Source organism: Thermoanaerobacterales bacterium, from assembly GCA_030019475.1.
In the GTDB taxonomy this organism is placed as follows: Bacteria; Bacillota; Desulfotomaculia; order Desulfotomaculales; family JASEER01; genus JASEER01.
Genome location: JASEER010000010.1, coordinates 1 through 57,671 on the forward strand (window position 1 = coordinate 1; position 57,671 = coordinate 57,671).

48 protein-coding genes and 2 tRNA genes (1 of these 50 running past the window's edge) are annotated in these 57,671 nt (G+C 63.6%); 43 read left to right on the top strand and 7 right to left on the bottom strand.

Annotated elements, in window-relative coordinates:
* Nucleotides 1–268 precede the first annotated feature (268 nt).
* The 19 genes from QMC81_04135 to QMC81_04225 all read left to right on the top strand — a co-directional run bounded on the left by QMC81_04135 (nt 269) and on the right by QMC81_04225 (nt 19,694).
* Nucleotides 269–1,303, top strand: coding sequence for a glycosyl hydrolase family 18 protein (locus QMC81_04135; GenBank protein MDI6906667.1), 1,035 nt, complete (start codon nt 269–271; stop codon nt 1,301–1,303).
* Nucleotides 1,304–1,369: 66 nt separating this feature from the next.
* The gene (locus tag QMC81_04140) at nt 1,370–2,563 is read left to right on the top strand and encodes a D-alanyl-D-alanine carboxypeptidase family protein (protein ID MDI6906668.1); all 1,194 of its coding nucleotides are present in this window, start codon (nt 1,370–1,372) and stop codon (nt 2,561–2,563) included.
* Nucleotides 2,564–2,672: 109 nt separating this feature from the next.
* Complete coding sequence (locus QMC81_04145) at nt 2,673–3,107, top strand: DUF4912 domain-containing protein (GenBank protein MDI6906669.1); 435 nt, start codon at nt 2,673–2,675, stop codon at nt 3,105–3,107.
* Nucleotides 3,107–5,905 carry a DUF1957 domain-containing protein gene (locus tag QMC81_04150; GenBank protein MDI6906670.1) on the top strand — a complete coding sequence of 933 codons (2,799 nt, stop codon included), beginning with the start codon at nt 3,107–3,109 and terminating at the stop codon, nt 5,903–5,905. Before QMC81_04145 ends, QMC81_04150 begins: the two co-directional genes overlap by 1 nt.
* Nucleotides 5,880–7,925 carry a glycoside hydrolase family 15 protein gene (locus QMC81_04155; GenBank protein ID MDI6906671.1) on the top strand — a complete coding sequence of 682 codons (2,046 nt, stop codon included), beginning with the start codon at nt 5,880–5,882 and terminating at the stop codon, nt 7,923–7,925. The genes QMC81_04150 and QMC81_04155 overlap by 26 nt, the downstream gene beginning before the upstream one ends.
* 5 nt (nt 7,926–7,930) lie before the next feature.
* Nucleotides 7,931–8,530 carry a Spo0B domain-containing protein gene (locus tag QMC81_04160; protein MDI6906672.1) on the top strand — a complete coding sequence of 200 codons (600 nt, stop codon included), beginning with the start codon at nt 7,931–7,933 and terminating at the stop codon, nt 8,528–8,530.
* A 7-nt stretch (nt 8,531–8,537) separates the two neighbouring features.
* Nucleotides 8,538–9,821 (top strand): GTPase ObgE, encoded by a 1,284-nt coding sequence (gene obgE / locus QMC81_04165; protein ID MDI6906673.1) that lies wholly within the window; start codon nt 8,538–8,540, stop codon nt 9,819–9,821.
* A gap of 52 nt (nt 9,822–9,873) precedes the next feature.
* The gene (proB, locus tag QMC81_04170) at nt 9,874–11,004 is read left to right on the top strand and encodes a glutamate 5-kinase (GenBank protein ID MDI6906674.1); all 1,131 of its coding nucleotides are present in this window, start codon (nt 9,874–9,876) and stop codon (nt 11,002–11,004) included.
* 49 nt (nt 11,005–11,053) lie between these two features.
* A complete protein-coding gene (locus QMC81_04175) occupies nt 11,054–11,569 on the top strand; it encodes an HIT domain-containing protein (GenBank protein MDI6906675.1) in 516 nt (171 codons plus the stop codon).
* Nucleotides 11,570–11,602: 33 nt separating this feature from the next.
* On the top strand, nt 11,603–12,868 hold the full coding sequence (locus QMC81_04180; protein ID MDI6906676.1) for a glutamate-5-semialdehyde dehydrogenase: 1,266 nt from the start codon (nt 11,603–11,605) through the stop codon (nt 12,866–12,868).
* A gap of 318 nt (nt 12,869–13,186) precedes the next feature.
* Entirely contained in the window at nt 13,187–13,771 is a 585-nt protein-coding gene (gene nadD, locus QMC81_04185; GenBank protein ID MDI6906677.1) for a nicotinate-nucleotide adenylyltransferase, read from the top strand.
* A gap of 53 nt (nt 13,772–13,824) precedes the next feature.
* Nucleotides 13,825–14,094, top strand: coding sequence for an RNA-binding protein (locus QMC81_04190; protein ID MDI6906678.1), 270 nt, complete (start codon nt 13,825–13,827; stop codon nt 14,092–14,094).
* A gap of 45 nt (nt 14,095–14,139) precedes the next feature.
* On the top strand, nt 14,140–14,499 hold the full coding sequence (gene rsfS, locus QMC81_04195; GenBank protein ID MDI6906679.1) for a ribosome silencing factor: 360 nt from the start codon (nt 14,140–14,142) through the stop codon (nt 14,497–14,499).
* 72 nt (nt 14,500–14,571) lie between these two features.
* Nucleotides 14,572–14,646: transfer RNA gene (locus QMC81_04200), tRNA-Ala, on the top strand.
* A gap of 76 nt (nt 14,647–14,722) precedes the next feature.
* The gene (gene leuS, locus QMC81_04205) at nt 14,723–17,203 is read left to right on the top strand and encodes a leucine--tRNA ligase (protein MDI6906680.1); all 2,481 of its coding nucleotides are present in this window, start codon (nt 14,723–14,725) and stop codon (nt 17,201–17,203) included.
* A 254-nt stretch (nt 17,204–17,457) separates the two neighbouring features.
* Nucleotides 17,458–17,880: a universal stress protein gene (locus QMC81_04210; GenBank protein MDI6906681.1), complete on the top strand. Its 423-nt coding sequence runs from the start codon at nt 17,458–17,460 to the stop codon at nt 17,878–17,880.
* A gap of 279 nt (nt 17,881–18,159) precedes the next feature.
* Nucleotides 18,160–18,588 (top strand): universal stress protein, encoded by a 429-nt coding sequence (locus QMC81_04215; protein MDI6906682.1) that lies wholly within the window; start codon nt 18,160–18,162, stop codon nt 18,586–18,588.
* 70 nt (nt 18,589–18,658) lie between these two features.
* The gene (locus QMC81_04220) at nt 18,659–19,225 is read left to right on the top strand and encodes a hypothetical protein (protein ID MDI6906683.1); all 567 of its coding nucleotides are present in this window, start codon (nt 18,659–18,661) and stop codon (nt 19,223–19,225) included.
* 121 nt (nt 19,226–19,346) lie between these two features.
* Nucleotides 19,347–19,694 carry a hypothetical protein gene (locus QMC81_04225; GenBank protein MDI6906684.1) on the top strand — a complete coding sequence of 116 codons (348 nt, stop codon included), beginning with the start codon at nt 19,347–19,349 and terminating at the stop codon, nt 19,692–19,694.
* A gap of 95 nt (nt 19,695–19,789) precedes the next feature.
* Here the strand turns inward: QMC81_04225 and QMC81_04230 are convergent, their stop codons facing one another.
* Nucleotides 19,790–20,500, bottom strand: a complete 711-nt coding sequence (locus QMC81_04230; protein MDI6906685.1) for a hypothetical protein — start codon at nt 20,498–20,500, stop codon at nt 19,790–19,792.
* Nucleotides 20,501–20,527: 27 nt separating this feature from the next.
* Nucleotides 20,528–21,838, bottom strand: coding sequence for a sulfite exporter TauE/SafE family protein (locus QMC81_04235; GenBank protein ID MDI6906686.1), 1,311 nt, complete (start codon nt 21,836–21,838; stop codon nt 20,528–20,530).
* A 561-nt stretch (nt 21,839–22,399) separates the two neighbouring features.
* Here QMC81_04235 and QMC81_04240 point away from each other — a divergent pair.
* Genes QMC81_04240 through QMC81_04255 form a run of 4 tightly spaced genes read left to right on the top strand, consistent with a single transcriptional unit; the run spans nt 22,400 to nt 25,441 of the window.
* Nucleotides 22,400–22,753 carry a CBS domain-containing protein gene (locus tag QMC81_04240; GenBank protein ID MDI6906687.1) on the top strand — a complete coding sequence of 118 codons (354 nt, stop codon included), beginning with the start codon at nt 22,400–22,402 and terminating at the stop codon, nt 22,751–22,753.
* A 16-nt stretch (nt 22,754–22,769) separates the two neighbouring features.
* A complete protein-coding gene (locus tag QMC81_04245; GenBank protein ID MDI6906688.1) occupies nt 22,770–24,293 on the top strand; it encodes an ATP-binding protein in 1,524 nt (507 codons plus the stop codon).
* Nucleotides 24,283–24,675 carry a response regulator gene (locus QMC81_04250; GenBank protein ID MDI6906689.1) on the top strand — a complete coding sequence of 131 codons (393 nt, stop codon included), beginning with the start codon at nt 24,283–24,285 and terminating at the stop codon, nt 24,673–24,675. The genes QMC81_04245 and QMC81_04250 overlap by 11 nt, the downstream gene beginning before the upstream one ends.
* A complete protein-coding gene (locus QMC81_04255; protein MDI6906690.1) occupies nt 24,659–25,441 on the top strand; it encodes a TIGR02186 family protein in 783 nt (260 codons plus the stop codon). The genes QMC81_04250 and QMC81_04255 overlap by 17 nt, the downstream gene beginning before the upstream one ends.
* Here QMC81_04255 and QMC81_04260 read toward each other — a convergent pair whose 3' ends face one another.
* The gene (locus tag QMC81_04260) at nt 25,442–26,791 is read right to left on the bottom strand and encodes a sigma-54 dependent transcriptional regulator (GenBank protein MDI6906691.1); all 1,350 of its coding nucleotides are present in this window, start codon (nt 26,789–26,791) and stop codon (nt 25,442–25,444) included.
* 766 nt (nt 26,792–27,557) lie between these two features.
* Here QMC81_04260 and QMC81_04265 point away from each other — a divergent pair.
* Nucleotides 27,558–28,436: a CBS domain-containing protein gene (locus QMC81_04265; GenBank protein ID MDI6906692.1), complete on the top strand. Its 879-nt coding sequence runs from the start codon at nt 27,558–27,560 to the stop codon at nt 28,434–28,436.
* 84 nt (nt 28,437–28,520) lie between these two features.
* On the opposite strand, the gene QMC81_04270 is transcribed toward QMC81_04265, so the two are convergent.
* The 3 genes from QMC81_04270 to QMC81_04280 all read right to left on the bottom strand — a co-directional run bounded on the left by QMC81_04270 (nt 28,521) and on the right by QMC81_04280 (nt 32,190).
* Nucleotides 28,521–29,945: an ArsB/NhaD family transporter gene (locus tag QMC81_04270; GenBank protein MDI6906693.1), complete on the bottom strand. Its 1,425-nt coding sequence runs from the start codon at nt 29,943–29,945 to the stop codon at nt 28,521–28,523.
* Nucleotides 29,946–30,042: 97 nt separating this feature from the next.
* On the bottom strand, nt 30,043–30,564 hold the full coding sequence (locus QMC81_04275; protein MDI6906694.1) for a CBS domain-containing protein: 522 nt from the start codon (nt 30,562–30,564) through the stop codon (nt 30,043–30,045).
* 111 nt (nt 30,565–30,675) lie between these two features.
* On the bottom strand, nt 30,676–32,190 hold the full coding sequence (locus QMC81_04280) for an SLC13 family permease (GenBank protein MDI6906695.1): 1,515 nt from the start codon (nt 32,188–32,190) through the stop codon (nt 30,676–30,678).
* A gap of 882 nt (nt 32,191–33,072) precedes the next feature.
* Here QMC81_04280 and QMC81_04285 point away from each other — a divergent pair.
* The 13 genes from QMC81_04285 (at nt 33,073) to QMC81_04345 (ending at nt 47,448) form a co-directional block, all read left to right on the top strand.
* A tRNA-Thr gene (locus QMC81_04285) sits at nt 33,073–33,148 on the top strand.
* A gap of 124 nt (nt 33,149–33,272) precedes the next feature.
* Nucleotides 33,273–35,171, top strand: coding sequence for a tetratricopeptide repeat protein (locus QMC81_04290; protein ID MDI6906696.1), 1,899 nt, complete (start codon nt 33,273–33,275; stop codon nt 35,169–35,171).
* A gap of 159 nt (nt 35,172–35,330) precedes the next feature.
* On the top strand, nt 35,331–37,127 hold the full coding sequence (locus QMC81_04295) for an L-lactate permease (protein MDI6906697.1): 1,797 nt from the start codon (nt 35,331–35,333) through the stop codon (nt 37,125–37,127).
* A 226-nt stretch (nt 37,128–37,353) separates the two neighbouring features.
* Nucleotides 37,354–39,099, top strand: a complete 1,746-nt coding sequence (locus tag QMC81_04300; GenBank protein MDI6906698.1) for a sigma 54-interacting transcriptional regulator — start codon at nt 37,354–37,356, stop codon at nt 39,097–39,099.
* A 182-nt stretch (nt 39,100–39,281) separates the two neighbouring features.
* Complete coding sequence (locus QMC81_04305) at nt 39,282–40,442, top strand: sulfotransferase (protein ID MDI6906699.1); 1,161 nt, start codon at nt 39,282–39,284, stop codon at nt 40,440–40,442.
* A 158-nt stretch (nt 40,443–40,600) separates the two neighbouring features.
* On the top strand, nt 40,601–42,037 hold the full coding sequence (locus tag QMC81_04310; GenBank protein MDI6906700.1) for an SLC13 family permease: 1,437 nt from the start codon (nt 40,601–40,603) through the stop codon (nt 42,035–42,037).
* Nucleotides 42,038–42,136: 99 nt separating this feature from the next.
* Entirely contained in the window at nt 42,137–43,582 is a 1,446-nt protein-coding gene (locus QMC81_04315) for an ArsB/NhaD family transporter (GenBank protein MDI6906701.1), read from the top strand.
* Nucleotides 43,567–44,319, top strand: coding sequence for a sulfite exporter TauE/SafE family protein (locus QMC81_04320; GenBank protein MDI6906702.1), 753 nt, complete (start codon nt 43,567–43,569; stop codon nt 44,317–44,319). Before QMC81_04315 ends, QMC81_04320 begins: the two co-directional genes overlap by 16 nt.
* Before the next feature lie 55 nt (nt 44,320–44,374).
* Entirely contained in the window at nt 44,375–45,331 is a 957-nt protein-coding gene (locus QMC81_04325; GenBank protein ID MDI6906703.1) for a hypothetical protein, read from the top strand.
* A gap of 15 nt (nt 45,332–45,346) precedes the next feature.
* On the top strand, nt 45,347–45,676 hold the full coding sequence (locus tag QMC81_04330) for an EscU/YscU/HrcU family type III secretion system export apparatus switch protein (GenBank protein ID MDI6906704.1): 330 nt from the start codon (nt 45,347–45,349) through the stop codon (nt 45,674–45,676).
* A complete protein-coding gene (locus QMC81_04335) occupies nt 45,660–46,121 on the top strand; it encodes a ribonuclease HI family protein (GenBank protein ID MDI6906705.1) in 462 nt (153 codons plus the stop codon). Before QMC81_04330 ends, QMC81_04335 begins: the two co-directional genes overlap by 17 nt.
* A gap of 81 nt (nt 46,122–46,202) precedes the next feature.
* Complete coding sequence (locus QMC81_04340; protein MDI6906706.1) at nt 46,203–46,877, top strand: NAD(P)/FAD-dependent oxidoreductase; 675 nt, start codon at nt 46,203–46,205, stop codon at nt 46,875–46,877.
* A gap of 61 nt (nt 46,878–46,938) precedes the next feature.
* Nucleotides 46,939–47,448, top strand: a complete 510-nt coding sequence (locus tag QMC81_04345; protein MDI6906707.1) for a DUF2148 domain-containing protein — start codon at nt 46,939–46,941, stop codon at nt 47,446–47,448.
* Between the two features lie 150 nt (nt 47,449–47,598).
* On the opposite strand, the gene fbp is transcribed toward QMC81_04345, so the two are convergent.
* The gene (gene fbp / locus QMC81_04350; protein ID MDI6906708.1) at nt 47,599–48,714 is read right to left on the bottom strand and encodes a fructose-1,6-bisphosphate aldolase/phosphatase; all 1,116 of its coding nucleotides are present in this window, start codon (nt 48,712–48,714) and stop codon (nt 47,599–47,601) included.
* A gap of 179 nt (nt 48,715–48,893) precedes the next feature.
* On the opposite strand from fbp, the gene QMC81_04355 reads away from it, so the two are divergent.
* The 6 genes from QMC81_04355 to QMC81_04380 all read left to right on the top strand — a co-directional run.
* Nucleotides 48,894–49,793, top strand: coding sequence for an MBL fold metallo-hydrolase (locus tag QMC81_04355; GenBank protein MDI6906709.1), 900 nt, complete (start codon nt 48,894–48,896; stop codon nt 49,791–49,793).
* 499 nt (nt 49,794–50,292) lie between these two features.
* Complete coding sequence (locus QMC81_04360) at nt 50,293–51,255, top strand: thiamine pyrophosphate-dependent dehydrogenase E1 component subunit alpha (GenBank protein MDI6906710.1); 963 nt, start codon at nt 50,293–50,295, stop codon at nt 51,253–51,255.
* Nucleotides 51,256–51,297: 42 nt separating this feature from the next.
* Entirely contained in the window at nt 51,298–52,293 is a 996-nt protein-coding gene (locus tag QMC81_04365) for an alpha-ketoacid dehydrogenase subunit beta (protein ID MDI6906711.1), read from the top strand.
* Between the two features lie 230 nt (nt 52,294–52,523).
* A complete protein-coding gene (malQ, locus tag QMC81_04370) occupies nt 52,524–54,626 on the top strand; it encodes a 4-alpha-glucanotransferase (GenBank protein MDI6906712.1) in 2,103 nt (700 codons plus the stop codon).
* On the top strand, nt 54,623–56,479 hold the full coding sequence (gene treZ, locus QMC81_04375; protein MDI6906713.1) for a malto-oligosyltrehalose trehalohydrolase: 1,857 nt from the start codon (nt 54,623–54,625) through the stop codon (nt 56,477–56,479). The genes malQ and treZ overlap by 4 nt, the downstream gene beginning before the upstream one ends.
* A protein-coding gene (locus QMC81_04380) for a DUF3536 domain-containing protein (GenBank protein MDI6906714.1) crosses the window boundary here: on the top strand, nt 56,480–57,671 show its 5' portion. The gene runs 1,241 nt beyond the window's last position; 1,192 of the gene's 2,433 nt are visible here — the first part of the coding sequence; its start codon is at nt 56,480–56,482; its stop codon lies off the right edge, out of view.

The following is a 57,671-nucleotide window of genomic DNA, read 5'->3' on the forward strand; positions in this document are numbered from 1 at the left end:
GCCGCGATGGGCGCGATATAACCGTACAGGCCACCCTGGAGCGGCGCCCGAGCAAATAACCGGGAAAAATTTATTCGGGGTCAGACACCGAAGTAAGTTTTTGGAGTCAGGCAGACATCCAAGCCCGGAGACTACACTCTCCGGGCTTTCTTTTTGGCGCAAATAGAAGTTCATACCTATGGTGGCGAAAACTGCAGCTAGGCGCCAGTCCCTCCTTTTGTTACAATGTCTGCGGATATCTGCAATTTTCGTCAAAAGAGGATGAGAAATGCGCTACTGGCGGCTAAGAGGTGTTACTGGTGTATTATTGATCATTTTGTTGTTAGTCAGTCAACCAACGTGGGGGGCCGCGTCCTCGGACCGGCTGGTGCTGGGGTACTATGCCGAGAACTATCCCGGCGATAGGCACGCCCTGTCCTCGATCTGGAACTACAGCCGCCATATGTGGGGGATCGCCACTTTCACTTACCTCCTTGAGAGGGACGGAAGCCTCACGGGCCAGGTACCGGTAACCGCCGTCCGCCAGGCGCGGCAAAACCACCTCCGTACCTTCCTTCTGATACACAACTACCGGCAGGGCTTCGATACCCGGGCCGCCCACAGCGTCTTGACCAATCAGTACAGGCGCTCGAAGCTCGTAAACAGTATTGTATGGCTTGTCCGCCATTACGGTTACACGGGCGTGAATATCGACCTGGAGGGGATTCCTGCGGGTGACCGGTGGGCCTTTAACGCCTTCCTGCGGGAGCTGGACAAAAAGATCAGCCCTTACGGGCTGCTGACCGTGTCCGTCCCGGCGAAGACCTGGGACGATCCCGGGAACGCCTGGTCCGGGGCCTACGACTACCAGACCATCGGCCGGACCGCCGACCTCGTAATGATAATGTCCTACGATGAACACTGGATAGGGGGCGCCCCGGGCCCTATCGCTTCCCTGCCCTGGGTGCGGAAGGTGGTGGACTATGCCGTCCGGACCATTCCCCGGGACCGGTTGTTACTGGGCATAGCAACCTACGGCTACGACTGGTCAAGCCGGGGGAGCCGGATCCTTTCCTGGAGGGAGGCCCGGGACCTCGTGGCGCGTTACGGGTGGCAGCGCGTGGTCTGGGACGACCATGCGGCCTGCCCCCGCCTGGTTTACTGGGACAGGAACGGCATACGGCATGAGGTCTGGTTCGAAAATGAATACAGCCTGCGTTTCAAGCTGGACCTGGTCCATGCCTACGGCCTGCGCGGCATCGCGGTCTGGCGCCTGGGGTTTGAGGACGCCCGTTTTTGGCAGGTTGTGGGGGAAAAGCTGTAAGACAATGGTGGCGGTACGGTAGGGGCCGGGGTTATAATGGAGAAAACCCTGCCTCCGGAGTGACCGATGAAGCGACTGATCCTCAGCTGCACCATTGCTCTTCTTTACCTGGCGATGCCGGCGGTTCCGGTACCGGCCCAAGCTGCTCCGGCGATAACCGGGGAAGCCGCCGTTCTGATGGACCTGGATACGGGGCAGGTCCTCTACACCAAAAACGCCGACCGCCGGATGTACCCCGCCAGCACTACGAAGATCCTGACGGCCCTGACCGCGCTGGAGCAGGGCCGGCTTGAAGACGTAGTAACGACGAGTGAACGGGCAAGTCTCACAGAGGGCTCATCCGTCTATTTGAAGATTGGGGAACGCCAGCGCCTGGAGGATCTTCTGTATGCACTAATGGTTAATTCGGGAAATGACTGCGCCGTGGCCATCGCGGAGCACATCGCCGGTTCGGAAGAACAGTTTGTGGACCTGATGAACGATTACGCGTCACGCTTAGGGGCAACACATTCCCACTTCGCCAATCCACATGGCCTCCACGACCCGCAGCACTATACCACCGCCCGCGACCTGGCCGTAATCGCCCGGGAAGCCATGAAGAACCCCACTTTTCGTGAGATCGTGGCCACCCGGACGTACACCCTTGATCGCCCCGACGATAAACGCCCGACCCTCCTGGTTAACCGAAACCGGCTTCTATGGACTTACGACGGCTGCCTGGGGGTCAAGACCGGTTATACCAGTGAAGCCAGCCAGTGCCTGGTGGCGGCGGCCGAGAGAAACGGCCAGCGGCTGCTGAGCGTGGTGCTCAAGAGCCAGGGCCCGGCGCTTTGGACCGATAGCGCTGCTCTGCTCGACTACGGCTTTATGAACTTCCCGCGGGTGATGCTTGTGCGCGCGGGCCAGGAGATAGGGGAGATTCCTGTGCCACGCGGCGCGGGGCCGCTTCGGGTGACGGCCGGCGGTGATTTTGCCTGGTGCCTGCCCGCGGGCAACCAGTCCGCCGTCAGCTGGGATGTCCGGGTCGCGCCGGACCTCGAGGCCCCTGTTGCCAGGGGGGAGCAGGTCGGAACCCTGGTGTTGCGCCTGAACGACCGGGATTTGGGGCACGTACCGCTCAAGGCCGCCAACGCGGTCGAAAAAAGGCGCCCCGCCCTCTGGATGTACGTTGTGCCGCCGGCGGTGCTCCTGGTGCTCCTGCCCGTCGTGCGAAGGGTCGTGCGCCGCCGACGCTCCGGGCTGCGTCTGCCGCGCCGTTAGACATCAACATCCCTGGCCCCAAATCCCAACGTAATCTCTACTTGCCGATTGTCAATTCAGTTAGCCGGTTAAAGGGTGCCTTCATTGCAGTTACGGAGGTGAAGGCAAGGTGTACCCACCGCTTCCCGAAGACCACAACGCTTTGGTCCTTCTCGTGCAGAGCCCGGGGGTGATCCATGCCTACTGGACTCTAAGCGGGGAGTTCTGGGTGGCGATAACGGCCCGGGGCGAATTCGCCTTGCGGCTCTATGAACTCTACGATGACCGCCCCGGGTTCCTTGGTTTCCACGAGGTCCGGCCCGGTTGCCGGACGGGCAACTGGTATTTCCGGCAACTGGATCCGAACGCCGTTTACCGCGGGGAGTTGGGGCGCATCGAGGGCGGGAAGTTCTTCCCCTATTTGACATCCCGGCCGGTTGAGACCCCGCCCGACGGCGTGGTTGAAACCCCGGACGGACCGCCGCCTCCCCCGGACGACGCCCCGCTCCCGGCGGCGGAGGGGCCGCCGCCCTGGTCGGGGAGCCTCCCCCGGGAGGGACGTTAATGGCGGACGGGTTTCTGGCCCTGGTCCTGCATGCCCACCTGCCCTACGTACGCCATCCGGAGCAGGAACGCTTCCTGGAGGAGCACTGGTACTACCAGGCCCTGACCGAGTGTTACCTGCCCCTGGCCCGGGTTTTGCAGGGGCTGCTGCGGGACGGGGTTGATTTTTGCCTGACGCTCTCTGTATCGCCGACGCTGATGGCGATGTTTGAGGACCCGCTGCTGCAGGGGCGCTACCGCCGCTACCTGGAACGGCTGCTGGGCCTGGCGGCGAAGGAGAAGGAGCGCCTGAAGGACGTGGAACCTTTTGCGGCCTTGCCTGGAATGTACGAAGCGCGTCTCCTGGATGCCCGGGCCCTGCTGGACGACTGCCGGGACAACCCGCTCGCGGCCTTCGTCCCGGCGCTGCAGGCCGGGCGGCTCGAACTGATCACGACGGCCGCTACCCACGGCTATCTCCCCCTGATCCGCACCAGGGAGGCCAGGCGCGCCCAGATTGCGATCGGGGTCCAGGAGTATGCCCGGCGCTTCGGCGGCCCGCCCCCGGGGTTCTGGCTTCCGGAGTGCGGATATCTGCCGGGGGTGGACGAACTGCTGCGGGAGCAGGGCGTCGGATACTTCTTTGCTGAAACCCACGGCGTTCTCTACGCGCGGCCTTTCCCCCGCCGCGGCGTGTATGCGCCTGTGGCGTGCCCCTCCGGGGTGGCGGTTTTCGGCCGCGACCCGGAGAGTTCACGGCAGGTTTGGGACCGCACGGTGGGCTACCCCGGGGATCCCTATTACCGCGAATACTACCGGGACATCGGGTATGAACTGGAATGGGAGTACCTGGAATCTCACCTCCCATCCGCCTTCACGCGGTGCGACACGGGCTTTAAATACTACCGGATCACCGGCGGCGTCCGGGAAAAGGAGCCTTACGACCCCGCGATGGCCGCGGCGCGGGCCGAGCGGGACGCCGCCCATTTCCTGGAGAGCCGCGAGTTGCAGGTCCAGTACCTGGGCCGGAACCTGGACCGCCCGCCGCTGATCGTCGCGCCGTACGACGCCGAGCTTTTCGGGCACTGGTGGTATGAGGGGCCGCAATGGTTGGATGCCTTATGCCGCCTCATCCACCGCCGGCAGGGAGCGATCCGCCTGACCACCCCCGGGCGCTACCTGCGGACATACCCCTCCGCCCAGACCGTCGAGCTGTCCCTCTCCAGCTGGGGGGCCGGAGGGTACAGCGAGGTCTGGCTCAACCCGGCCAACGACTGGATCTACCCCCGCCTGCACCGCATGGAGAAACGGATGAGGGCCCTGGCCGACCTGCACGGCGGCGCCGCCGGCTTTAACCGCCGCCTGCTGACCCAGGCGGCGCGGGAACTCCTCCTGGCCCAGAGCAGCGACTGGGCCTTCATCCTCAAGACGGGTACCGCCACCGATTATGCCAACCGGCGCCTGGCGGAGCACATCGGGCGCTTTGACTTCCTGGTCGGTGCGCTCGCCGGGGAGACGCCGCTCGACGAGGCCCGGCTGGCGGCCATCGAGGCACGCAACCCCCTTTTCCAGGAACTGGACTTCCGTCTTTACAGCCACCATTACCAGGCGCCCGCCGCGCGTTCGGCGGCCGGCGTCTCGCGGGTGCTGATGCTTTCCTGGGAATTCCCGCCCCGTACCGTGGGCGGTCTGGGCCGTCACGTATATGACCTGAGCCGGGCGTTGGCTCGGCTGGGGGTGACGATCCTGGTATTGACCGCCCCCGCCCCCGGGCTGCCGGAACGCGAGGAAGTGGAGGGGGTTCAGGTGTTGCGGCTGGCGCCCGGAGCGGTGGACTCGGAGGACTTCCTGACCTGGGTCGGCCAGCTGAACCGGGGGATGGTCGGCCTGGCGGGGAAAATTGCCCCGTGCGACCTGGTCCATGCCCACGACTGGCTGGTCGGAGAGGCGGGGGTCGCCATCAGCCGGCGCTGGGGCTGCCCCCTGATCGCGACCATTCACGCCACGGAGCACGGCCGGCACCGGGGGCTGCACAATGCCTTGCAACGCCATATCCACCAGCAGGAACAGCACCTGGCCGACCGTGCGCGGGTCGTCATCTGCTGCAGCCGCTTTATGGCCGGCGAGGTGAGCAAGCTCTTCGGGGTCCCCCGGGGCAAGGTGCGGGTGATTCCCAACGGAGTGGAACCTGAAAGTCTGCGGGTCGAGCCGCAAAAGCAGAAAAAGGCCGCCACCGGAAAGCGATCCATCCTCTTCATCGGCCGCCTGGTGCCGGAGAAGGGCGTCCAGGTCCTGATCGAGGCCCTGGCGCAACTGGCGCCCCGTTCTCCGGACCTGCTCCTGACGGTGGCCGGCAGGGGCCCCTGGGAGGTTGCCCTGCGGAACCAGGTGCAAAGCCTCGGCCTCGGGGAGCGTGTCGCTTTTCCGGGCTTTGTCGACGGAGAACACAAGAATCGCCTCTTCGCCGAGGCTGCCGTGGCCGTCTTTCCCAGCCTTTACGAACCCTTCGGTATCGTCGCCCTGGAGGCGATGGCCGCCGGGGTGCCGGTCATTGTGTCCGATACCGGGGGTCTGGCCGAGGTCGTCGAACACGGGGTGGATGGGTTCAAGGTCCCACCGGGCCGCGCCGACCTTTTGGCTTACTACCTGGAGGAGGTTATCCGCTCCCCGGCGTTGGGCAGCCAGCTGGCACGCTCCGCCTGGCAGAAGGTGATTACGATTTACGACTGGGATCGTATCGCCGAACAGACCAGAGAAGTCTACGCAGGATCTTTGGCGACGGGAGGGGAGAGCGATGGCGCGGCCGCTGGTGGTCGGTAACGGGCGCATCCTGGTCGCCTTTGACAACCTCTTGAACATGCGCGACTTTTACTACCCGTTTGTGGGCCAGTGGAACCATATCCAGGGAAGGCGCAACCGGCTCGGTGTCTGGACCGATAGCGGCTTCGCCTGGACCGAGAGCCCAGGGTGGGAACACCGCCTGCGCTACCGGGAGGGGGCCCTGGTCACCGAAGTCCACGCGACACATGCCGGACTGAAAGTCGCTCTCACTATCAACGATGCGGTCGATTACCACGAGAACGTTTATCTGAAACGGGTGACCGTGCGCAACCTGGATGACCGGGAGCGTGAGGTGCGCCTCTTCTTTACCCAGAACTTCTCCATTGACGAGACGCCCGTGGGTGACACGGCCCTCTTCGATCCCGTGCTCCACGTTGTCTACCACTACAAGAAAAACCGTTACCTCTTGGCCAATGCCATGGCCGGGCAGACCCGCTTCCATCAATATGCCACGGGGTTAAAGCGAGTGGGAGCGATCGAAGGCACTTTCCGGGACGCCGAGGACGGGACCCTGAGCGGCAACCCGATCGCCCAGGGTTCGGTCGACAGCGTCATCGGACTGCACCTGCGCCTCGGGCCGGGCAGGGCCGAAACGGCGTACTACTGGATCTGCTGCGGGCGCAACTACCAGGAAATCCGCCGGCTGAACGCCTACGTCCTCCGGCACGACCCCTGCACCCTGATCGAACAGACCGAGGCCTTCTGGCAGAGCTGGCTGGCACGCGCGGACGCGGATTGCCGGGGGCTCAGGCCCCGGCTGGTGGAGCTGTATAAGACGAGCCTGCTGCTGGTGCGGGCGCACCTTGATGATCATGGGGCGATTATTGCCGCGTGCGATTCCGATATCATGGGAGGGACCAACAAGGACCATTACTGCTACGTCTGGCCCAGGGACGGGGCCATGATCGCCTTGGCCCTGATCCGGGCGGGCTATGCCAAACTCACCCGTTCCTTTTTTGGCTTTTGCGCCAACGTTCTTACCGAGGGCGGCTACCTTCTTCATAAGTACAACCCGGACGGCACTCTCGGATCCAGCTGGCATCCCCTGATACGTGACGGGGTGGTGCAGTTGCCGATCCAGGAGGATGAGACCGCCCTGGTCCTGATCGCCCTTTACGCCTACTATGCAGCCGAACGGGACCTGGAGTTCATTTCGGATCTGCACCGTTCCTTTATCGTCCCGGCCGCCGACTTCATGGCCGGGTACATCGACGAGGAGCTTAACCTGCCGCAGGAAAGCTATGATCTGTGGGAGGAACGCCACGGCATTTTTACCTTCACGGCGGCTGCGGTCTACGGGGGCCTTTCGGCGGCCGCCGCCTTCGCCCGGCTGTTCGGGGACGGCATGCGCGCCGCCGGTTACGAGGCACGTGCGGAGCAGGTTAAACAGGGCATCCTGGAACGCCTCTGGTCACCGGAACTGAACCGTTTTGTCCGCGGCCTGGTGTTCGACCCCCGGGAAGGACGTTACGGCCCGGACCAAACACTGGAATCCAGCACGGCGGGGGTGTACCTGTTCGGCGTGCTGCCTCCCGATGACCCCAGGGTGGCGGCCACGATGCGCGCCATCGAGGACGGGTTGCTGGTCCAGACGGCGGTGAGCGGTATTGCCCGCTACACCGGCGATCGGTATTTCCAGCGATCCCAGGACGTTTATAACGTGCCCGGAAACCCCTGGTTCATCTGCACCCTCTGGCTGGCGCAGTGGTACATCGCCGTGGCGAAGGCCCCGGACGACCTTTTCCGCGCCCAGGGGCTGATCGAATGGGCGGCAGGGTTCGCGCTGGAAAGCGGAGTGCTCAGTGAACAGCTGGATCCCTTCAGCGGGGGCCCGCTCTCGGTGGCGCCCCTGGTCTGGTCGCACTCGACCTATATCCTGGCCCTTCAGGAACTGATGTCCAGGCAAGCCGCTTTCCGGCGGCGCGGGACAGGAATCTCGGAAGCGGCGGCGACCGTCCCGGCGGGGCGGCCGATAAATCCGGGTACCAGAGAGGGGTAGCTCAGGTGGACGAGCTTCTGCGCTTTATACGCATCTACGGCCACGATTTCCTGAACCACCTTCAGGTCATCTCCGGTTACGCTCAGCTACATAAAACGGAGCACATCCGGGAATACATCGGCCAGGTGACCGCCGAAATCCGTGCCGTCAGCCGGGTCACGCTCCTGTCGGCGCCGGAGGGGGCCGCAGGCTTGCTGTCCCTGAGGGAGTCCGCCGCCCGTTACGGGGTTCCTTTGGTGATCAACATCGAAGGCGACCTCCCTCCCACGACGGCTGCGGGAGCTTTGAGGCGGGCCCTGGCGTGCCTGGGGGACGTCTTCGCGCCCCTGGAGGGGACCGCCGCGCCGGCCGTCCTCACGGTGGCGGGCAGCGGTGAAACCGCCGTTGTCCTGGTGCTCCCGGCGGAAAGGGCGGTCCTGGGAACGGCGCTGGACCGTCCCCTCGAGGAGGCCGGCCGCCACCTGGCCGAGGCCGGGGGGCGTATCGAGACGCAGGACGGCGTCGGCGGGGTGACGATTCGTCTGGTGATACCCGCTGCGGGGCAGCCGCCGGGCGAGGCCGGGGCTGAAGCCGCATCGGCGAACGCTACGGGGGCTGGGAGGTAGAGGCCGGATGTTCTACGACTACGCCAAGGTATATGTGGCGGGAGGGGCCGGGGGCAACGGCTGCGTGGCCTTCCGGCGCGAGAAATACGTCCCCTTCGGGGGCCCCTCCGGAGGCGACGGCGGCCGCGGCGGCCATGTCATCTTCCGCGCCGACGAGGGGCTCAACACCCTCATTGACTTCCGTTACCGCAAGCACTTCCGTGCCGGCCGCGGCCGGCACGGGATGGGCAGCCGGATGACCGGGCGCCAGGGAGAGGACCTGGTGGTCAAGGTGCCGGTGGGAACGCTCGTGCGGCGGGAGGACAACGGCCAGGTCCTGGCCGACCTGACGGAGCATGGCCAGGAGGCGGTCATCGCCCGCGGCGGGCGCGGCGGGCGGGGTAACGTCCACTTCAAGAGCAGCACGCGCCAGGCCCCTTCCTTCGCCGAGAAGGGGGAGCCCGGCGAAGAGCTCACCGTCGTCGTGGAACTCAAACTCCTGGCCGATGTGGGGCTGGTAGGCTTCCCGAACGCGGGGAAGTCCACCATCCTCTCGCGGGTTTCGGCGGCGCGGCCGAAGATCGCCGACTACCCTTTCACCACGCTGGAGCCCCACCTGGGAGTGGTCCGCGTCGATGAAGGAGTAAGTTTCGTCCTGGCCGACGTCCCCGGGTTGATCGAGGGCGCTCATGCCGGCGCCGGCCTGGGGCATCGCTTCCTGCGGCATATCGAGCGCACGCGCGTTTTAATCCATGTCCTTGACACCGCGGGAAGCGAAGGCCGCGACCCGCTGGAGGATTTCCGGATCATCAACCGCGAGTTGCGGGAGTATAACCCCTGGCTGGCCGAAAGGCCGCAGTTGATCGCCGCGAACAAGATGGACCTCCCGGGGGCCGAGGAAAACCTGCTGCGGCTGGAGGACGCGCTGGGGGACATCTACGAGATATTTCCGGTATCCGCCGCCAGCGGTGAAGGGCTGGAGCGCCTTATGTTCCGGGCGGCGGCGCTGCTGGCGGCGATCCCGCGGGATGTCTCCACCGTCGTCACCGAGACAGGGGAAGCGCCGCCGGAAGACGAGGATGCTTTCAGCGTCTATGCTGAGGGGGACGGCAAGTTTGTCGTCCGCGGCCGGGGCGTTGAACGCCGGGTCGCCATGACCGACCTGGATAACCCGGAAGCCGTTCGTTACCTCCAGGAGGCGCTGCGGCGGATGGGAGTCGAAGACGCTTTGCGGAGCAAGGGCGTGAAGACAGGGGACACGGTCCATATCGGCGGTTTCGCCTTCGAGTACCGTGAAGATACTACCATTTGAAATTTACCTGTGCTATGATTGGTGGTAAAATCTGAGCACACGGGTGAAAAGGGTGGAAAACCGTTCCCAGCTTGGCGCCAGCCACCGCATTGTCATCAAAATCGGTTCCAGCTCGCTGGCCTATGCCACCGGGAAACTAAACCTGGGTGGCATTGATCTTTTGGTCCGGCAGATAGCCGACCTGCACAACGAAGGCCGGCAGGTCCTTTTGGTCACTTCGGGGGCCATCGGTGCCGGGGCCGGAAAGATGGGCCTGGGCCGGCGTCCGCGGAGCATCCCCGAAAAGCAGGCGGCCGCGGCCGTGGGCCAGGGACTGCTGATGCACGTCTACGAGAAGTTCTTTGCCGAATACGGCGTAACGGTCGGCCAGGTGCTGGTGGCCCGGGAGGACTTCGCCGACCGGAAGCGCTTCATTAATATGCGCAACACACTCTGCGCCCTGTTGCGTTTCGGCGTGCTGCCGGTGATCAACGAGAACGATACCGTGGCCGTCGACGAGATCAAAATGGGGGATAACGACTACCTGTCGGCCCTGGTGGCGGGACTGGTCAACGCCGATGTCCTGCTCCTCCTTTCGGATGTCGACGGGCTGTACACCGGCGACCCGGGGCGGGATCCCGCGGCCCGGCTGATCCCATCGGTGCGCGAAATAACCCCGGAGGTCGAGGCCCTGGGAGGCGGGAGCGGTTCGGACCTGGGCACGGGCGGTATGGCGACCAAGCTTGCCGCGGCCCGGATGGCGATGCAGTCCGGGGTGATCACCGTCATCGCCCGCGCGCACGCCCGGGAAGTCATCCGCCGTGTCCTCGGCGGGGAGGAAGTGGGTACCGTCTTCTGGCCCGCGGAGAACAAGCTCGAGGCGCGCAAGCGCTGGATCGCCTACGGGTCCGCCGTCGCCGGAAGCGTTAAGGTCGACGAGGGAGCGGCCCGGGCCTTAATCAAGCAGGGGAAGAGCCTCCTCCCGTCCGGGGTGATCGGGGTCGAAGGCCGCTTCGGCGTCGGGGACACGGTGAGCATCGTCGATCCCCAGGGGCGGGAAATAGCCCGCGGCATCGTCAATTTCACGGCCGCCGAGATTGAGAAGATCAAGGGCGTTAACACCGGGGACATCGCGGCCATCCTGGGCCCCCGCTCCTACGAGGAAGTCGTGCACAGGAACAACATGGTATTGGAAATAAGGTAGTAGGTAAAGGGTTTAGTGCCGGCATACTACGAAACGTGAGGTGTACAACGTGGACCGCCTCTGGGCCCCCTGGCGTTCGCACTACGTGACTGAAGCCGTCAGGTCTGATTCCGGCTGTATTTTCTGCCAGAAACTGGACGACACCGCGGACGAAGAGAACCTGGTCGTGGCCCGGACCGACCGCTGCTTCGTCCTTATGAATCTCTACCCCTACAACAACGGGCATCTGCTGGTCGCACCCCACCGGCACGTGGGGGAAATGGAGGCCATGGACGGGGACGAACTGCGGGAGTTGATGGAGGTCACCCGCTGGATGGTGCGCGTCCTGCGCCGGGCCATGAACCCCCACGGCTTCAACGTCGGGATCAACGTCGGCCGGGTGGCCGGCGCCGGCATCCCCGGCCACTTCCACATCCATATCGTCCCGCGCTGGGACGGGGACACCAACTTCATGCCGGTCCTGGGCGAGACCAAGGTCATCTCCGAGGGCCTGGAGCGCACCTACCGGAAGATCCGGCAGGCGATGCAGGACGAGGAGCAAGAGGCCCGCGGCGAACGGGACTAGGAGCGTACATCAAGGTATTAAGGAGGCGAGAGCATGACCGAAGAGGCGATCCGTGCGGCGGTTGTCGCAAAGGCCGCCCGCTGCCGCGAGGCGGCGCGCCGGCTGGCTTACCTGCCGACCGACGTCAAGGACCGGGCCCTGCTGGCAATGGCCGCGGCCCTTGAAGATCAGGCCCCGGCCATCCTGGAGGCGAACGCCCTTGACATGGAGGCCGGAAGGGCGAAGGGCCTTACCCAGGCGCTCCTCGACCGCCTGTTGTTGAACAAGGCGCGCATCCGGGACATGGCCGAAGGCCTGCGGGCCGTGGCCGCGCTGCCCGATCCGGTGGGCGAAGTGACCGGGATGTGGACGCGCCCGAACGGGCTGCAGGTCGGCCGGGTGCGCGTGCCGCTGGGCGTGGTGGGGATGATCTACGAGGCGCGGCCGAACGTTACCGTTGACGCCGCGGGCCTGTGCTTGAAGGCCGGCAATGCCTGCCTCCTGCGCGGCGGCTCGGAGGCCATCAATTCCAACCGCGCCATCGCCGGGGTCATCGCCCGCGCGGCGGTGGCGGCGGGGGTCCCTGAAGGGGCCATTGAGCTGGTGGAGGTCACCGACCGCGCGGCGGTCAATATCATGTTGCGGTTGAACGAGTACCTGGACGTCCTCATCCCCCGGGGCGGGGCGGGCTTGATCCAGGCCGTGGTACAGAACGCCACGGTGCCGGTCATCGAGACCGGCGTCGGGAACTGTCACGTCTTCGTCGACCGCGAGGCCGACCTGGCGATGGCGGAGAGGATCGTGGTCAACGCCAAGTGCCAGCGGCCGGGGGTCTGCAACGCCATGGAGACCCTCCTCGTCGACGAGCCGGTGGCGGCGGCTTTCCTGCCGGGCCTTTTACAGCGCTTGCGCGATTCCGGCGTAGAGGTGCGCGGCTGCCCGCGCACCAGGGAACTGGTCCCCTGGGTGACAGCGGCCACCGAGGAGGACTGGGCGACCGAGTTCCTCGATCTGATCCTGGCCGTGCGCGTCGTGGACGGCCTGGACCAGGCCATGGACCACATCTACCGTTACGGGACCAAACACTCCGAGGCCATCGTCACCGAGAACTACACCCGGGCGCGGCGCTTCCTGCAGGAGGTGGACGCGGCGGCGGTCTACGTCAACGCCTCGACGCGTTTCACCGACGGCTACCAGTTCGGGTTCGGGGCCGAGATCGGCATCTCCACCCAGAAGCTTCACGCCCGGGGACCGATGGGCCTCAAGGAACTGACCACGGTCAAATACATCATCTACGGCAACGGCCAGGTACGGCAATAAACGATCGTCAGACATCGGACGACCGGTGACCAACCTCCGTCAAGGCACGCCTCCTGATACCCGCACATATCCTGGAGAGGGAGAAGCAAGTGTTCATCGCCATCTTCTTCCAGGGGGCTGCGGGACGATGAAGGTGTTCCTTGACCCCGGTCACGGCGGGTCGGATCCCGGGGCTGCTGCGCGAGGCGCTGGCACGGGTCCGTCAGGAGGCCGACTCCGCCCTGCAGGGCGAGGCCCCTTGCATTTTGCCGGTCCGCGGATTATAATGGGGCAAACCCCGGCATAGGAAGGTTCAGATAGGTGAGGAAATTTGCGGTAATGGGCGGGACATTCGATCCCGTGCATTACGGCCACCTGGTTACCGCCGAGGGCGTGCGCTGGGAGTTCCGCCTTGAAAAGGTGGTCTTCGTACCGACGGGTCGCCCGCCGCATAAGTACGGCACCCGGATTTCCGCCCCGCATCACCGGATGGCCATGACCGTTGCCGCTACGGCCTCAAACCCGTACTTCACGGTTTCGGATGTCGAGATCAGGCGCGCCGGGCCGTCTTATACCTACGACACCATTTGCGAATTTCGCTGCGAGTACGCACCGGAGGAGATCTACTTCATTACCGGTGCGGACGCGATTCTGGAGATTCTGACCTGGCACCGGGTGGAGGAGCTGCTTCAGATCTGCCGGTTCATCGCGGCCACCCGCCCCGGGTATGACCTCGACAACCTGAAGGAGCGTTTGCGGCAGTTACCGCCGCGCCTCATCCACCGGATTACTCCGATCATCGTCCCGGCGCTGGCCATCTCTTCAACCGACATCCGCCGGCGGGTGCGAACCGGACGGCCCATCAAATACCTTTTGCCGGAGAACGTCGAGGAGTATATCTTCGCGAACCGGCTCTACAAGTGACGGCTGCATCAGGGCAATGCCTTTTGCAGATACTACTTAAAAAGGGAAACGAGGTGAAGAAGGTAGTGACCACCCTGTACGTGGGCAACCTCCCGTGGGCCACTACCGCCGAGGATCTGGAGCAGATCTTCGGACAATACGGCGAGGTGCTCTCGAGTCGGATTATCACCGACCGTCAAACCGGGCGCTCGCGGGGTTTTGGCTTTGTAGAGGTCAGGGACGAGGACGCGGAGACCATGGTTTCCGCCCTTAACGGCAGCGAACTGGGCGGGCGCATCCTGACGGTCAATGAGGCCAAGGCCCGGAACAACAGGCGCGTGTAACCCGGCCCCATAGGAGAGCAAAACCGGTTCCGGGGAGGAATGGCTTTGGCTGTTGGTCCCGAGGCGGTGCTTAAGGCCGCGGTGCGCGCGGCGCGGGACCGGAAGGGCTTCGATATTGTCGTCCTCGACATCGCCAGGTTAACCGTAATCAGCGACTATTTCGTGCTGGTGAGCGGCCGCTCCACGACCCATGTCCAGGCCCTGGCAGAACACATCCAGGAGACGCTGGAAAGGGAGACCGGGGTGCGTGCCCTACGCCGCGAGGGATACCGGGAAGGCCGCTGGGTGCTCCTCGACTACGGGGACGTCATTGTGCACATCTTTGTCGAGGAAGAGCGGGCGTTTTATAACCTGGAGCGGCTGTGGGGCGACGCCACACCGGTGGAACTGCCGGCGACCCTATAATAACGGTGAACTTGTGCTTAACGCCGGTTGTTGACATTTGTCCGGCCGTCCCTTATAATGGGGAAGTGTGATGGGGCTGTAGCGCAGTGGGAGCGCGCTACCTTGGCATGGTAGAGGTCGCGGGTTCGATCCCCGCCAGCTCCACCATCACTTTGACGTTTGAAGCCCTCCAGCCTTTTTGGTTGAGGGCTTTCTGATTATTTGCCGAGGGGAGAGCGGGGGAGTGGAGGAACGTTATCATTTCGCCGGAATAGAAAAGAAATGGCGCGCCCGGTGGGAGGCCGCCGACCTTTATAACGTCCCCGATTTTTCAGACCGCCCGAAGTTTTATTGCCTCGAGATGTTTCCCTACCCGTCCGGCAAGCTGCATATGGGACACGTGCGCAACTACGCCATCGGTGACGTGGTGGCCCGCTTCAAGACGATGCAGGGCTATGACGTCCTGCACCCCATGGGATGGGACGCCTTCGGCCTGCCGGCGGAGAACGCCGCTATCAAGCACGGCATCCATCCCGCGGACTGGACCTGGGACAACATCGCCAACATGCGCCGGCAGCTTAAGGAGATGGGCCTCAGCTACGACTGGCGGCGGGAGGCGGCCACCTGCCACCCGGGGTACTACCGCTGGAACCAGTGGCTCTTCCTCCAGTTCTACCGCCGGGGCTTGGCCTACAAGCGCAAGGCACCCGTCAACTGGTGCCCCGGCTGCGCCACCGTGCTGGCTAACGAGCAGGTGGTGGCCGGGGGCTGCGAACGCTGCAAGACCCCGGTCCAGCGGCGCGAGCTGGAGCAGTGGTTCTTCCGCATCACGGAATACACCGAGCGGCTGTTGAAGGACCTGCAGCGCCTGGATGGCTGGCCGGACAAGGTAAAGATAATGCAGGAAAACTGGATCGGGCGTAGCGAGGGCGCCGAGATCGACTTCCCGGTGGTGGGGAGCGACCGGCGGATAACCGTTTTCACCACCCGGCCGGACACCCTTTACGGCGTGACTTATATGGTCCTCGCCCCCGAGCACTCCCTTGTGGGGGAGCTGACCGATCCCGCCCGCCGGGCCGAGGTCGAGGCTTTCGTCCGCCGCGCCCGGGACCTGAGCGAGTTGGACCGCACCGCGGGCGAGCATGAAAAAGAGGGTCTACCCATCGGCGCCTACTGCGTCAACCCCCTGACCGGCGTCAAGGTGCCGATCCTGGTGGCCAACTACGTACTGCTTGAATACGGCACGGGCTGCGTGATGGGGGTGCCGGCCCATGACCAGCGGGACTGGGAGTTCGCCACCAAGTACGGCCTGGCGAAGAGGGTTGTCATCCAGCCCCCCGGGGAAACGCTCGACCCCTCGACCATGGACGCCGCCTACGCCGGCGAGGGGGTACTGGTGAACTCCGGACCCTTCGACGGGATGCCCAACACCCGCGCCATGGCCGCCATCACCCGCTACCTGGAAGAGCAGGGCCTGGGACGGCGAATGGTCAACTACCGCCTGCGCGACTGGCTGATCTCCCGCCAGCGGTACTGGGGAACACCGATCCCGGTCGTCTACTGCGATGCCTGTGGCGTCGTTCCCGTCCCCGAGGACCAGTTGCCGGTTCTCCTGCCCTACGAGGTGGCCTTCAAGCCGACCGGGCAATCCCCCCTGGCCGAGAGCGAGGAGTTCGTGCGCACCACCTGCCCCGGCTGCGGCGGGCCGGCGCGGCGGGAGACCGACACGATGGACACGTTCGTCGACTCCTCGTGGTACTACTACCGGTACACCAGCCCGCGGGACGAGCAGGCTCCCTGGTACGGGAAGGCGGTGGAGCGGTGGCTGCCCGTCGACCAGTATATCGGCGGCGTCGAGCATGCCATCCTGCACCTCCTGTATTCCCGATTCTTTACGAAGGTACTCAACGACATGGGCCTGGTGCCGGTGGATGAGCCCTTTACGAACCTCCTAACGCAGGGTATGGTCCTGAAGGACGGGGCCAAGATGTCCAAGTCCAAGGGCAACATCGTCAGCCCGGAGGACATCCTTGCCCGTTACGGCGCAGACACGACACGCCTGTTCATCCTCTTCGCCGCCCCGCCGGAACGCGACCTGGAGTGGTCGGACCAGGGGGTTGAGGGCTGCTACCGTTTCATACAGCGCGTCTGGCGGCTCGTGCTCCCGCTCACGGATACGGTCCGCAAGGCCCCCCGCGAGCCCCGTACGGGCCTGGTCGGCGTCAACCGCGCCCTTCGTCACCTGACCCACCGGACCATTGCTCGGGTCACCGAGGACGTAGAGACCCGTTTCAACTTCAACACCGCCATCAGCGCGATTATGGAGATGGTCAACGGCCTGTATCACTACCGCGAACGGGTGCCGGAATCCGACCGCGACCCGGCGGCGCTGCGTGAGGCCGTCGAGAGCCTGTTGCTCCTCCTGGCCCCCTTCGCCCCGTTTATCACGGAGGAACTCTGGGAGCGCTGCGGCCACACGGACAGTATCCACCGGCAGCCGTGGCCGGAGTTCGACCCCGGCCTCCTCGTAGAGGATACCGTAACCATCGTTGTTCAGATCAACGGCAAGGTGCGCGAGCGGCTGGTCGTCCCGGCCGACGCCACGGGGGAGCAGATGAGCGAACTGGCCCTGGCCCAGCCGCGGATCCAGTCCCTGATCGGGGACCGGAAGGTCGTCAAGGTTATTCCCGTTCCGCAAAAGCTGGTCAACATCGTGGTCCAATAACGCCGGCGGTCCACCGTCGCCAAAAGCGGCCCCCGAGGAGAAGGGGGGTCGCTTTTTTGCGCATTCAGGGTGAAGAATCATCGTGAAAAGGATAGTAATCCGGACTATGGTGAAGGCAGTTGCAGGAATACGCAAAATAACGCTCGAATTGGCCCATCATCACTACGTTGGGCCGTTTGACATCATTAGGGGGTATTGTTAGTTTGAGGGTAAGCAATGTGATCACAATCACAAGAGGCGGTTCTTTGAGGAGAGTGGATGGTATGCGCATCCTGGTGGCGGTTGACGGTTCGGAACAGGGTTATGCGGCCTTGCGCTATGGGGTCCGGCTGGCAAAAAGGGGTACCCCGGCCGTGTTGGACGTGTTGATTGTCGCCCTCCCCGTCCTTCAAGCGCAACACCTCGACGAGGAGGACGAGAGCGTGGGCCTGGAGTTGCCCCGGATCCGCCAGACGGTGGAAACGATCCTGGCCGCTGAGGGCGTGGAACCCCACATCCTTGAGAGGCGGAGCGTCGATCCCGCGGAAACGATCTGCCGTACGGCGCGTGACGGGGGTTTCGACGATGTCGTTATGGGACGCTGGGGCCGCTCGGCGGAAAGGGCCGCAGGCCGTTACCTGGGCAGCGTGGCGTACCAGGTCTTGCAGACCTGCCCCTGTCCGGTGACGGTGGTCTAAGGACCTGCCCCGGCCGCCTGTGCTGCCCGGCCAAGTGATTGTGCTCACAAGAGTAAACTTTAGGGGAGAGAAACTCGTGACAGGACCCGGATAAGCGGCCTGGCAGTCCCCCTCCGTGGAGACAATCAGGCCTGGAGGGGGATCGAATTCAATGCTTGACGGCGCAGCTATCCTGACATTGGCCCTGGTCACACTCGCCGTGATCGGACTGGGCGCCTCGGTAGACAGGGCGCAAGAAAGGAACGGCGACAAATAAGTACCGGAAGGGGCTGGATCACCATGCGGAAAGTTCTGGTTGGGCTTGACCGGTCGGAATACGCGCTGCGCGCCGCCACTCTCGCGGCGGAACTCGCCAGGGCGATTCCCGGCCTGGAGGTGACCGCGGTAATGGTGGTCCGGCCATTACCCGAGGGATTGTATCGCGAGGAGCAGGACCTGGCGGCAAACAGCGGCGGCTACGACGCGCAGCGCATCATCCGGCGGGCCAAGGAGATCTTCGCCGAGCACGGAGTTGAAGCCGCTTTTGACAGCATCAGCGGTAGCGACCCCGGGCTTGAACTCTGCCACTACGCCGCCGACAGGGGTTACGACCATATCATCGTCGGCAAGAAGGGACGCGCCTCCTCCGCCGGCAACGGCCTGGCCCTCGGCAGCGTCGCCTACAAAGTCCTGCACCTGGCTCCTTGCGCAGTAACGATTGTAAAGTAAGAAGACGGGAAGAAGCCTGCCCCCGGTCGAAGACGAGGGGCAAACATGGCGCGAAAGGAGTGAAAGCAGCATGACCGGATGGGATCCCAGAACCATACCCGGCAGTGATTCTCCAGTCAGCGACTCTTCCGCCGCCGGGGAACACGCGCAAATCACCGAGGTCCTCAACCTCAGCCGGGCGGCGAAATGTATGCTTCTGGTCGGGGGACAGGTCGCCACCCTGGCGGTCGTCACCGCCCGCCTGGGCCAGGAGGAAATCAGGGAGCGCCACACTGTGGCCCAAAACGTCGGGCGGCTCTTTCACGCCTGCCGCCAGGTCCGGATCGCCCTTCCGGAACTGGCCATGCGGACGGACGAACTGTTGCAGGCCTGCTGTGACGCCGTGGAAGGGATCGAGGAGAACACGTATTCGGCCACCCGGAAGGCCATGCTGCATACCGTCCATAGCGTCTCCCGTCGGGTGCGCGAGCTGGCCGAGACGGTATCCCAAACCTGTTCCGCTCTGACCCCGTCAACGGAGGCCAGGCGCAACACGGTGGCCGGCATAGTTGCGGCCACGGATTCTCTTGGGCGTGTCGCCGGCCGGATGGAGAAAACAATGGGGTTGGAATCCACCGGGCTCGCCAACCCTTGCTGATAGAGGGGCGGGCGGACAGCGGCGTGAGCCCCGCCGCACCGCCCGCCGTTCTACCGCTTTTTACTAAACCTACCACCCCTCATCTTGGGCCGACCCGCTTCCCGGCGGGTGGGCTCCTTTTTTGCCGCTACGCTTGACGGCGGCGCGCGCGCTCCTTATCATAGGTGACATGCAAACATTCTTTAATCCCACGCCGCGACAGTTGGAGATCATGGGTTTCCTGGCCGTCATGGGACCGGTGGATGAGGGGGACGTGGCCCTGGCCTTCCGCCTCACCCCCGAGGACCTGCGCCGGGTGCCGGCATCCTTCGCCGACAGCCCGGGTGATTTCGTGGCCCGCCTGGAGTTGAAGGCCTTGCTCTCGGCCGGATACGTTTTCCATGACGGGGTGCTCTGGGGCCTGACCAACGAGGGGCGGAAGATGTGGCTGCTCAAGGGTCGGGCGCGGCCGAAACCCTACGGCTATTAACTCTCTGTTCTTGACGGTGAGCAATAAGGAACCCCGTCGATGGACGGGGTTCTTTGTTTCAGGAGTGTTTGTTTTACCGGGCCGAGACCCTGGCCTCAGGCCTCATGCTTGCCGCCGCTATGGGCGACGATGCCCAGACCCTCGAAGGTGTACAGGATGCCGAAGCCGTACCATACGGTGTAGAGAAGGTAGAAGACGAGCAGGAACACGGTCAGGCCCATCACCGAATTCAAGGTGGAAACCTTAAGGCCGTAGAAGTTGTAGGTCGGCTCCAGGGCCTTCTCCATAATGGCCTTGGTGTAGAGGTACCGCGGCCCGGCGCCCCGAGCCGTGAGGTATGCTTTGTTGATCTGCTTCATCGAGTTGTACCAATAGTAGATGACCTCCCGGTCGTTGACGCCGGCGCCGTACTTGGCGGTGATGGTCTCCGGCTTGTTGTTGAAGACGGCGTCTGCGTCGGCCAGGCAGGCCTTGGCGATGTTCCCGAGGTCGCCGTCGACCTTGATGTTCAGGCCCTCGGCCTTTACGTCGGCCCCTGCGGACTGGTAGAGCTTCGCGGTGAGCTGCGCTTCCTCTTCGCTCTTTGTCTTCAGGGTTATCGACACCGGGTCACCGACCCACTTGTCGGCCTTCTCCATCTGCTCCGGGATGTAGTAGGTCGAGCCCTTCGCCAGGGAGTTGAAGAGGTCGTCTGAAACCTCCAGGCCGGACCGGCCGTTCCAGACCGGGCCGAGCACTCCGATCAGGACGAGGGCGAAGGTTGCGAGCAAGGTGATCCCAATCCAGAGCTTTCTTTTATCGTTCATTATGGCACCTCCTTCGCGGTTGCGCTGCTAATGGCCCACTTCGGCCGCCGGGTGGGTTTCAACGTATGCCTGATGAGCCGCCCGGAACTTGGGCAGGTTCTTGAAGAATTCGTACATTACCCAGACCGCGAACCCGCCGACCAGGGCAAAGAACAGGACGACACCTATCGTATCAAGGATCTTCCCGGTGGCGTCGGCCATCCGGATGTAGCCCAGGCTGGAGAGCTTCGCCGGCAGGGCGCAGGCGCGGTTGACGAAGCCGGCCAGGATGACGGTGGCGTAGAAGCCCTTGATCACGCTGCCCTTGACTACGCTGGTCACCATGGAGCCCATCTGGATACCGACGAGGGAGCCGAGAAGCAGGCCCATCGCCAGGGTGTAGAAGACGAACCCGTAGATCGCGTACTGGAAGATCGAGGCGTAGGCCGTGGTGAAGATGATTTGCAGGATGTCGGTGCCGACTGTGGTGAAGGTCGAGACGCCGAGGCCGTAGACGAACATCGGGAAGGTCAGGAAGCCGCCGCCGACGCCCATGATCGCCGCGACGAAGCCGACGACAAAACCGCAGACGATCACCGGGTAGATCGGGATGCGCCGACCGCCGGGAACGACGCCCTGGTCGAACTTGATAGTGGGCGGGACGTTCAACTTCTGCAAGGCCTGCGCGAAACCGGTGGTGGTGCTGACGTCAGCGCCGGTCTTGTCGGCGCTCTTCAGACGCAGGTAGTCGTACAGAGCGTAGACGCCCAAGAAGCCGAGCATCAGGACGTAGACCGAGTTGATGAAGGCGTCGCTCATGGCCGGGCTTGATTCGTAAATGGCCCGGTTAAGCTTGCCGCCGAACGTCACGCCGGTGAACGACCCGACCACGAACCAGAAGGCGAGGCCCACATTCACGTTGCCCAGCTTGCTGTGCAGGACGGTACCCATGATCGCCTTGGCGAAGATGTGGAACTGGTCGGTGCCTACGGCCATAATCCCCCTGACGCCGGCGCTCATCAGGGCCGGCGTCAGGATGAATCCGCCGCCGGCGCCGATGCAGCCGGTGATCAGGCCGGCGCAAAGGCCGATGAACAGGGACATGAGGAAGGCCGAGGTGTTTACGAACTGCGGCATGTAGGCCTTGGAACCACCGATCGCGTCGGGCAGGGCCGCAAAGCCCAGCTGCACTCCCAGGGCGATGATCAGCGGCGCCAGCGCGATGAGCAGCCATTTCCGTCGCCTGGTAAGGATAACCCTGCTGGTTTCGATTTCCCACTTTGCCTGGGCCATCTGGGCGGCCATCAGGAAGTCATATGTCTGACGGCTGCCGGAGGCCACTTTCCTGAAGATACTCACGTTCGCACCCCCTTGATGGAGTAAGAGCTGGTTAGTCAAACGCCTAACGTATGAGGCCGAGGAGTGTAGTGATGATTTTTCTCGCGCTCACCCCCTTTCAGGGTTGGTATTCGTGGCAATTGGCCAAACAAAAAGGCCGAAACATCTTGCGATGCTCCGGCCTATCGTTGTTCGATTCGGCGGAAAACCTAAAGTGACAAATTTCACATTCACAGTCGCCTCTTACCCCAGCCGACTGATAAAGGACCAACTGTGAACGGCTTCACTATGCTCTTGTTACCTTAAGGATAGTGACGTTACCGAATGAAGTCAAGAGCATTTTTCTCTACTTTGTTAGAATTTTGGATGTCAATATCTGAACAGCCGAAATTCCTAGACTGTCCGTTTTCCGACACTCCGGCAGGTATCGAGGCCCGTCGGCAACAGGATATGGCGAGGCGATGGCAGGTGAAACCGTGTCTTGAAAGGGACGGCCCCGGGGACAACACCGATTGGCACCGGACTTGCTAAAGAGTTAGTCAGGGAAGCCGGCCGCGAGGCCTTTCAAGAGGGGGCAAGACCATGTACGGCCTTACAAGTGAGAAGCTCGTTCGTGACCTGCAGGTCCCGATAGAAGAGTGCCTTAACATAGGAAAGGTTGTCAGTCTGGCCGCTGCGGCCCGAAGATCCAGGATAGGCCGCCCGTCCAAGGCGCGCGAAAGGGTCGCGAACGTGATGCAACCCATCCGCCTGAGCACCATTGAGGGTTCGGCCACGCTGGCCGAGGCGGTCCATGTGATGGTCAGGAATGCTGTCACGATCCTGCCGGTTTTTGAATACGGCCGGTTAACGGGGATTATCCATGCCGGCCGCGTTCTCGAGGAAGCGGCCAGGATTATGGGCGAGGTTGAGGACCAAGCGGTCAGCGGCCGTTAGAAAGGGGGGTGCCTCGTTGCGCCGGCCATTCTTTGGACATAGCTTGAGATTTCAGATCATCGCCCTTGTAACGTTGATTTCGATTGCGCCCCTGGTCCTTGTCTGCTATGACCTTCTTTTTGCCAGCAAGAGCGAGCGCATCCTGCTCAACGACAAGGAAGCGCGCCTTGTAAGTATCGTCAACTTCCTTCACCATCAGGTGGCCCAGGAAATCGAGGGACACCACCCAACCGGCGCCCGGGAGCGCGACAGGATGCTGCAGGAGGGATTCGAACGGGCGGCGGGTACCCTGGCCAAGGACTACCCCGGGGTTCGCCTGGGCCTTTACATGGTGGACAGCAACCAGATCTTCATCAAGGGTTTCCTGCACGAATACCGCGAGTTCACCCCCGCCGAACAGAAACAAAGAGAGGAGCGGGTCAAGCGCGAGGTCTTTGGCGGCATTCAAAAGGTTCTGGATACCCGGGAGGCGGTTTCGCGCGTCGGCCGCACGTGGGATGACCAGTTCCTGGAACGCCTGGTGCCGCTTGATATCGGCGGCAAGACGGTGGCCGTGCTGTGGGCCGAGGAGCGGATGCATCCCATTTTCGCCCAGTCGCAGAATTTCCGGGTTATCACCCGCTACGCCGTGCTGGCTACAATTCTCATTACCGCCACCGGCGCTCTTTTCATCATTATTAATTTGACGAACAGGCTGATGCAGATTAAGAACGGGGTCCTGCAACTGGAGAACGACATCCAGGCCTTCTTGCCGGATATGCCCGGCGAACTCGGACAGATCACGAGGGCCGTCAACAAGATGGCCCAGGGGCTTGCCGAGAAGGAAGCGTTGCTGGAGCAACTCCGCCGCTCCGACTGCCTTACCGCCTTAGGGAGGTTAGTTACCGGGATCGCCCACGAGCTTCGTAATCCCCTGGGCATCCTCAAAGCGACGGTCCAGGTGATGGAGGAGGACTATGCCGAGGACAAGGACATCCAGGATTTTGTGCGCCGGCTGAACCAGCAGATTGACCGGCAAAACTCCATTGTCAACGAACTTCTTGACTTCGGCCGGCCCAGCAAGGGTGCCATGGAACCTCAGAGCGTCAACACTCTGATCGAGAAGGTCCTGCGCTTTACCGCTCCTTTCCTGCGCCAGCGCAAGGTCGAGGTGGAACTCAGCCTGGATCCGGACCAACCGGCGATTAACGGAGATGCCGAAAAGCTGAAGCAGGTTTTCGTCAACGTCATCCTTAACGCCGTGCAGGCCATGCCCGACGGCGGCAGGTTGAGGATCGAAACGTCGCACAGCCGGGAATGGGTGAAGGCCGTCTTCGAGGATACGGGGCAAGGGGTGCCGCCCGACGTCCTGCCTCACATCTTCGAACCTTACGTCACCACCAGGGAACAGGAAGGCGGGCACGGGTTGGGCCTGGCCATTTCGCACCAGATCATAGGCGTCCACGGGGGACGCATGAAAGCCGAGAGTGAGGTCGGGAAAGGGACGAGAATCTTCATATACCTGCCAGCCAGGGGAGGCGACGCAGGCGATGCCGCCTAGGATACTGATTATCGACGATGAGGAAGAGATGTGCTGGGCCCTGGCCCGGGCCATGGGCAAGGAGGGGTACACTGTCACCACGGTCACCAATCCGCGCCAGGGGCTTGAAATGTTCAGGCGGGACGGGGCGGACACCGTGCTGCTGGACCTGGTGATGCCCGAAATGGACGGTCTGACCCTCCTGAGACATATCCGGACCATCGACCATAAGGTGCCGGTGATTATGATCACCGGACACGGTTCGCTGGAGAACGCTCTCGACCTGGTGACCGCCGGGGCTACGGGTTACGTTACCAAGCCCTTTAACGTCAAGGATATTCGGGAAATCGTAAGGCGCCTGTTGCAGGGCAAGGGGGGCAGCGGCTGTGTGGAAGCTGATTAGCCTTGGGATCATTGTATTATGCCTTGTGGTGACGGGGGCCGCGGTTTGCAGCGCCGCGCAGCCCCTCAGCCTGCAGACGGGAAACCCGGACGTCACCGCCGGCATCAGGTTCGAGGGGGCCCTCGTGCCTTTCTGGGGCGACATGCCCGACGGTTGCCAGGTCGTGGTGAAGGCGCGCGGTCCCGTCACCACGCACCCCGTACGGGCGAAGACGGGACTCGATCTTTCGCCGGCCGTCGTGGGCGGGCTGCCTTCCCTCTATCAGATCCTGAGTTCGGTCCCTTTGCAGGACATCGGTGAAGACATCAGGAGGGAGATCGGCATTGATCCGCATTACACGGCCCTCACAGTCGACAGCCGGGTCTTCAATGTCAATGAAACGGACGAAGCGGATGTGCCGGGCGGGCTGCGCGACCTGCGGAGCAGGCAGGCCGTCCGGCAGCTGGTGGCGGACGGCCTCTACGGTCACTTCGAGGGTGCCGTCGAGACCACCGAGAACGGCTTTTCCGGCATCCTGTATGTGCCGGCCGGCGGGCCCCTTAAGGACATTCAACTGACAGCCTACGCCATTAAGGACGGAAAGATAGTCGCCACCGCCGCCGGCAGCCTGGATATCCCGCAGCGGTATTTCACGCGGCCTTTCGGCGAAACCCCGGAAGAACGGATGATCTACCTGGGTATTCTCTTTCTGAGCTTTGTCACGCTCTCCCTTACGGCGCTGGAGTGGCTGCAAAAAGGCAGGACCAGCCCCGCGGCGCGGAAATGATCACTTCAACCCGTACTTCTGCATTTTGAATAGGAGGGTCGTGCGGGCAATACCCAGCTTCTTTGCCGCCCTGCTCCTGTTCCCGCCGCATTCGGCCAGGGCCCTGGCGATCAGTTCCGCCTCCATGTTCTTCAACGTGGACCCCTCGGGCAGGGATGCCGGTACCAGTTTGTTCCGCAGGAGCCCCCCGGCCGGGTGAAACTCGTGCGGCAAATGGTCGGGTCCGATCACCCCGTCGGTGCTTAAGATCACAGCCCGTTCCAGCACGTTTTGCAGTTCACGGACGTTCCCCGGCCAGTCGTAGGCCAGGAGCAGTTCCATCGCCTCTTCGGAGATGCGGCATCCCCGGTTCGCCGGGCAGAACTTCTCCAGGAAATGGGCGGCCAGGAGAGGGATATCCTCGCGGCGCTCCCGCAGGGGCGGGAGATGGATGCGGATGACGTTCAGACGGTAGAAGAGGTCTTCGCGGAACTTCCCCTCTTTGACCGCTTTCTCCAGGTCCTTGTTCGTCGCGGCGACGACCCGGATATTGACGTGCACGGGGGTGGCGCCGCCGAGGCGTTCAAAAGTATGTTCCTGGAGGACGCGCAGCAGCTTGGCCTGCATTGTCGGGGACATCTCCGCGATCTCGTCCAGAAAAATGGTGCCGTTGTCGGCAAGCTCAAAGCGCCCGATGCGGCTGGATGTGGCGCCTGTAAAGGCGCCCTTTTCGTGCCCGAAAAGCTCGCTTTCGAGGAGCTGCTCGGGTATCGCCGCGCAGTTGACCGTGACGAAGGGACCCGACGCCCGCTGGCTGAGGCGGTGGATGGCTACCGCCACCACCTCTTTCCCCGTGCCGCTTTCACCCGTTACCAGCACGGTGGCGTCGGTGGGGGCGACCCGGGTGATGAGGTCGCGGATCTTAACCATGGCCGGGGTCTCGCCGATGATTCCCTGGTGATCTTTCGTCAGCTCGGAGCGCAGGTAGCCCACTTCTTCCTTCAGGCGGTTCAGCTGCAACGCCCGCTGAACCGTGATCTTCAACTGGTGGAGGTCAAACGGCTTGGCCACGTAGCCTATGGCGCCGTTGGCCAGAGCCTCAATGGCCACCTCCAGGGTTCCGTGGCCGGTGATCATAATCACCGGCAGGTCGGGGTCGGTTTCCATGATCTTACGCAGCACTTCCAGCCCATCTATGTCGGGCATCTTGAGGTCCAGCAGGACCAGCGAGGCCCCTTCCTCGGCCAGGATCTCAAGGCCCCTCCGGCCTTTGGTGGCGGTAGTGACCAGGTACCCCTCCTGTCGCATGGCGCGTGAAAGGGCCCAGCACATTTCCTCTTCGTCGTCGATAATCAGTATCCGGGGAATCAAGCAGGAAACCTCCTCCTGGACGGCCAATGTACCTTAGTTCACAAAGAGGAAGGATCTAAAGATACCGGGAGCGGAAGATCGAAGCCCTTAAACTGCCGAAAACAAGCGCAATCACTACAAAATGTGAAAGCCGGCCCGTGCAAATCTTTCGCCGAGGGTATTGACATTAATATATCGCCTTGGTAGCTTTAAAGCAAGGTAAATTACCTTAAGCATTGGTGAAAGTATTCACCATCACTTAGTAATGACAACCCCGGGGTTAACGTGGTACACGGTGATCGTCTCCTGGAACTTGGGGTAGTGACGATCTTCGGCTCAGCTCTAGGAAGGTGAAAGTTGCCGACTTTAACAGAGAAGAGCACGGCCGTAATGAGCCCGCGAGCAAGGGAACGGACGGTGATTGTTGCAGTAAGGTAATGGAAGGTGAGCAGGTTTGCTGGGGGAGTTGACCAGGCGGGAAGAACAGGTGATTCTCTTCATCCGGCAGCTTGGTTGGGGCGAGGTAAAGATTAGAGTCGAAAACGGGCAACCCGTTCTTATCTATGAGGCCATCAGGACCGTACGGCTGGAAGAAGACACGCGGTCCGAGAAACCGCCCAAGGCGGCCCGATCTCGTACAAAACCTTAAGACAGGCCGAATCGAACAACGATAGGCCGGCATTCCCCGTTGGGGGTGCCGGCCTTTTTATATATACCCTTCATTTCAAGCTGAAGATATCTGACCGCGGTTCCTTCTCGCCCCGGGTTGCACCAAGCGCTGGGAGGGATGAACGACGTGCGCCAGAATGCCGAAAAGATGCTGGCCATCCTGCTGGAACACCCGGACGGCCCGCCGACGGCCGAGCAGGTCGAGGCCCGCTACGGGATCAAACGGCAAACCTATTACCACTGGAAGCGCAAGTTAACCAGGGCGGGCCTGGACCTCTTACGGAGGTCCTTGGAGCAGCAGGACCAGCAGGCCGAACTGATCCGCCAAAATGAACTCTTAAAGAAAAAAGTGGAGCGCCTGGAACAGATGAAACTGGGGTGGGAGCTTCGCTTCAAGTGGCTCTGGTGGCAGCTTGAGGCCTACAGGGGAACGGATTTCCAATCCTATCTCCGGACTCTCAAGAGACAATTGCCCCCGGTGACGGGCGGCGAAAGGGATACTGTTCAGCCTGGATTCAGCGTAGAAGACAGGGAGGTGAGCGTGTTGGAGGAAAAGAAGGTCCGGGACATTATGGTCGCCCAGCCGGACAGTTTCATTGTCGGTCCGGAACACACGATGCGCCACGTGGTGGCCAGCTTCGCGCGCTACGGGGGTGACGATTGCCTGGCCCTGGTCGTCAAGGAAGGCCAGGTAATCGGGCTGCTGACGGTGATGGATATCCTCCAGGCTATCCAGCCCCCCTACACCAGGTTCTTCAGCGGTCCCGAGGTCTATTGGGACGGCCTTTTCAGCCAGCGCGTGCGCAACGTCAGCCATCTGAAGGTCTGGGACTTTATGCGGCCCGTTGTCGCCGTCGGCCCCGACGATCCCCTGATGAAGGTGTCCAATATCCTGGCCAAGCACAAAACCGAGATCGTCCCGGTGATGGACGGCGACAAGCTGGTCGGCGTCGTCCGCGTCCAGGACATGTTCAGGACGATCGCCGAGGTGGTCTAAAGGGCGAACAGCCGAACGGCAGGGTCACACAGAGGGGGCCGCCTGTGAATGACGGCCCCCTTCTTTTATGTGCTGACTAACCGGCTAGCGTGTGGCCCGTGCCGCCCGCACCGCCCCGGAGGGCTCATGCTGCGCGGCGATTATCCGCCGGGAGAGGATGCTCAGGAGCAGACCGACGGCGACGGCCAGCGCGAGGACGACCAGAATGGCGGTGGCCGTATGCATATACCACCACAGGAGCAGGTAGCCGGTGCTGATCACGATGGACATCAGCATCAGGGGGAAGGCGATCTTAAAGAAGCTCATAAAGGTGATGGGCTGCCCGCGTTTCTCGGCCATCCCGATGACGACGACGTTGGCCGAAGCGCCGATGATCGTGCCGTTACCGCCCAGGCAGGCCCCCAGCGACAGCGACCACCACAGGAAGTTCAGGGACTCGATGGGGATGTTGCCGATCGCCCCCATGTCCTTGATCAGGGGAATCATGGTGGCCACAAACGGGATATTGTCCACGAAGGCCGAGGCGATGGCGGACACCCAGAGGATGATCATGCCGGTGGGCACGATGGCCCCGCCGGTGGCATCCATGACCCTCTCGGCCAGCATCTTGATGACACCGACCTCCTCCAGGCCGCCGACGATGACGAAGAGCCCGATGAAGAAGAAGATCACCGGCCACTCCACCTGCTGCAGGGGATGCTCCGGTTCCGCCCGGGTGACCAGGAGCAGGAGGCTGGCGCCGGCCAGGGCGATAACGCTGGATTCCATGTGCAGGTACTGGTGCATGAGGAAACCGGCGATGACCAGGCCGATGACGACCAGGCACTTCTTGAGCAGGGGGATATTCCTCAGCTCGGCGCGCTCATCGAAGTCGAAGATGCGCAGCCGCACGTCCTCGCTCACCCGGAGCTTCTTACGGTAAAGAAGCTGCATGATGAAGATGGTCGTGACGTGGACGAGGATGATGACGGACGTCAGGTTGATAACGAAGTCCAGGAACCCGAGGTGGGTGGCGCTGCCGATCATGATGTTCGGCGGGTCGCCAATCAGGGTGGCGGTGCCCCCGATATTGGAAGAGAGGATTTCGGCGATCAAAAAGGGTATGGGGCTTAGCTCCAGCTTACGGGCGATGGCGAAGGTAACGGGCACCACCAGCAGCACGGTCGTAACGTTGTCCAGGAAGGCCGACAGGATGGCGGTCACGCCGGCGAGAGAGGCGAGAATGGCCAGGGGCTGGCCCTTGGCCAGCTTGGCGGCCTTGATGGCCAGGAACTCGAAGACGCCGGTCTCGCGGGTGATGCCGACAATAATCATCATGCCGACCAACAGGCCGATCGTGTTCCAGTCAACCGCTTCCACGGCGGTTTCCGGCGTCAGGATGCCGGCGATGACCAGCACCGAGGCGCCGCAGAAGGCGGCCACGGCACGGTGGATCTTCTCCGAGACGATGATGGCATAGGTTATCAGGAAGATGGCCGTAGCCACAAATACCTGGGTGGATTCTGTCATTTTTTCATCTCCCTCATCTGGATACCCTATGGGGGATCAAGTCCTAATAATATCACAGCCTGCGTTCATCCACAACGGTCACCTTGCGCGTCCACGGTTAGAGAACGGCGTCGGCGACGGCCTTGAAGACCTCGTTCATGCGCACCATGCCAACGATGACCCCGTTTTCCATCACGGGGACCGACCCGATGTTGGCGGTCAGCATCAGGTGAATCGCCTTGAGAAGCGGGGCGTCAGCATCGACCGTGATCAGTTCCAGGGGACGCATGACTTCGGACGCCGGCTTCTGGGCTTCGGCCCGGCTGCGCTGCTCAAAGAACCCCTCCCACGGCACGTCGGGGACGTCGACCTCCCAGGGGAGTCCCCGGGGGAGCTTGTCGGCGTCGAGCAGCTGCGGTTCCACCGCCCTGATCAGGTCGCGGTAGGTGAGCAGCCCGACCAGGCGCCGCTGTCCGTCAAGGACCAGCACCGACCGGTGCCCCGTGTACTCCCCGGTCGGCAATTGCTTAAAGGAAGAGGCGACGGCGGCGACGGCCTCCCTAACGGTTGCATTCTGGGGAACGGTGGCGTACTCCTCGATAGGGATCATAAGGTCGCGAACCTTCTTTTCCTTCGGCACATGAAACCCTCCCCGTTCTGGCGGTACGCTTCCGGGCTGACCACCCGGGTTTGCCAGCCAGACGCGCCACCGGCGCACCTGGCCCGGTCGTACAGATTATTCACGTGGGGCTTACTTAAGCAGGGCGGGCATCCCCATCAGCGGCCAGATCACGAGGATCATAATGGCCAGGATACCCAGCGTAAGGACGGACGGGATGAGCCCGTAGGTGAAGAACTCCCCGGTCGTGAACTGCTTGGACTGGTAGGCGATGGCGTTGGGCGCCGCGCCGATCAGCAGTATATAAGGTACGGATGCCATCGAGGTGGCCGCGAAAAGGATCATCTCCGGGTTGATCCCCAGGTACTTGCTTACCACCAGCGCGATGGGCAGGGTGATGGCGATGGCGGCCACGTTCATAATGAAGTTCGTCAGCATCATCACCAGGAACGAGATAGCCAGGACGAACACCAGCCAGTGGGAGTTCACGAACAGGCTCAGGAAGTTCACGGCCATCCACTCGGCGGCGCCCGTCTTCCAGAGGCAGAACCCGATGCTCATCGCGCCCGCGAAGAGGAGGATGATGTTCCAGGAGATCTTGTGTTCCAAATCCTTCACGTCAAAGAAGCGGAAGAGGAAGAACACCAGTCCGCCGAGGAGAAGGAGGACACTGCGGTTGATACCCGACAGGGCGGGGACAAATTGCTGCACGACCAGCAGGCCCAGGACGATGGCGGTCACGACTGCGACAAAGATCTCCTGCCTGGTGATGGGCCCCATCTGCGCGGCCATGGCCTTAACCTTCTCCCGCACGCCCTCGATACGCGTCTTCTCCGGCCGGAAGAGGAGAATGCAGAGGAGCCATACCATCACGACGAGAACGATACCCAGGGGGAACATATACTTGGAGAACGCCAGGAAGGTCACCGTCTCCCCGGTGAATTCCTGGTACATCCCGACCGCGGCCGGGTTGCGCGCGCCGCCCATCATAGTCATCATGCTGCCGGCGCCGGCCGCCCAGGCCATCCCGATGAAGAGGCCCTTGCCGAAGCGGGTCGGCCTCTCGTCGCTGCCGTAAAGGCTCAGGATGACCATCAGGATGGGGAACATGGCCGCGGCGACGGCGGTGTGGGCCATCGCCCAGGTCATGACCATCGTGATGGCGAAAACACCGAACATTATAACGCGGGTGTCCTCGCCGGCCACCTGGATCATCCTGAAGGCCATACGCTGGGTCAGTCCGGACTTGGAGAAGGCCAGCCCGACGAAGAGCGCGCCCAGGATGAAGAGCACCGAGGGGTCCATAAAATCGTGGAAGGCGTCAGCGGCCGGGCGGATTCCCCACAGCCCCTGGAACACGCCGATGGCAATGGCCGTAACGCCGATCGGTACAACCTCGAAAACCCACCAGATGCCGGCCATCAGGAACAGGCCGATGGCGCGCTGGCCCTGCTGGGTGAGGGCGAATTCCTTTCCGCCCGGATCGACCGCCGGGGCGAAGGGAGGCAGGAAGTAGAAGAGGAAAAAGGCTCCCAGTCCCAGGGCGATGAAAAAGATCCGGCGCCAGTCAATTGTAGTGCTCGGTGCCGTCATCTCCTTCACGCCGGCCAACCTTTTCTGTTCAACCGCAGTAGCATTGCTCGCCAAGGTAATCACCTCTCTCATTAGTTAGACGGGATTGCCGGCCGCCGGGGCGGGGTCGCTCACGCGGGGCCGAAGGTGCGTTTAATGACAATTTCTTTGCGAACGCTATTGCGTCTGTAAGCCTGCTGTGCTATACTACCGGTAACGGCCGTGGTGACAATTTAATCGCACTCCAGCACTTTGCTATAACGCGCCTTATCACAAGGGATCAGTCCGGTACGACAGGCGCTTGGCGAGTTCGTCCTGAAGGCTTCCGCCGCGATGAGTGGGGCTCACGGCGGTGGAACGTCTTCGAGGTTTGAATGCCACCTCTGCCTTTGGATCACCTCCTCGGCCGGTAACCTGTGCCGGGGTTTCCGTGTTGCCGGTTGCGGTAAAGTTTGTGCTCAAAACCTTTGTGCGCAAAACTCCGGCCATACTTAAGTGACATTTATAGCAAGATGGATGCCAGCTATTCTCGGCGATGGGTGTTTTTATTGTTGACACCCGGCGCGGCGCGGTAAAGACCCGCTTTGAATTTGACAGAGCGCTTGGCTGCGGCCGCTTTGAGTGACGGCGTACTGACAGTTACCCGGTATAGTGATTAAAGTTCGACACTTAAAACCTGTTTGTTGGCAGGCTGTGGCGTCCAACAGTACAAGTATTGTGATGACAACCTTTGTGAAATTTAGTACTTTTGGTTGGCTAAAATGTACCACACACCTCCAATGCCGTCAATATAAATCTGTGGTTTGGCGTAAAAAAACGGCCCTGCGGGATACGACCGGCAGGCCGTTTTTGTCCCTACACTCCGTGTCAAAGCCCGGATTTCGGGCGCCGACATTGACATTTGAAGCCCCCTCCGGTATCATAAAATATGTGCCAGGCCGCTGTGTGCCGGGCCGTGCTGGCGTAGCTCAGCCGGTAGAGCAGCGCACTCGTAATGCGCAGGTCGTCGGTTCAAGTCCGACCGCCAGCTCCAGTGAAATCAAGGCCTCCGGGAAATGTCCGGAGGCTTTTTCGTTTGGTTGCGGCCCACGTCACTTTGGATGCCGTTAAGGGGTTATTAAGTAAAGGCACGATCAAACCGGGGGAGGGGAATCGCATTGCGTAGCGGATGCCCTAAAGGATTGAAGGCGTTCCTGGCCATCGCCCTGGCCGGGAGCCTGGTACTCGCCGGTTGCGGCCAAGTGCCTGGGGCGGGGGCCTTGATTACCACGCCCCGGGTTGAGGGGCCGGTTCAACCGCAACCCGGGGCGGCCGTGTACACGCCCGAGGAACTGGCGAACATCGTCCAACCTTTTCTGCCCGAAGGGGCACGGCTGGAGAAGCCCTCCGATATGGACGGCGACCAGCGACTGGATCTACCCGCCGTGCAGGCGGCAGACCTGACCGGGGACGGGCAACCGGAGATCATTGCCGGTTACCGCCCGGGTGCGCCGACCAGTGAGGACGGACCGCAGCCGTCGGCGGGCTCGGTCGGGGCGCTGGTGCTGCGGGCCGACGGTGAGAAGTGGGAGAAGGTCTGGCAGCGGGAGGGCTTCGGTTACGTCCTGGGCCGGCTGCAGGCCATTGATATCACGGGGGACGGCTGCAACGAGTTGCTGGTCGGTGGCGTGATCGGCATTTCGGCGGGCGCCGGCCTCGAGATCCTGTCGTGGGACGGCCGGGGTCTGAAGACCATTGCACGCACCGGGTACCACCGCCTGGACATCGAGGATATGCCGGGGATCTACGGCCGGGACGGGAAGCCGGAGCTGGCTACGTGGTCAAAGGACACCGGCCCGGCGATGATGGTCGAGGTCCGGCGTTGGGACGGGCAGAAACTGGTGCCGGCCGGGGATGTCTACGGGACATACTTCCCGAAGGTGGTCACGTACTATCAAGAGTGGGTCAAGAAGATGCCTGAGGCCGCCTTCCTGTGGTACTACTTGGCCGACGCCCGGGTGAAGGCCGGGGATCCGCAAGGTGCGCTGGAGGCGGTGGATAAGGGCCTGGCCGTGCTTGCGGAATCGGGATACCCGGAGCGCGAGCGCTTCCTGCTCGTCCGGGGGCGGGCGCTGGCCGGCCTGGGACGCCACCGGGACGCCGTTACCGTTTACACCGGTCTCATCGGCCGGTGGGATGGTACGCCGGGCCGCCTGGACCAGGGCGGCCTGGCTCCCGTGCGGCGGATGGCGGCCAAAGCCTACTACGGCCGGGGCGAGGCCTACCTGGCGCTGGGTGATGAGGCCCGGGCGCGCGCCGACTGGGAGCGGGCGCGGGAGCTGGACAAGGACTGGGATAAGCCGGCACGCGCCCTGACGCGCCTGGACCTGGTTGCCTCGGAGCGGCTGATCGGCGACTGGGTGGCACGGAACCTGCCGGGGGGCGGCGGCGACATCGCCGGACGGCTGGCGGCCTGGGCGAAGGCGCAGACCCTGCCCGGCGGCGAAAGGCTGATTGTCCGGGGAGTGACGCCGGAGAACAACTACCCCGGCAAGGGCACCCCTCGGATACTCCTGGTGGACTGGGCGGTATCGAAGGAGCCGACGGCGCCCATGCAGGCGCATGGGGTGTACTGGTCCTGGAACGGCACGCTGCCCTCGCAGGTTGTCTTCTACAGCGTCGACGCCGGCGCGCTCGGGCACGGGCTGGACCAGAGCCGCGCGGTGATGCAGGCGCGGCAGGAGGGGACGAAGGTGGCTGCGTTCTACGACACGGCCTACGGCGGCAGCGGCAGCCCGGTGCCCGTCCTATACCTCTGGAGCCTGCAAAAGGACGGCTGGCGGATCCTCTGGCGTTCCGACGCCGCCTCCGAATGGCGGAGTTTTCACGGTAAGATACGGTTCACCGGTCCCGGTCTGGAGAAGTTCACCCTGGAAAGCGACTCCTGGTACGTGGGTGACGGCAAGGACCAGATCTTCCACGAGGCCAACCCCGGGCCCCACCGGCAGTACCTGGACACCTGGGAACTGAAGGGTGACGGCTATGAGTTGAAGGAGACACGGACCCTTCCTTCGTAAGTTTGGGGTCAAGCACTTAACTTAAAAACTATACTCAAAGGTCTAAACATAAGCCCCGGGGGACACAGGGCGCCCCCGTGGCTTTTCTTTTGGAGCGATGGCACGGTTCTTGCTAAAAAGGTTATGGTGACAACCATAGCCGACGAAGGGGTTTTGACATTGCCGGAGAAACAGTCGACGCAAACCCAAAGAGTTAAGCACAAAAGCAGGGTGGGAACCGTCGGGCGCCTGCGCTGGGCGCCGGCCCTTTTACTCGGGGGGGTTCTCCTCTGGCCCGCGGCCTGGGCGGCGGGGGCGGTCCTTTTCGAGGGGACGCGGACCTGGACGCAGGCCTACGCTCCCGTTGCGGGCAGCGTGGGGTGGTCCTCCCTGGCCGCGGCGCTGCCCATTGTTATCATCTTCGTCTTCCTGGCGGGGTTGCGCCGGCCCGCGCTGACCTCGGCCCTGCTCGGCCTCCTGGCGACCGGCGCGCTGGCCGTTTTGGTCTGGGGCATGCCCGCCCGCCTGGCCGTCAACAGCGCCCTCTTTGGGATGCTGATGGCCGTCTTTCCCATCCTCTGGACGCTGCTGAACGCCGTGTGGATCTTTAACATGCTGGTCGACAGCGGGTACTTCGACGTCCTGAAACGCTCCCTCTACCGCGTGACCCGCGACCGCCGCCTACAGACGCTGTTGATCGGTTTCGGCTTCACCACCCTGCTCGAGGCCATCGCCGCCTTCGGCGCACCGATCGCCATCGTCGCCGGGATGCTGGTCGGTTTCGGGTTTCCTCCGATGCTGGCCGCGGTAATCACGCTCCTTAGCGATACAACCATCGCCTCCTGGGGCACGCAGGGCATGCCGGTGATGGTCCTGAATTCGGTGACCGACCTGGATATCGGTTCCCTGGCGGCCGTCATCGGCCTGCAGACGCCGGTGGCCACCGCCCTCTTCCCGCCGGTCGTCGTCCTGCTGGTGGCGGGTTGGAAGGGGCTCCGGGAGGTATGGCCGGCGGCGGGAGCCATGGGCTTGGCCTACCTGGGGGTCGCCGTGGTCACCGCCTTCTACACCGGGCCGTACATCGTCGGCATCGCCGCCTCCCTGGCGGCCATCGCCACCCTGCTGGCGATCCTGCGCTTCTGGTCACCCCGCACGACCTGGCTTCTGGACGGGGACGGCGAGGATGAGAAGGGCGGGGCGCCGGACGGCGAGGACCTGAATCCGGTCACGGTACTGCGCGCCTGGTCGCCCTACCTCCTGCTGGTCCTGGTGGTCGGCCTGGTGAACAGCACCACGTTGAAGATCTGGCTGGCGCGCCTCTGGACGGTGAGCATCCCCTGGCCGGGCCTGCACAACGCCGTCATGAAAACGGCTCCCGTGACCGCCGGCCCGGAACCCTACGCCGCGGTGTACAGCCAGCCGGTGCTGGCCGTAGGGGGTACCCTGGTCCTGGCCGCCGGCATCCTGGCGGCGCTGACTCTGGGGGTCAGGCCCTCGCGGGCCGCCGTCATCTACGCCTTAACGCTGCGGCAGTTGCTCAAGCCGGGCGGCACGATCGTAATGATCCTGGGCATCGCCTATCTGATGAACTACTCCGGCATGACCTACACCATCGGCCTGGCGTTCGCCTCCACCGGATTCTGGTTTCCGATGGCGACGGTGCTCCTGGGGATGGTCGGCTGCACCCTGGCGGGAAGCGTGGCCGCATCCAACGCCCTCTTCGGCAACCTCGCCGTCGTCGGCGGGCAGCAGCTCGGACTTGATCCCACCTTCGCCGCCGCCACCCTCAGCTCCGGGGGCACGATGGGCAAGGCGGTGGCCTTCCAGGACATTGTTATCGCCACCGCGGCCTTGAAACTGCACAACAAGGAAGGGGAACTCATCCGGCGCGTCTTCTGGATCAGCGTTTTCTTCGCCGTCTTCCTTGGCGCCCTGGCCATGGCTCAGCAGCACTGGCTGCCGGCATTGATCCGGTAATGGAGACGCCCGCGTCCGCCGGCCCGCCCGGCTGATGCAGAAATGCATCAGCCGGGCGGGCCTCTTTGTGCGCGGTCCCCCGCTCAACCGCGACGGACCGGGGCACCCCGGTACCCCGATGCCATTTTCTATCACCCCTGCCGGAAAACAGAAGGCCCCTGTGCCAGGAGATGTGTCGCGTAATATCGAAACAAGATATAAAACCGTATCGGCAGGAGGGGGACGGATGCTCCGTTTCTTCAACGACGACCAGTTTATCGCCCTTATGGACATCCTCAGCCAGGCGGTGATCCTGGTAAACGACGAAGCGGTCGTAGTCGGTATCAACCGGGCCGCGGCCGACCTCTTCAGGCTCGATAAGAACGCCGTGATCGGGCAGCCGGTCGCCGGCCTGGGCATCAGCTCGCCGCTGCCCCGCGTCTTGCGCGAGCGGGTCCGCCTGGAGATGCGCCGGGAGCATCACGGGGAAAAGGTGCTGATCGCCAACCACCTGCCGCTGTTTAAGGAGAACGTCCTGGTGGGGGCGGTCAGTTCTTACGCCGATGTCACCACCGAGGACCAGCTGGAGCAGAGGCTGATTCGCCTGAAGGGTGCGGGGCGCGTCCTTGACGCCATCATGGAGAACTCCTACGACGGCATCTGGGTGATGAACGGCCGGGGCGAGGTCCTGATGGTCAGCAAGTCTTGGGAGAGGTTCAGCGGGATCAGCCGCGAGGAGATGATCGGCAAGTCGGTCTTCGACATCGTCAAGCAAGGCTATCAGACCGATTCCCCCGCTATCCACGCCATCCGGGAGCGCCGCCCGGCCACGATCATGTACCAGACCCGGACGGGGAAGCGCGCCCTGGCCACCTCGGTTCCGGTCTTTGACGAGCACGGCAATATCTGGCGTATTATTTCCAACATTCGTGACGTTACGGAGATGGAGGAGTTGCGGGAGAAGCTCGAAGAGGCCGAGACCACGGCCCGGCGCAGCGAGGAGGAACTCCGCCTCCTGCGGAAGGCCGTGCTCGACATCGGGGAGATGGTCGTGCAGAGCAAGGCCATGCACGAGTTGACCGAACTGGTGGCGCAGATCGCCCGGGCCGACGCCTCGGTCCTGCTCCTCGGGGAGTCGGGCGTGGGGAAGGGCGTCGTCGCCAACCTGATCCACAAGCTCAGCCCGCGCTGCGAGGGCCCTTTCTTGAAGATCAACTGCGGGGCCATTCCCGAACACCTCATTGAATCGGAACTCTTCGGCTACGAAGAGGGCTCCTTCACCGGCGCCCGGAAGAAGGGCAAGCTCGGGATGTTCGAGCTGGCCAACAAGGGCACCCTGTTCCTGGACGAGATCGGGGAGATCCCGCTGGCGCTTCAGCCCAAACTCCTTCAGGCCCTGGAGGACCGCCGGATTATGCGCGTCGGCGGGACGAAGCCGGTGGAGCTGGACGTGCGGGTCATCGCCGCCACCAACCGGGACCTGAAGGAGATGGTCGACCGGGACCTCTTCCGGGCCGACCTCTATTACCGCTTAAACGTCATCCCGGTGACCATCCCGCCTTTGCGGGAACGGCCCGAGGACATCACCCCCCTGGGGCAGTACTTCCTGCGCTACTTCAATGAGAAATACGGCCTGGAGAAGAGGCTTTCGCCGGGAGCGATCAGCGCCCTCAACCGCTACCACTGGCCCGGCAACGTGCGGGAACTGAAGCACGTCATCGAGCGGACGGTGGTGACCACGGCCGGCAACACTATCCACGTAAGGCAGCTGCCCCCGGCCGTTCGCGGGGAGAGCGGCGGGAACAGGCCGCCGGGCCTGCCGTCCCTGAAACAGGCCCGCGAGGAACTGGAGAAAAGGCTCATCACCGAAGCCCTGGCGCGGTACGGGAGCACTCATAAGGCGGCGGCGGCCCTTGGCGTTGCCCAGCCGACCATTGTACGTAAGGCGCAAAAATATAAGATCCGCCCTGGTGATGCAAAATTGCATCATTGATACAAGCAAGTATCACTTTGTCCGATCTGATATCGTTGGGGATGCTCATTCGACCGCTGGACCACACAGAAAATCCGTTTGCAATAGTGGCCCGCAAGTTGGCACGTAAATTGCTAAACGAATGGGGTAGGAGCGTGCACGCCTGATCACCACCTTATTGTGGAAAGGAGACAGTTTGGCGCATGGCAATTATTCTGCCGGAGAAACCCATCTTCGTCATCGGCGCGGAGCGGTCCGGAACCACCCTGCTGATGGCCATGCTTGGCTGCCACCCCCGCATCGCCGTGCCGGAGGTCGGCTGGTTGTGGCCGCGGTTCTACCCCTATCTGTACAGTTACGGAGACCTCAATAACGACGAGAATTTCCGAACCCTGGCCGACGAAATGCTCTTCGGCCTGAACCACGACCTCTGGGGGATGAAGCTCAACCCGCGGACCGCGGTGGACGAAATTGTCGGCATGGTCCGCGAGCGCAGCTTCGCGGGGATCTATTGCGCGATGCATGAGCGGTTCGCGCAGGAACAGGGCAAGCCGCGCTGGGGCCAGAAGACCCCGCACAACCTGTACTTTGTGGGCCCGATCAAGGAGGCCTTCCCCCAGGCCCAGTTTATCTACATCGTCCGCGACGGGCGGGACGCCAGCGTGGACTACCTGGAGTCTTCCTTCGGCCCGATGAACATCTTCTGCGCCGCCGAGAGCTGGAAGATGTGCTGGAACTTCGTGAAACCGTGGCGCGAGAAGCTCACCCCGCAGGGCGACTGGCTCGACGTCAAGTACGAGGACCTGTGCCGCAAGCCGGAAGAGGTCCTGCGCAAGGTCTGCGAGTTCCTCGGCGAAGAGTACTCGACGGCGATGCTGGACTTCTACAAGACCGATATCGGCAAGAACCGGGGTTCCACGCGGGACCACAAGCCGCTGGGCCACGCGGTCAGCGACAGGTATGTCGGCATCTACAAGCGGCTTCTGAGCATCCGCGATCAGCAGGTTTTCGCCGCCGTGGCCGGCAAGGAGCTGGAGGAGGCCGGCTATACCAACGACGTGGAACCGATTGAGATCACGCCGGAGGACGAGGCCCTCTGGCGGGAGAGGGACGGGCGTATCAGGGCGGCCCTCCTGGACGGCACCGAAGGGCACATCCTATTCGAGAGCTACCGCGACTGGCTGGTGGACCAGCGGGAGGCCCGGAGAAGAAGGGGCATCTGGAAAGAGGAGGACGCCGGAAAGGTCTGGCCCGAAGGCGATCCCTACGAGGAACTGATCGTGGGCTTCCGCGCCTGGCGGCAGTGGAAGGAGCATTTCAGCATCAAGAGACAGTATACCCGCAAGGGCAAGGTTGTTCTGTAAGCGCCCGCAAGGCGGCCCACAACTGAATAATGCAGGGCGGATCGGGGTACGGCAGTTAGAAAGGACCCCGTACCCTGATGCGCCTTTCTTTCCGACTGGTTAACTAAGGGGATGGATTACATTGTAGTTATCGGGCCACGAAAGGAGGTCCTCTTCTAATGAACCGTAATGCCATCAAGATTGGCATTGGTCCCGCCCTATATATCCTGGCGCTGTTCATGCCGTTCCTGGGCGACCTGAGCGCCCGGGTGGGCTTCGGCATTCTGGTCTGGGTGGCCTACTGGTGGGTTTCCGGCGCGGTGCCGTTCTTCTGGACAATGACGGTGCCTCTCCTCGGGGCGTCGCTTGTCCCGATCCTGCCGTTGAAGAAGGTCATCCAGACCTACATCGACCCGCTGATCATCTTGATCCTGGCCACCTGCCTGATCTCGGGCGCCTGGATCAAATGGGGTGCGGCCCGCCGGCTGGCCCTGAAGTTCATGAGCCTGACCGGCAACAACGTGCGCAACCAGGTCGTAATGTGGTTCGTCCTGTCGTCCTTGATCAGCTCGGTCGTGGCCGACACGATCACGCCGGTCGCCCTGGCCCCCGTCGTAATCGCCCTCCTGGTCGGGGCCGGCTACGCCACCTATGATGACCGGCTTAAATCAAAATCGGCCGGTAACATCATGATGGCCGTGGCCTGGGGCGCTTCGAACGGCGGCTTCGTCACGCCTCTGGCCGGCGGACAAGCCCTGGTGGTCTACGCCATGCTCCAGGAACAGCTCGGGGCCCCCGTGGACTTTGTCTCATGGTCGATCCGGGCGGTGCTGCCGGTCATCTTCATCACCCTGTGCATCATCCCCTTCCTGCGCTGGGGCCTGAAATATGATGTGGACACCTTCCCGGGGAGCAAGAACATTTATAAGGAAGAGTTGGCCAAGCTGGGGCCGATGAGCAGGGCGGAGAAGGTTTCCCTTTACGGTTTTCTCCTGGGTATCGTGATCGTGTTCGCGGAGCCCCTTTTCCGCGACTACCTGCCGTACAAGATTGAGCCCTCGATCCTATTCCTGCTCATCGCCATTGCAATGTTCCTCATCCCGGCGAATAAGAGCGGAGAAAAGGTGCTCAGCGAGGACATCATCAAGAAGTACTTCCCGATCAACGCCCTGGTCATCTGGCCGACGGCCATCGCTATGGCCCGCATCCTTGAGGAAAGCGGGGCGACGGCCGTGATCGGTACCTGGCTCGCGCCCCTGGCGACGGCGTCCGCCGGGGTGGCGCTGGCCGGCTTCACCGGGGTGGCCGGCTTGATGACGCAGTTCAGCACCAATACGGCGGCCAACGCCGTGGTCGTGCCGATCGCCATTCAGACCATGAAGGCGGCGGGGCAGAACATCATCCCGTGGATCTACGCCGTCGGCAGCATGGGCGCCCTCGGCTACGCCGTGGTCTCGGCCAACGGCGGGATGGCGGTCCTGGCGGGCTACGGGATGGACATCAAGCGCCTGTTCTACAACGGGATGATCATCGCCGCCATCGCCTTTGCGGCCAACTGGGTGTTCTGGTACACGGTGATGTTTGTCCTGAAGCTGGCCTTCTACCAGACGACCTAGCCGGAGCGACACCTGTATAGTTGCTTTGCGCCCCTTAGTAATCCGCCCGCAGGCCCGTAAAGAGGGGGCCTGCGGGCCTTTTTAAACGGAGGGTGAGTCATGAACGAACACCTGCAGGTGGCCCTGGCTACCGGCGTCTTCCTGATAACCTATGCCCTGATTGTCTCCGAGAAGGTCCACCGCGCCGTGGCGGCTTTCTGCGGCGCCGCGGTCGTGGTGCTGGCCGGGATTCTGACCCCCGAGGGCGCCGTGGAGGCCGTCGACTGGAATACCGTGGGCCTCCTGGTCGGGATGATGATCATCGTCGGCGTCACCAGAGAAACCGGCGTCTTTGAATACCTGGCCATCAAGGCCGCCAAGGCCGCGAAGGGCCGGCCCCTGGCCATTCTGGCCTCTCTGGCGGCGGTGACGGCCCTTCTCTCGGCCTTCCTGGACAACGTCACCACCGTCCTGCTGATTGTCCCGGTGACCTTCGCCATCGCCCGGAAGCTTAACGTAAGCCCCCTACCCTTCCTGGTCACCGAGATTCTGGCCTCGAACATCGGGGGCACGGCGACGCTCATCGGGGACCCGCCGAACATCATGATCGGCAGCGCCACCCACCTGGGGTTCCTGGACTTTGTCATCAACCTGACCCCGGTGATTGTTCTGATCCACGTCACGACGATCTTCATCCTGCAACTGCTCTTCCGGCGGCGGCTGCAGGTTCCGGATGCGGTACGGGAACAGATCTTTGAACTGGACGAGACCGCCGAGCTTAAAGACTTGGTCCTTCTGCGGCGCTGCCTGGCGGTTATCGGCCTGGTGATCGCCGGCTTCCTGCTGCACCAGGCCCTGCACCTCGAGTCCAGTGTCGTCGCCCTCACGGGGGCGAGCCTTCTGCTCCTCGTCACCCGGGCCGAGCCCGAACACCCCCTGCAACAGGTGGAGTGGCCGGTGATCTTTTTCTTTATCGGCCTGTTCGTCGTGGTCGGCGCCCTGGAAGAGGTCGGCGTGATCGAGGCCCTGGCCCGTTTCACGGTGGACTTCACGGGCGGGGTGATCGTGCCGACCGGGATGCTGATCCTGTGGATCTCGGCCCTGGCCTCGGCCTTCGTGGATAACATCCCGTTCGTGGCGACGATGATCCCTCTCCTGAAAGGCGTGGGACAACTCGGGGGCCTGGGGAACTATGACATGAACTTCCTCTGGTGGTGTCTCTCCCTGGGGGCCTGCCTCGGGGGCAACGGGACGATCATCGGGGCTTCGGCCAACGTCGTCGTCGTGGGGATGGCCGAGAAGCGCGGCCTGCCGATCACCTTCCTGGGCTTTATGAAGGTCGCCTTCCCGCTGATGCTGCTGTCAATTGCCATCAGCACGGCATATATGTACCTGTGGTACGTCTTCCCCACGGGACCCGTCCTGGCCCTGGTGCTTGGGGTTGCGGTGGCCGCCGGCGCGGTGATGTGGGTCCTCTCCCGCCCGTTGGTGACGGCCGGTGAAGCCCGTGGCGCGTTGGACCGGGCGGCCGGGGAGGAAGGGATGCCGCCTTGCCCGAAGGCCTGACGGCGGCCGTCATTCTCTTCTGCACCGCCCTGGTGTCGGGGACGGCCGGGTTCGGCTTCGCCATGCTGTCTCTGACTTCACTCTCCCTGTTTTTTGACCCCCGTACGGCCGTGGCCTTCATGGCCGTACATACCCTGACCCAGAACATCGTCCAGCTGACCGGCCTGCGCCGCTACTGCCGCTGGCGGGAACTGGCGCCGTTGCTGGCTGCCGCGGTCCTCGGGGTGCCCGCCGGGGCGCTTTTTCTGAAGACCATGGACCCGGTCCTGATCCAGCGCTCCCTGGGGCTGGTGGTCATCGCTTTCGTCCTTACCTCGTTGGCACGGTCCCGCAAGGGGGCCGTGCCGGCGGGCTTTCAAGTCCCGGACCGGCGCCCCCGGACCGAGGCCGTCTGGCGCGTCTTAACCGGGCTGAGCGGCGGGGTCCTGATGGGGGCCTTTCTCTCCGGGGGCCCGCCCCTCGTGATGTACTCGCTGTGGAAGGGCGGGAGCAGGTTTTCCATCAAGGCCGCTCTTCAGGCCTTTTTCCTGTTTTGCAACGCTTATGCCCTGGCCCTTTATGCCCTTTCGGGCCTCCTGACGGAGCGCGTCCTGCGCGGCAGCGTCGCTCTCCTGCCCTTCACCCTCGGCGGCACCCTCATCGGCATGTACCTTTTCCAGCGGATGCCCTCCCCGGTTTTCCGCAAGCTCCTCCTCGTCCTCCTGGCCCTGGTCGGCGTTACGCTCCTCGTCAAGTGAAGTCTCCCCTGGAATGGAAGGAAGTCCCGCACCGCGGGACGAAATGCATTATACTATGATCAACCCGATCGTTCTGAGCCCGAAGGCCTGGCTGGACCTGACCCTGCTCCTGCGCCCCGGGCAGGTGGTCCGCCTGGTGGTCGTGGAGGCGGCGCATGACGGGGCCATCGTCAGCCTTGGGGGCCGCCTCTTCCGGGCCGAAGGGGAATTGCCCGCCCGGCCGGGGGAGGCCTTTACGGCCCTCGTGGAGAGCGCCGCCCCGCATGAGATCAGGGTGCGGCCGTTGCCGGCCGGCGGCACGCGGGAAGCGGCCGGCCCGACGGGAGACCTGCTGCGGGCTCTGGAACTGCCGTCTGGAAGGGAAAGCGAACACGTGGTGCGGGAACTGCTTCGCCAGCGGCTTCCGGTGGCCCGCGAGACAGTGTTGCGCCTCCTGGCCGAGATGCGCGGGGTGCCGGAGCAGGAACGCGCGGCCTGGGTCTCCTCCCGCGTGTGGCTCGAAAGCCTGGGCTGGGAGCGGCCGGAACACCTGCGCGCCGCCCTGGAGTACCTTCTGGGCCGTGCCTCCGCCACCCCCGAGGGGCACGAGGCCCTGAACCGCGCCCAGCCTCCGACTGGTCAGGATCCGGTCTACGTGTTGAGCCTCAACGGGGGAGAGCGGTTCAACGGGCAGGTCTTTGTGCGCCGCGGGGGGCAAGGGAAACCGGGGGCCGGCCGGGAGACGGCCGTACGCCTGGTGGTGCGCCTGGAAACCAGGTCCCTCGGCGAGGTGTGGTGCCGCCTGGACCTGGACGGCGGCGGCCTGGCGGCCCGTATCTGCCTGGCGGACGAGCAGGCGGCTGAGAGGGCGCGGGCGGCGACGCCGAACCTGGAGCGGTTGCTGGCGGGGACGGGATATGCCGTCCGGGGGGTGGCCGTGGAACGGCGCCGCGTAACTGGCCCTGCGGAACTATTGTTTGACGGCGGGGAAGGGAAGCAGGCCCTTTACCGGCCGCTTGACGCCCGGGTTTAGACGGGGGCGGGGCAAGTGACGATAAGGAGTACGGGATCCGGGGATAAACAGAGTGGTTCCGGGCGCCCGCGCGCCGCGGCCGCCCTGCGCTACGACCCGGGGAGCGACAACGCCCCGCGGGTTGTGGCCGCGGGGCGGGGGAGGCTGGCCGAGGAAATCGAGGCGCGGGCCCGGGAGGCCGGGGTGCCGGTCTACCGGGACGCCGGCCTGGCCTGGACATTGACCGGGCTCGGGATCGACCGCGAGGTGCCGCCCGCCCTCTACGAGGCGGTGGCGGCGGTCATCGCCTGGGTCTACGCATTGGAGGAGAAGAATGGGGAGCGAGCGGATGCGCGTGGTGATTGAGATCGACGGCGGCAGCCGGGGAAACCCCGGGCCGGCGGCCGCCGCCCTGGTCGTGCGCGACGGGGATGACGGGCGGGTGCTGGACGAGAAGAGCTGGTATCTGGGGGAAACGACCAACAACGTCGCCGAGTGGACGGCGCTTGAGAACGCGGTGAGATACCTGGCCGCCGTGGCGGCCAAGCACGGTCCGGTGCAGGCGCTCATCCGCGCCGACAGCGAGCTGGTGGTGCGCCAGTTCAACGGGGCCTACCGTATCAAGCAGCCCCATCTCCAGGAGATCGCCCTCGGCATCCGCGATTTCCTGCAGCGTCACCCGGAGGTCAGTGTGCGCCTTGTGCACGTGCCGAGGGAAGAGAACAAGCGCGCCGACGCCGGGGTGAACCGTGAACTGGACCGGTTTCAAAAGAACAGCAAGGTTAAGAAAGGGGTCAGGCACTTTTCTTAAAGGTACTTTTATAATCAAAATAGTTTTAAGTTAGGGGTCTGACCCCTTTCTTAACAAGACGGGATAAAGGAGGTCTCAAGTATGCCGGAACAGCATGACGTGCCGCCGCGGGGAGCCTTTCTGCAGCGCGACCGGGAGACCTACGCCATCGCGCCCCGCATGGCGCCGGCCGGAATCCTGGACGTGGCCGCCCTGCGGCGGCTGGCCGATGTCGCCGAGCGGTTCAACATCCCGATCATCAAGATCGGCAACGCCCAGCGCATCGTCCTCGTCGGCCTCAAGGCGGAGCAGGTCGAGCCCGTCTGGGAGGCGCTGGGCATGGAGCCCGCTCCCGCGGTGGGGCCCTGCGTGCATTACGTGGCAGGCTGCCCGGGGACGGTTGCCTGCCGCTACGGGCAGCAGGACGCCCTCGGGCTGGCCGGGGAGATCGACCGCCGCCACATCGGCGAGGGGGAGCTGGCGGCCAAGTTCAAGATCGGTGTCTCCGGCTGCCCGTTCAACTGCTGCGAGTCCTGGCTGCGGGACTTCGGCGCCTTCGGCAAGAGCAAGGGCTGGACGGTGATTGTCGGGGGACGGGCCGGGATGCGCCCGCGCATCGGGGACAAGCTGGCCGAAAACGTGAGCGCGGAAGAGGTAATGGATCTGCTGCGGCGCACCATCGCCGCTTACAAAGAACTCGGCCGGAAGGGCGAGCGCCTGGGGACGACCATCGAGCGGGTCGGCTTCGAGGAGTTCCGGAAGCTGATCGACGCCTGAAGCAAGAACCAGGACTTCTTGGAGCAAGGGGAGGGGCAATGTCTTGCAGGGTACAGTGAGGATGGTTGGGCATCTCATGGCCCTCGCCGCCCGCACGGCGCCGAAGGCCCTGGGGCAGGACTATCTTGCGCTGCGGGTCGTCGACGGCCCGGAACTGGACCGGCTCGCCGGGGAAATGGCGGCCTACGGGGCCGAAACCGGCAAGAAGGACTGGGACCGGGACGGAGACAACATCCGCCGCTCGGACGCCGTGCTGCTCATCGGCCTGGCCGACCCCAAAACCGCCGGCCTAAACTGCGGGGCCTGCGGGGTGAGCCGCTGCGAGGACCTGGCCCGCCGCGAAGGGCCGGAATTCGCCGGCCCGGTCTGCGCGTGGCGCCTGATCGACCTGGGCATCGCCGCCGGCTCGGCGGTCAAGACGGCATCAATCCTCAACGTGGACAACCGCGTCATGTACCGCGTGGGGGTGGCCGCCCGGCGCCTGGGCCTCATCCAGGCCGACATCGCCCTGGGCATCCCCCTTTCCGCCACCGGCAAAAACATCTACTTCGACCGCGCCCCCAAAACCTGAAGTTTTAAGTTAAGGGTCAGGCACTTTACTTAAATCGCTCAGACTTTTAAGTAAAGTGCCTGACCCCTTACTAAAATCGAGCGGAAGGCAAAGAAGGCCGGCGCGATAGCGCCGGCCTTCTTTGCAGCGGTGGTGCTAGGGGTGCGGGGTTTACTCCGCCTTCTTCTCCTTCTTGTGCGGCACCACGAAGCGGTCCTTCAGCTTCTCCATTACCTGCGGCATTGTCGTGTATTCCATTTCATCCAGGTGCAGCCGGTGCGGCTCGAAGGGGCCCAGGCGGCGCATAAAGTCGGCGATCCGGGTCGCCTCCCGGCGCGCTTCGTCGAAGGCCGGGTCGTTGAACATGTCCTGCGGGCCGACGAGCTTGCCCTCGGCGAGTTGGAACCCGAGGCAGATCACGCGCGGCGGACCGTCAAAGCGGGTCGGGCGGGCCTCCCGCTGCGCGACGGGCATCAGCGGCCCGCTGTGGGAGCCGCGCATCCAGCCGGAGACCAGGTGCGGGTGGGCGTAGGCCTCCAGGACCTCGCCGACGGCGGGATAGCCGCTCTGGCAGCGGACGATACAGACCGGGTCGTCCTTGCCGACGTAGCGCCCGGCCATCAGGTTCAGGCGCTGGGTGCTGGAAACGGCCGCGATCTGACCGGTGCCGCGGTGGAAGATGCGCTTGATGCAGTAGCGCCCCGGAGCACCGATGAAGATCAACATATCATAGATCTCCTCGGGGGCGGAGAAGATGATCTTCTTATTGTCGATCAGGTCGCGCACCTCGAAGTTGAAGCCGCAGTGCATGTTCGGGTCGATGACCAGGCCGATGGTGTTGAAGGGATCGGCGAAGATCTTGTAAAGGGGCAGGTTCCAGGCCCCCGGCTCGGTTTTGTCCGCCATGAAGATGAGGATCGGCTCGCTCTTGCGCTCCTCGACCTCCATCTCGGCGACGCCCGGCCCCATGCCCTTGATGTTCCCGGAAAAGGCGTCGGCAAGAAGGTCCTGCCCGGCGCCGTAAAGCTTCAGCTTCTTGGCCACCTCGGTGCAGGCGATGAAGGTGTCCCAGGCCAGCTGGTGGATCTCGCCGCAGTTGCGGCCCAGCTCGTGGGTCAGGATGAGGTTGATGTCGTCACCGACGCTGGTGACGTGAAAGTCAATCAGAAGCGGGCTCCCCGAGAGAATGCCGCGGGCTTTTTCCAGGAGTTCGGGGTGGACCGCGGAATGCCCCACGAACCCGCCGACATCGGCTTTAATTACCGAGACAGTAATCTTCCTGCTCACTTGGTTCTCCTCCCCCAAAGATGGTGGTATACTATTTCTATGCTACGTGGCAATATCCTCCCGGATGCCACCTTATTTTTTACACACTTAATCCATTTTGGGCTGATTTCTGCTCATTTTGACCATTATGGCCAGCATATTGGCTTGACCTGGACAAACGGGCAAATGGAGGAATTGTCTTGGCTCTTGAGCTTCAAAACGTTCGGGGAAAGACGTATTGCCTCCGGGGTCCGGTGAATGTCGGGGTTTACGACCGGGGCGACGGGACCTGCCTTCTCATCGACACCGGACTGGACGAGAGCAGCGGCCGGAAGGTATTGCGCATCCTCAAGGACGCCGGGCTCACCCCGGCGGCCGTTATCAACACCCATTCACACGCCGACCACTGCGGCGCCAACCGGTTCATCAAGAAGCGCACGGGCGCCGAAGTCTGGACCAGCCCCCTGGAACGCCCCTTCATCGAGCATACCGCGCTCGAAACCTTCTACCTGTTTTCCGCCGTCCCCCCGCGCGAGATGCGGACCAAGTTCCTGATGGCCCAGCCGTGCCCGGTGGACGGGGTGCTGGCGCCGTGTGCACAGGAAGTAGCAGGCGTGGAACTGGAGGTCCTCGACCTTGCCGGACACTCCCCCGGACAGATCGGCGTCGCGACCCCTGACGGCGTTCTGTTCGCGGCCGACGCCTTTTTCTCCACGGATGTCATCGAGAAATACCGTCTCCCTTACACCGCGGACGTGGGGGCGGCGTTGGAAACCATTGCCAAGCTGGAGGAGACCGCCTATGCCTGTTACGTGCCGGGGCATGGCGAACCGGTCGAGGATCCCCGGGAGGCCCTGGCGGCCAACCGGGCCGTGACGGAGAGCATCGCCGGGCTGGTAGTGGAAATCGCGGGCCGCGACGGCCGCGCGCGGGAAGAAATAATGAAGGAAATCGTACGGCGGAAGGAGATAACGCTCCATCCCGAACAGTACCTCCTGGTCTTTGCCACTGTCTCCGCCTACCTGGGACACCTGGCGGACACCGGCCGCCTGCAGACCAGGTACGACGACGGGGAACTGCTCTGGGCGGCGGCCGGCTGACGGCCAAGCGGGGCAAAACTGGGAAAGCCGCCGTCCGGTGTGTGCCCCGTCTTGGATCGGCAACAACAATTCAAACCTTGACAGGGACCGCGTGGGAGGCGGTCCCTATGTTGGGCAGCCTCGCTACACGACCTATGTCTTCTTCCGCCAGTTTATGATCCTGCTGACGAACAGCCAGAACAATCCGCCCACCAGCAGATAGACGACGGCGGCGGTGAAAACCCCGGGATCCCATCGATGCATCACTATCGGCCCGATCAGGAGGGCGAAACAAACGGCGCCCCCCAGCTTAAAGAAACCTTCCAGCGCGACCCTCTATGACCCGTGGCGCCCGAAAAAGACTCCGGGGAAGGACGGTCTTTGGTAAGCGGTCAACCCCTCGAGGAGGGGTGGCCTTTCCCCGGAAACCAAGTCCTTATAAACTTTTCTGATTTGCATCGCGGAACCTGCTCTGGGGTCTCCTGAGATGACTTTAACGTGTTAGGAGGGGGAGATTTCCATGATCACCAGTACGAAAAAGATCGACCTTCTCGAATCCATGCTCCTGGTTCGCCGTTTCGAAGAAAAGCTGACCGAGATGAGCCGCGCCGGGGAGCGTATAGCCGGGATGGTCATCCTCTGCACGGGGCAGGAGGCGGTCGCCGCCGGTGTCTGTCGCGCCCTGGAGCCGGAGGACGTGATCATCAGTAATCACCGTAGCCATGGCCACCTCTTGGCCAAGGGCGCTCCCCCGGGGCCGGTAATGGCTGAGATCCTGGGTCGAAGGACCGGCTGCAACAAGGGGAAGAGCGGCACCCTGCACATCGCCGTGCCGGAGGTGAACGCGCTTTGCACCACGACCGTGGTCGGGGGCGGCATTCCGATTGCCGTGGGGACGGCTTTCGCCGCTCAATACCAGCGGCGTCCGGTTGTTACGACTTGTTTCTTTGGCGACGGTGCCGCCGACGAGGGCAGTTTTCACGAGGCTTTGAACCTGGCCGCCCTCTGGCATCTGCCGGTGATCTTTGTTTGTGAAAACAACGCCTGGGCCGGCGCTCAGCGTCACGAAGAGCACACCCTGGTGCAGGACATCGCCACCCGGGCACTCGGCTACGGCATGACCGGCCATGTAGTGGACGGCAATGACGCCGTAGCCGTCTACGAGGCTACGCGGGAGGCGCGGCGCCGTTGCTTGGAGGGTAAAGGCCCGGTGTTACTCGAGATGAAAACCTACCGCTGGCGGGGACATAGCGAATTCGACCGGCAGCTTTATCAGCCCAAGGAAGAGATCGCGGCTTGGATGGAGCGCTGTCCCATCAAGCTGCTGCAGGAGGCCCTGCTCGCCGAAGGCGTCTTGACATACGCTGTGGTGGCGGAGATGGAGGACAGGGCGCGCCGGACGGTGGAGGAGGCGGTTGCTTTCGCCATGAACAGCCCGTGGCCGGAACCTGAAGAGGCACTGGAAAACGTCTTTTGTGACTAATGTGGACTAAGGGACGCTTGGGACAGGAGGAGGTTAATCAACGTGCAACAACTGACCTTCGGCGAGGCGGTTCGTCAGGCTTTGGTCGAGGAGATGCGGCGCGACCCCGCCGTTTTCCTGGCCGGGGAAGGGGTAGGCGTGAGTATTCATGACAACCCCAAGGCCCCGACATACGGCCTCTTGCAGATGTTCAGCCCGGAAAGGGTAAAGGATACGCCGGTCTCGGAGGCGGCCATCGCCGGGCTGGCCGTGGGCGCCGCGGTGATGGGCCTGCGCCCCGTCGTCGAGATAATGTTTAGCCCTTTCCTGACCATTGCCTCCGACCAGATTGTCAACCATGCGGCCAAACTGCGATATCTCTCGGGAGGAAAAAGTCGCTTTCCCCTGGTGGTGAGGGTCAAGGCGGGCAGCGGTGCCGGCGCCGGTTGCCAGCACATACACAACCTGGAGGCCTGGATGGCGCACTGCCCGGGATTGAAGGTCGTCTTTCCTTCTACCCCCGGGGACGCCAAGGGTTTGCTGAAGACGGCGATTCGGGACGACAACCCCGTAATTTTCTTTGAGGACATGGTCCTCGGGCTTGTTCCCGGCCCGGTGCCCGGCGAAGAGGTTGAGCACCTGGTCCCGATAGGTAAGGCGGACGTGAAGCGGCTTGGCCGGGACGTGACGATCGTCGCCTGGGGGAGGCCGGTCCTGGAAGCCCTCAAGGCGGCGGAACAACTGGCGGCTGAAAACGGGGTGGAGGCCGAGGTCCTGGATCTGCGCACCCTGGCTCCACTTGACAGGGACGCCCTTCTACGTTCGGTGCGTAAGACCGGGCGGCTGGTGGTTGTTCATGATGCTAATAAAACGGGGGGGTTCGGCGCGGAGATTGCCGCTACCGTCGCGGAGGAGGCCTTTCCGTCACTGAAAGCCCCCATCCGCCGCGTGGCGGCGTTGGATATCCCTGTCCCTTTCAGCCCCCCGTTGGCGCAGTACGGCATACCCGACGCGGCCCGGATTATTACGGCGGTGAAAGAGCTCGTCAATTTGCATTGACTGTGTGGGTATAAACAACAGTTCAATGCACATCACCATCTGATACGCTCTGGATGAGCCATCTCAATCTTCCACCCTTTTACCCTTGCAGACTGGGGGTCGGCTTAACCCTGGTTTACAGGTTTGGAAGTTTGAGATGGCTCACTTTTGGATTATCAAACACAGCCTTGTCCGTTTCATGGGGGCGCCGCTCATAGGAGCCATAAGCGGCCGGGAATAATGTCATTACTATGGATTTGCTTCACCGGCTCGCAGGGCTTTACGGGATAGAAATACCCCCGGAAAACACGGCGGGTTGCGCGGCGCGGGAGCCGCACGTGCTGCTGGAGGCCCTGAAGGCGCTGGGCGCCCCGGTCGAGACTCTGGCCGACGTGCCCCGGGCGCTCCGGGAACGCCGCCTGATGAGATGGCGGCGTTCCTGTGAACCGGTGGCCGTGGCGTGGGACGGGGAACCCGCCCGCCTGGAACTGCGGCTTCCGGCGGGACGGGCGGACGGTACGGCCGAGTGCCGGCTGGACCTTGAGGACGGCCGGGGCATACACCTGACCTGTAACCTGGACCGTTTGCCCGCAGTGAAGGCCGCTTCGGTGGACGGTGAAAGATACGAGGCCCGCCGGTTGACCCTGCCCCCCGGGCTGCCCTGGGGATACCACCGGCTGACTCTCCGCCTGCCCGGCGGAATACGGGAGACGCTGCTCATCTCCGCTCCCCGGAGGGTCTATGTTCCGCCTGCCGGGCGTGAGGCCGGCATCTGGGGATGCTTTCTTCCCCTTTATGCTCTCCGTTCCGGGAGAAACTGGGGCGCGGGCGATTTCACCGACCTGGAACACTTGCTGCGGTGGTGCCGCAAGGTGGGGGCCGGTATGGCGGGTACCCTTCCGCTCCTGCCCGCCTTTCTGGACGAGCCCTTCGACCCCAGCCCCTACGCGCCGGTCAGCCGCCTGTTCTGGAACGAGTTTTACCTCGACGTGACGTGCGTCCCGGAGGTCCGGAGGTGCCGTGAGGCACGGGAACTGCTGGATTCCCCGGAGTTCCGGCAGGAGATCGACGCCCTCCGCGAGGCGCCGCTGGTGGACTACCGGCGGGTGATGGCCGCCAAGCGGGCCGTCCTGGAACGCTGCGCCCGGCGCTTTTTCACCGAGGGTGCCCGGCGACAGGCGGACTTGTGGCACTGGGTTGACGAAAACCCCGGGGTCCGGGACTACGCCCGTTTCCGCGCCGCCGTAGAGCACCGGGGGACCGGTTGGCCGGCTTGGCCCGAACGGATGCGGGCGGGGGACCTCCGGGAGGGGGACTATGACGCGGAGGCCGAACGCTACCACCTGTACGTCCAGTGGCTGGCCGAGGGCCAGTTCGGCGAGCTGTTACGGGCGGCACGGCGCTCCGGGCAAAAACTGTACCTTGACTTCCCGCTGGGCGTAAGGGCCGACGGGTACGACGTCTGGCGGGAGCGCAAGGCCTTTGCCCTCGGGGCCAGCGCCGGGGCGCCGCCCGATCTCTTATGCGGCGAGGGCCAGGTCTGGGGCTTTCCCCCGCTGCACCCGGAGCGCATCCGGGAGCAGGGGTACCGTTACTACATTGCCGGCCTGCGCCACCACATGGAGCATACCGGTGTCCTGCGCCTGGACCATGTTATGGGCCTGCACCGCCTCTACTGGGTGCCCAGGGGGCTCACGGCCCGCGAGGGCGTCTATGTCCGCTACCGGGCCGAGGAGTTCTACGCCATCCTGGCGCTGGAGTCCAGGCGGCACCGTACCCTGATCGTCGGGGAAGACCTGGGCACCGTTCCCGGCTACGTAAGGCCGGCTATGGCCAGACACAACGTCCTGGGCATGTACGTCCTGCAGTTCGAGACCGCCGCCGACCCGCGCCGGGCGCTGCGGCCCGTCCCCGCCGCCGTTCTGGCATCCCTGAACACCCACGATACGCCGCCGTTCGCCGCCTTCTGGCAGGCCAAAGACATTCGGTCCAAGCTGGCTCTGTCCGCTTACCTCTACCGCCTGGGCCGGCTGGACGTTCTCACGGTAAAGGCGAGACCGGTGTTGCGGGCGTGCCTGGCGCACCTGGCGGCGAGCCCGTCCCGGGTCCTACTGGTCAACCTGGAGGACCTCTGGCTGGAGACCGAGCCCCAGAACGTTCCCGGCACCGGGGACGATAACCTCAACTGGCGGCGGAAGGCGCGTCGCTCCCTTGAAGACTTCCGCTGCGATCCCGAAGTGCTTGCGCTCCTGCGCACGGTGGCCGGCCTCCGGGCCGGCGCCGGGGCGTGGCTGCGCCGGCTTTCCCGGGCCACCGGGGAGCGGGTGTTGCGCCGGGGAGGCATCAGCCCGTGACCGCCGGGCCGCGTCTGGGCGCCGTCTACCTGGGGGACGGATGCTGCCGGTTTTGTGTCTGGGCGCCCCGCGCCGCGTTCGTAGCGGTCAGTGTCGTTGCGCCTCGCAAGTTCCAGGTGCCGCTGGCCCGCGGGGATCGGGGCTACCATTACGGTACGGTCGATGGGGTGGAGCCGGGCAGTCTTTACTTCTATCTCCTTGAGGGACAAGACGGGCCAAAGGAACGGCCGGACCCCGCCTCGCGGTACCAGCCCCGGGGCGTCCACGGCCCTTCGCAGGTTGTGGATCCGCGGGGTTTCGCCTGGTCGGACCGGTGCTGGTTCGGCCCGGCGCAGGACGGCCTGGTCTTTTACGAACTGCACGTGGGCACCTTCACCCCCGAGGGGACCTTCGACGCCGTAATTCCCTACGTTGAGGAACTGAAAGACCTGGGCGCCACGGCCCTGGAACTGATGCCGGTGGCCCAGTTCCCCGGGGAGCGCAACTGGGGATATGACGGGGTTTACCCCTTCGCCGTCCAGGACTCCTACGGCGGGCCCGACGGCCTGCGGCGCATGGTGGACGCCTGTCACCGGCAGGGGCTGGCCGTGTTCCTTGACGTTGTCTACAACCACCTGGGGCCCGAGGGGAACTACCTGGCGGACTTCGGTCCCTACTTCACCGACCGCTACCGTACCCCCTGGGGCGACGCGCTCAACTTCGACGGGCCGCACGCCGACGAAGTCCGGCGCTTCTTCATTGAAAACGCCCTCTACTGGATCCGGGACTTCCATATCGACGGGCTGCGGCTGGACGCGGTGCACGCCATCACCGACAAGGCGGCGCTGCCCTTCCTGGAGGAACTGGGTGCCGTGGTGCACCGGGAGGCTGAGCGGCTGGGCCGACGGGTCTACGTCGTCGCCGAGAGCGACCTGAACGACGCCCGCCTGGTAAGGCCGCGCGCCCTCGGCGGCTACGGCCTTGACGCCCAGTGGAGCGACGACTTCCACCACTCCCTGCACAGCCTGCTTACGGGGGAGAGGAACGGCTACTACCGGGACTTCGGCGCCCTCGAGCACCTGGCCAAGGCCTTCCGCCAGGGCTACGTTTACACCGGCCAGTATTCCTCTTTCCGGAAACGACGGCACGGCGGACCGGGCCCGGGCAAGGCGCGGCGGCTTGTCGTTTACGCCCAGAACCACGACCAGGTGGGCAACCGCGCGCGGGGCGAGCGGCTGTCCACACTTGTCCCTTTCGACGCCCTGAAACCGGCGGCCGCGGTGGTCCTGCTTTCCCCGTTCATTCCTCTCCTGTTTATGGGGGAAGAATACGGGGAGACGGCGCCCTTTCAATACTTCACCAGCCATTCCGACCCGTCCCTGGTAGAGGCGGTACGCGAGGGGCGCCGGGCCGAATTCGCCGACTTTATGGAGGAAGGCGAGGTGCCGGACCCCCAGGACGAGGCCACCTTCCGCCGTTCCCGGCTGAACCGTGACCTGCTCCGGCTGGAGCGGCACCGGGCGCTGCGGGCGTTTTACCGCGAACTGCTGACGCTGCGCCGGGAGATGCCGGCGCTGGCCGGACGGGACCCGGACGGCCTGGAGGTATCGGCGCACGAAAAGGCAAGGGTGCTGTTCGTCCGCCTCCGGGCCGGGGGGGACGAGGTGTGCCTGATCCTTTCCTTTAATTATGGACCGGTGTCACCGACCCTGCCCGTCCCCCCCGGCCGGTGGCGCAAATGCCTGGACGCCGCCGAGGAACGCTGGCTGGGAGACGGGGGCACGGTGCCGGACACACTGGTGTCGATAGGAGAGGTCCGGTTTGCGCTGGGCCCCTGGGCCTGCCTCCTATTACAACGCGTGGGGGAGTCGTAGATGGAACGGAGCATTTGCATTCACGGCCACTTCTACCAGCCGCCGCGGGAGAACCCCTGGCTGGAGGACATCGAACTCCAGGATTCGGCCTATCCCTACCACGACTGGAACGAGCGCGTCACTGCCGAGTGTTATGAACCCAACACGGCATCCCGCATCCTCGACGGCGAGGGCTGGATCAGGAACATTGTCAACAATTACGCCAGGATCAGTTTCAATTTCGGTCCCACGCTGCTTTCCTGGATGGAAAAAAAGGAACCCGAGGTGTACCGGGCCATCATCGAAGCCGACCTGCAGAGCCGAAAGAAGTTCTCCGGGCACGGCTCGGCCTTCGCCCAGGCTTACAACCATATGATCCTGCCCCTGGCCAACGGGCGTGACAGGTATACCCAGGTCGTCTGGGGGATTAAGGACTTCGAGCATCGCTTCGGCCGGAAGCCGGAAGGGATGTGGCTGCCGGAGACGGCGGTCGACCTGGAGACGCTCAAGATCATGGCCGAGCAGGGCATCAAGTTCACCGTCCTGGCCAACTACCAGGTAAAACGCGTGCGCAAGATCGATGGCGGAGAATGGCGGGACGTCCTGCCCGGCGGAGCGGACACGAAGATGCCCTACGTGGTTCACCTGCCCGGGACTGACAAAACGATCAGCGTCTTTCTCTACGACGGGGAAGTGGCTCGTGCCGTGGCCTTCGAAAAGCTGCTCTACAGCGGGGAACACTTCGCGCAGCGCCTGGCCGGGGCCTTTGACGACCGGCGCGAGCCGCAGCTCGTGCATATCGCCACCGACGGCGAGACGTACGGACACCATCACCGGCACGGGGACATGGCCCTGGCCTACGCCCTGGACCTCATCGAGACCAAGGGGCCGGCGCGCCTGACCAACTACGCGGCGTACCTGGAGCAGCACCTGCCGACCTACGAGGCGGAGATCAACGAGTACACCTCGTGGAGCTGTTTCCATGGCGTCGAACGGTGGCGGAACGATTGCGGGTGCAATTCCGGGATGCACCCGGGCTGGAATCAGGCCTGGCGCCGCCCCCTGCGCGACGCTCTGGACTGGCTGCGTGACCACCTGGCCCCGCAGTACGAGGAAAAGGCGGCCCGCTACCTCAAAGACCCCTGGGAGGCGCGCAACGCCTACATAGAGATTATCCTGGACCGCTCGCGCGACAACGTCACGCGGTGGATTG

Bases quoted from the DNA above. Each gene is read 5' to 3' on its own strand.
- QMC81_04135 (MDI6906667.1), top strand. From the start codon at position 269: ATGCGCTACTGGCGGCTAAGAGGTGTTACTGGTGTATTATTGATCATT.
- QMC81_04140 (MDI6906668.1), top strand. From the start codon at position 1,370: ATGAAGCGACTGATCCTCAGCTGCACCATTGCTCTTCTTTACCTGGCG.
- QMC81_04150 (MDI6906670.1), top strand. From the start codon at position 3,107: ATGGCGGACGGGTTTCTGGCCCTGGTCCTGCATGCCCACCTGCCCTAC.
- QMC81_04155 (MDI6906671.1), top strand. From the start codon at position 5,880: ATGGCGCGGCCGCTGGTGGTCGGTAACGGGCGCATCCTGGTCGCCTTT.
- obgE (MDI6906673.1), top strand. From the start codon at position 8,538: ATGTTCTACGACTACGCCAAGGTATATGTGGCGGGAGGGGCCGGGGGC.
- QMC81_04180 (MDI6906676.1), top strand. From the start codon at position 11,603: ATGACCGAAGAGGCGATCCGTGCGGCGGTTGTCGCAAAGGCCGCCCGC.
- nadD (MDI6906677.1), top strand. From the start codon at position 13,187: ATGGGCGGGACATTCGATCCCGTGCATTACGGCCACCTGGTTACCGCC.
- QMC81_04215 (MDI6906682.1), top strand. From the start codon at position 18,160: ATGCGGAAAGTTCTGGTTGGGCTTGACCGGTCGGAATACGCGCTGCGC.
- QMC81_04220 (MDI6906683.1), top strand. From the start codon at position 18,659: ATGACCGGATGGGATCCCAGAACCATACCCGGCAGTGATTCTCCAGTC.
- QMC81_04230 (MDI6906685.1), bottom strand. From the start codon at position 20,500: ATGAACGATAAAAGAAAGCTCTGGATTGGGATCACCTTGCTCGCAACC.
- QMC81_04240 (MDI6906687.1), top strand. From the start codon at position 22,400: ATGTACGGCCTTACAAGTGAGAAGCTCGTTCGTGACCTGCAGGTCCCG.
- QMC81_04250 (MDI6906689.1), top strand. From the start codon at position 24,283: ATGCCGCCTAGGATACTGATTATCGACGATGAGGAAGAGATGTGCTGG.
- QMC81_04265 (MDI6906692.1), top strand. From the start codon at position 27,558: ATGAACGACGTGCGCCAGAATGCCGAAAAGATGCTGGCCATCCTGCTG.
- QMC81_04270 (MDI6906693.1), bottom strand. From the start codon at position 29,945: ATGACAGAATCCACCCAGGTATTTGTGGCTACGGCCATCTTCCTGATA.
- QMC81_04300 (MDI6906698.1), top strand. From the start codon at position 37,354: ATGCTCCGTTTCTTCAACGACGACCAGTTTATCGCCCTTATGGACATC.
- QMC81_04305 (MDI6906699.1), top strand. From the start codon at position 39,282: ATGGCAATTATTCTGCCGGAGAAACCCATCTTCGTCATCGGCGCGGAG.
- QMC81_04310 (MDI6906700.1), top strand. From the start codon at position 40,601: ATGAACCGTAATGCCATCAAGATTGGCATTGGTCCCGCCCTATATATC.
- QMC81_04315 (MDI6906701.1), top strand. From the start codon at position 42,137: ATGAACGAACACCTGCAGGTGGCCCTGGCTACCGGCGTCTTCCTGATA.
- QMC81_04325 (MDI6906703.1), top strand. From the start codon at position 44,375: ATGATCAACCCGATCGTTCTGAGCCCGAAGGCCTGGCTGGACCTGACC.
- QMC81_04335 (MDI6906705.1), top strand. From the start codon at position 45,660: ATGCGCGTGGTGATTGAGATCGACGGCGGCAGCCGGGGAAACCCCGGG.
- QMC81_04340 (MDI6906706.1), top strand. From the start codon at position 46,203: ATGCCGGAACAGCATGACGTGCCGCCGCGGGGAGCCTTTCTGCAGCGC.
- QMC81_04345 (MDI6906707.1), top strand. From the start codon at position 46,939: ATGGTTGGGCATCTCATGGCCCTCGCCGCCCGCACGGCGCCGAAGGCC.
- QMC81_04360 (MDI6906710.1), top strand. From the start codon at position 50,293: ATGATCACCAGTACGAAAAAGATCGACCTTCTCGAATCCATGCTCCTG.
- malQ (MDI6906712.1), top strand. From the start codon at position 52,524: ATGGATTTGCTTCACCGGCTCGCAGGGCTTTACGGGATAGAAATACCC.